Below are 56,531 nucleotides of genomic sequence, written 5' to 3' on the forward strand. Positions count from 1 at the left end.
AAAGGCAAGAGCCTCATCGGCGGCGGTCGGGCAACGGTACGCTCCGTGCTGTTCATGGCCACGCTGGTGGCCTGCCGCCATAACCCGGTTCTGAAAGCCTTCCGCGATCGCCTGGTCGCTTCCGGCAAGTCGAAGATCGTCGCAACTGTGGCTGCCATGCGCAAGCTGCTCACCATCCTCAACGCAATCATCCGGGACCAGAAAGCATGGCAAAACGCTTGACTTCCAAGACAGTCGCTCTGCCCTGCCGGGCATCTCCCCCACAAGGAGGGACATCAGCAAGAGGCTGGACCGTCGATCCTCATCTCGCGCACGGGAATAACTATCCGGCAGTTGTTGGGAAACCCTAACGCCCATCCGATCTCCCCCCTTGTGGGGGAGATGCCCGGCAGGGCAGAGGGGGTGTCCCAAACACCAGCGCCAAAAAACCTACGTCCGCTTCTTCTTCGATTCGTACGGATTATCAGGCGAACGGAAATGGATGCGGATCGGCACGCTCGGCATGTCGAAATCGGCACGCAACCCGTTGATCAGATAGCGCGTATAGGATTCCGGCAGCGCGTCGGAGCGGGTACAGGAGATCATGAAGGCCGGCGGGCGGGCCTTGACCTGGGTCATGTATTTCAGCTTGATGCGCCGGCCGGACACGGCCGGTGGCGGATGCTGGATCTGCTGCGTTTCCAGCCAGCGGTTGAGCCGCGCCGTCGAGATACGCTTGTTCCAGACCCTGTCGGTATCGATGATCGACTGCATCAGCTTGTCCAGCCCCCAGCCGGTCTGGCCGGAGATCGGGACGGCGCGGATGCCGCGCGCCTGCGGCAGAAGCCGGTCGGTCTTTTCGCGCAGGTCGGCAAGCACCGCCTGCCGGTCCTCGATCATGTCCCATTTGTTGAAGGCAAGGACGGCGGCGCGGCCCTCGCGCAGCACGAGATCGACGATCTGCAGGTCCTGCTTCTCGAAGGGGATCGTCGCGTCGAAGACGATGACGACCGTCTCGGCGAAGCGGATGGCGCGCAGCGCATCGGCGACCGAAAGTTTCTCCAGCTTCTCGGTTACCCGCGCCTTGCGGCGCATGCCTGCGGTGTCGAACATCTTAATGGTGCGGCCGCGCCAATCCCATTCGACCGAGATGGAGTCCCGGGTGATGCCGGCTTCCGGCCCGGTCAACAGCCGGTCCTCGCCGAGGAAACGGTTGATCAGCGTTGACTTGCCCGCATTCGGCCGGCCGACGATCGCCACCCTCAGCGGCTTGGTGTCGTCATAGATCGGCTCTTCATCCTCGCCGTCGGCCTCGTTGTCGCCCGGCGGAATGTCGACATCGGTAACCGCGACATCGTCCTTGGCATAGGCACGGTCCTTGCCGATCGCCTCGACGATCGCGTCGCGCAAGTCGAGCATGCCCTCCCCGTGCTCGGCCGAAATCGGCGTCGGCTCGCCGAGCCCCAGCGTATAGGCGTCGTAGAAGCCGCTATCGGAGCCGCGCGCTTCGGATTTGTTGGCGACGAGCACCACCGGCTTGCCCCGTCGGCGCAGCATTTCGGCAAGAGCGGTATCGACCGGCGTCAGCCCGTTCTTGGCATCGACGACAAAAAGCGAAAGATCGGCCTCGTCGATCGCCGCTTCCGTCTGGGCGCGCATCCGGCCCTGCAGACTTTCCTCGTCGGCTTCTTCCAGACCGGCCGTGTCGATAATCGTAAAGGTCAGCCCCATCAGCCGCGCATCACCCGGCCGGCGGTCACGCGTCACGCCGGGCGTATCGTCGACGAGCGCAAGCTTCTTGCCCACCAGGCGGTTGAAAAGCGTCGACTTGCCGACATTCGGACGACCGACGATGGCGACCGTGAAACTCATTCTTTTTCCTTAAAACTCAGCCCTGCGCGGCGGGCGCCTTGCCGGATGCGGTAATGAGATCAAGCATCATCTGGGCGCGATTGGCAACAGGACGCGGGCTTTCGGCGTCATCGATAATCGACTGGAACCACTGCCGCCCCTGCGCCATGTTGCCGGCCTTGTATGCGGCCAGACCGAGTGCCTCGCGGGCCGAATGGCGGAAGGCGTTGCCCGGCACGGCCATTTCCTCGATCGCGGCCGAAACCTGTTCATAGGAGCCGTTCTCGATCAGCAGCCAGCCCGCACGCATTCTGGCGGCATCGCGCACGGCAGAAGGAACGCCGTTGTCTTTGCCGATCTCGTTGAAGGCGGCGATCGCCGCGGCGGCGTTGCCCTTTTGGGCTTGGACGGTCGCAGCCCGCATGCGCGCCAGCACCGGATAGGCGCCATGCCCTTCCTTCTCCAGCTTGTCGAGCGCGGCCAGCGCCTCATCGTTCTTGTTCTCGTCGGCAAGCTTCATCGCCGCCAGGAACTGGTCGCCGGCGCCCGAGGAACGGCTATCGTCCCAGTAGTCGTAGAGAACCTTGCCGGCGGTGCCGACGACGATCAGGATGGCAGCGACGATGATATAGCGGCCGAACCGGCGCCAAGCGCCCTTCATCTGGTCGGACCGAAGTTCCTCATTGACTTCACGGATGAAGCTGTCGTCGTTGAATGCCATTCTCGTCTCCGGCCGCGGCAATACCCATAGGCTGTGCGCTACGCACATTGCCGGGCCTTCTACCGCATTTTGCCGCGGTTGTAAGGGGGATATGAAAGATTCGTTACACGACCAGCGGTGAAACGCCGATCAACCATTCGTGCAGCTTCCAGATGGTCAGCGCCCAGGCAACGATGCCGATGACGACGGCAGAGAGATCGTATTTCGCCGAGACGAAGGGGCGCAGCGTGATCTCGCCCGCCCGCTGCCGCCGTTTCAGCGAGATGCGCAGGATGACACCCCAGGCGAGGAAAGCGGCAAACAGCAGCACCGAAGACGTCTCGCCGTTGGCGAGCAGATGCGCCAGCGCCCAGATCTTCACCGACAATACCATCGGATGTTTCGTCTTGGTGGCGATGTGTCCGGCCGGCAGCAGCGAAGCGACCAGACAGATCATCGCGATCAGCATCAGCGTGACCGTGATATGCGCCATCCAGACCGGCGGATTGTAGAGCACGCCGGTCACCGCGCGCGCCTGTCCGAAGCCGTAGATCAAGAGGATCAGCGTGGCCAGACTCGCGACCGAATAGCCGGCCCGCCATCCCCGCTCGCCGAGGCTTGCGATCATCGAGCGGCGCAGGCCCGGAGCCACCACCCGCACTAGATGCACACCGAGAAAAAGTATGATGCCGACGATGAGCAGCGCCATTGCGGTCCCTTCCTTGCAGTTTGTCATGACTTAGCGGCTGACGGGAAAAAATGCCAGCCGGACCGTAGCTTCGCCGCAATTCTATTAGAGGGAAACCGCGAACAAATTGTCGCGGTGCTCATGTCTCGTCCTCTCCTCTCCGCCTGTCTGGCTGCCTCGTTCCTTCTTCCCGTCACTGCAGAGGGGGCCGACCGGCCGAAGCAACTGGTCATCATTTCCTTCGACGGCGCCCATGATAACGCACTGTGGCTGAAGAGCCGCGAGATGGCCGCGAAGAACGGCGCCCACTTCACCTATTTCCTCTCCTGCACCTTCCTGATGAACGAGGCGGCGAAGAAGGCCTACCAGGCGCCGCATCAGAAACGCGGGAAATCCAATGTCGGCTTCGCCCAGAGCGACGACGAAATCCGCGAACGCCTCGGCAATATCTGGCACGCCCATCTCGAAGGCCACGACATCTCGAGCCATGCCTGCGGTCATTTCGACGGTCGCCTCTGGAGCGAGGCCGACTGGTCGGCCGAATACGCCACCTTCCACGCGACGCTGAAGAATGCCTGGAAAGGCGTCGGCCTCGACGAGCCGGCCGGCTGGCAGGACCTTGTCGATCATGGCATCAAGGGCTTTCGCGCCCCCTATCTCTCGGCAACCGCGGGCGCCGATATGATCGCCGCCGAAAAGAAGGCGGGCTTCACTTACGATGCAAGCCTCGTCACCAAAGGCCCTGCCATGCCCGTCGAAGAAGACGGCATCATCCGCTTCGGCCTGCCGCTGATCCCTGAAGGCCCGAGCGAAAAGCCGATCATCGGCATGGACTACAATCTCTTCGTCCGTCACTCCAAGGGCGAGGAGGACAGGGCGGATTCGAAGGAATTCGAGGACCGCGCCTATTCAGCCTTCTCCCAGGCCTTCGACCGCCAGTACAACGGCAACCGCATCCCCCTCCAGCTCGGCTTCCACTTTGTGGAGATGAATGGCGGCGCCTACTGGCGGGCGCTGGACCGCCTGGTCAGCGACGTCTGCCATCGAGCCGATGTCGCCTGCGTCAGCTATTCCGAAGCGATCCCGATGATCGAGGCCCGCGGCAAGCTGCAGCAGACGTCGGGGCTCTGACGTGGTTTTCACAATCGGGACGACGTGCCGTGTGCCCCCTTATCCGACCCTTCGGGCCACCTTCTCTCCGCTGGGGAGAAGAGGAAGCAGTGGCGAGGTCGTGATTCCCCCTTCTCCCCGGCGGGGAGAAGGTGCCCATCAGGACGGATGAGGGGGCCGCACGGCACAGCGGGCATTAAAGCCACGACCCCACCCGTCCAAGCCTCATCCCTCACCCATCAGCATGAACAACACCGGCTTCCCGCTCCAGATAATGCTGGTCGATCGCCGGCAGCGGCTCGTCGTCGATAGCAGCCTCGAAGGCCTTGAGGCGCTTGTGGATGGAAAGCAGTTCGATGATCGTCGTCCAGGAGTTGACCAGATACTGGAACGAGTTGCTGACCTGGCCGAAGGCGGTCGAGATCTGCTGGAAGATACCATAGGTGATCGTGCCTGCAACGATCGTCGGGACCAGCATGAAGACCACGAAGAGCGCGTCTGCCTGAATGTAGAAATAGCGGGCGACGTTGAAATACATGTAGTGGAAGTACATGCGGAAATAGTTCCGCCGAACGTTGTTGAAGAGCTCCCTGACCGTCAGCGGCTGAGCCCGCTCGGCATGATCCTCGCCATAGACGAGTTCCTTGCGATAGGCGGCTTCGACGCGCTGATTGCGGAAGTTCAGGCCCGGCAGCTTGATACCGGCGACCGCCAGAAGCAGCGTGCCGAATGCCGACCAGAAGAGCGCCAGCCAGAAGAGTGAATTCGCCAGCGGCCCGATGACCGGCAGTTCAGTCACGTAATGCGAGAGCGTCAGAAGGATCGGAAGGAAGACCACGAGCGTCATCACCGAGTTGATCAGGCTGATGCCGAGACCTTCGAGGGTGCTCGAAAAACGCATCGTGTCTTCCTGAACGCGCTGCGAGGCGCCTTCGATGTGACGCAGCTTTTCCCATTTCGACATGTAGAAGTCGTTCATCGCAGCGCGCCAGCGGAAAATGTAGTGGCTCGTAAAGAAGTCGGTCATGATCGACACGAACATGCTGAGGAATGCGATCTGACAGAAGACCCACATCAGGCTGTAAAAATTGTCGACGGAAATGCCCGGCTGCTTCGACAAGGCGTTCTGAAGAAGATCGCCGAAGGGCCGGCGCCAGTTGTTGATCACGACCGTGATCTGGACGCCGAAATAGGTGACGAAAATGATGAGCGCCGACCCCCAGATCGACCACAGCTTCCAGGGATGGTGCAGCGCCCTCAGATGCCATGCGCTGCAGAAGATCACCGCCGAGAGGAGGAAGTAACTGTAGAACCAGATATTCTCGGGCAGCAGAAAGAAAGAAAGGTCGATCGGCTGCTGCTCTTCCGGAACCGGCACAAAGCCGAGCGACGCGCCGAGGCCCTCGGCGACAAAATACCAGCCGAATATTGAAATCAGTGTCCACACGACAAGCGAAATGAAGAAAGGTTTCGGCTGGGGAAAAAACGAATGAAACACGGGGGGCTTTGCTTTCCTGAACTGGGAGTCTCGGGAGTTTCTTGGAACACTCATTGTGCCGGAAACTAAGGCAGTTCGAAGGAAGCAGCAATGGGTTCGGCCGATTGTTACGGAGATGTAACCGGTTAGGCGACTTTCTTGATCACGGGCATCACCAGAGCGGCGCAGACCAGGAGTGCGGCTGCGGCGATTACCGTCGGCACGGTGAAACTGCCTGAGCGTTCGGCGATCCAGCCGGCTACAACAGGCCCGACGATCTGGCCGAGACCGAAGGCAGCGGTCATCATCGCCAGAATTCGCCGCGGGCTCTCGGGTGAAAGCTTGCGGCCGATCTGCAGCCCGTAAGCCGTGATCGCCAGGAACGTCGCGCCGAACAGTGCGCCGCCGATCAGCGGTGCGACCGAAGGCGGCAGCGCCACGGTTGCCAGCACGCCGGCCGCCTCGACCAGAAGTGCCGCGATATAGACGCCGCCGAGCCCGAGGGACCTCACCAGTGGCCTCCAGGCAAACAGCGCGACTGCCGCCGTCAGGCCGGCGATGAACCAGCAGAGGAATTCAACGAAAGCTCCCGTTGCCGACAGGCGGGCGATGGTGACGAGGAAGGTCGCGGTGATGACATAGCCGAATCCGAACAGGCCGTAGGACAGGGTTACCAGCACCATCGGCCGGCTCCAGTTGAGCACCGGCTCCTTGCCCGCCTGAGCCGTTTGCGCCGGCGCAGACGGCAGCAGAAGGTAGACGACGACCAGGCTTATCGCACAATAGATTGCCCCGCCGATCCAATCGGCGCGCCAGCCGCCCGGCCCGTCGTGAAAGCCGAGACCAACCAATAGCACCATCACCGAGGACAGCGCGATTCCCGCCCCGGGACCACCGAAATGCGCCGCCTGCACATGGTCATTGCCGGCCGCAGCCCCATGGCTGAGCACGATCGACGAGGTGAAGACCATCGCAAAGGCGCTGGCGAGGCCGGCCAGGAAGCGGATGACCGCGAAGACCGCGACGGAATCGGTGGCAGCCATGGCCGCGAGCAGAATTGCGGTGGCAAGCAGCGCCGAGAGCGCCACCAGCCGCTCGCGCCCCGCTGCCCAGCCATAGGCCGCAAACACGGCGCCGACGAGATAACCGACGAAATTGGCCGAGGCGATGAAGCCAGCATCCGCTGCCGAAAGTGGCACGCCGCTCATCATCCCGGGCAGGATCGGCGTATAGGAGAAGCGCCCAAAGCCCATGGCTGCAGCCATGGCAACGGCGCCGGCAGCGGCGGTCGCAACGAGGTTCGGCTGGGAGCGAGGCGGGCGGGAAAGCATGCAGTGCTTATCGCGCCGCAGCACCGGCACCGCAAACGACTATTTCTGATCGGTCAATCAATTTCCGGAAAGCTCGAAAAAATCCCGGGTCGCCTTGAAATCGATTATCTTACGATATATGTTTTAAGACATAGCCAATGATACATCTAGCGATTAACGGAAACGCCATGAGAGGTTTTAAAGGCGGCATGTTCGGCGAAGTGTTTCGCATGGGCCGCAAATTCGCGGCGGGCGATCTGCAGCTCGTCATCCTGGCCCTGCTCGCCGAGCAGCCGCGCCACGGTTACGAATTGATTAAGCTGCTGGAGGAGCGTTCCGGCGGCTTCTATGTGCCGAGCCCCGGTGTCATCTATCCCGCACTCACCTATCTCGAGGAAACCGGCCTTGCCGAAGTGGAGAATGAGGGCACCAAGAAGCTTTACCGCATCACCGAGGCCGGACGCCGCCGCGTCGAGGAAAACCGCGACATGATCCTGCACACGCTCGCCAAGCTCGAACGCATCGGCGAGAAGATGGCCTATGTGAAGCGCGTCTTCGAAACCGACCGCCACGGCGCCGACAGCGATTACGGCGACTTCATGCAGGACGGCGGCGATATCCGCGCCGCCCGCATGCTGCTGCGCTCGGCCCTCAGGATGCGTTATCCCTGGTCGAAAACTGAGGCCGCCCGCATCGCCGGGATATTGGAACGCGCTGCGACGGAGATCCTGCAGGGCGGCAGGCCGGAAACGCGGGGGTGAAGACGGGGCTGGTCCCGACGTCGGCGCGTCCGAGGATGCGCCGCCGACACAAGAGAGCCTCATCCTGGGGTGCCCGCAGGCGGTAGCTCACCGGAGCAACAGTCAGTCGATCTCGGACAAGGGCGAGACTGCTGGTGCGTTCAGCACCGTTCCATCCACCGCGAAGTGAGATCCGTGGCATGGACAGTCCCAGCACCGTTCCAGGGAGTTCCAGTGCACGTGGCAGCCGACATGCGTGCATGTGGCAGATCGCCTGTGCAGCGTGCCATCGTCGCTGCGGAACGCTGCGATCTTGGTCATTCCTTCGCGGACGATAGCACCTTCTCCCGGTCGCAGCCGATCGACAGACTCGATTTCGCCGGGCGCAACATACTCGGCGAAGTTCTTGATCATTGTCGCGTTCTCGGCAACGTAATTGCCGACCGCGCTCACCGTCTTCCGGGACGGCTCGTAGAGTTCCCGCCAGCAACTGTCACCCCCGAGAATGATCTCGGAAATCAGGAGTGAGGCCACCACGCCGTGGGTCATGCCCTCGCCGGAATCTCCGGTGACCACAAAAATTCGTTGGTTGCCGGGATTGCGGCCGATGAAGCCGGCGTAGTCGATTGTCTCCATCACCTGCCCGGACCATCGATGGGTTTCGGCGCCGAGATCGGGCACCAGTCGTCTGATCCAGGACGTCAAGGCGGCGAAGCGCTCGTCGGCGGCGTCGATCACGCCAGTCTTGTGGTCCTCGCCACCAACAATGAGGACGTCGCTCTCGTCCTCGCCGGTATGAAGGCGGACGTAGTGGTACGGGTCCTCGGTGTCCCAGTAGAGACCATCCGGTACGATGCCACGCCCGATCTCGAACGCCATTGCGTAGGTCCGATAGGGTGCCTGCTTCGTGTGGATCGCGACCCTGTCGTTGATGGGCGAATTGGTCGCCACGATGGCCCACCTGGCCGTAACGTTGAAGCCCGAGGTCGTTCCCACGCGCACCCCGCCGGCGGTTTCCTCGACCCTGTCGACGATCGTCTCGCTGTAGAGCGTGCAGCCGCGCGCCCGAATTCCGGCGGCAAGACCGCGCAGATACCTAAGCGGATGGAACGTCGCCTGATCCGGATACCGGGGGTGTCCGGGTAGCCCGCAAGCGGCAACCTCGCGACTTCCTCGACCGCGATGCCTACCTTCAGGCCGGCCTCGAGCTCCCGCTGGAGATCGGCTTTCGCCCTTCCAGAGGCGGGAAAGAGAAAGCCGTCGAGCCGACGAAAGTCGCAGGCTATGCGCTCCGCGCCCTGGATCGCCTCGATGCGAGCGATCGCCGCGGAGTGGCTCTGAAAATAGAGGCGCGCCAGTTCCTCGCCGCGCAACCCGATCAGTTCCGAAAAGTAGTCGTCGCATACCGACGTGAGGTGTGCAGTCGTGCGGGCCGTCATGCCGCCGCCTATCCGGCCTCGGTCGAGGACTGCAACCTTCTGCCCCGCGGCGGCCAGCTCGTACGCGATCGACATGCCTGCAATTCCAGAGCCCACCACGACGACGTCGAAGTCTTCGTTGCGGGCGAGAGGCGCTGCGTCGGGCGCAACCTCGATGTCTGACCAGAGAGACACGGTTCGTTCGTCGCTCGCATTCATGCGGAGTTTCTCCTAGTCCTATCCGCGGTAAATGGGCGGAATAACCGAATGTTCCGAACGGAGCCTGACGGGCGGGAGCCAGGGAATCCCTTGCTACTTTAGCAGTCTATAATATAATTGGTGGGTGTTGCTGTCATTGACGTAAATCTAGATGCGCATGCCGAAAACGCCGGCTGCGTGGAGGGAATTCTATGTCTCTGCACTCTCAGGGTACCGCAGCACTTTTTCTTCTTCTCCTCTCTTCAACGATGATTCCCGCTGCTGCCCAAACGTCCAAAAGTCCCACTGTCGGCGGTCGGGACTTTGACGCAGCGGCGGCCGATCAAGCAAGACGATACCTGGAGGAGGGCCGCGAGACATTCCGTTTTGACACGTTCGGGAGCGAGGACTTCTGGGGAGGCGAACTCAAGCTTCACGAGGCGATCGCGGGTGAGAAGCTGGGCGGCAAAGGACCAGGCCTTAGTCCTAAGAAAGCTCTGGAGCTCGGGTTGAAGGTCGACGTTAACGCCATTCCAAAGGACGTCGCCGTTGCGCTTGGTAAAGGCGAGGTTGACCTCGACGATCCGGCCAGCACACTCCTTCTGCTGAAGGCCAATGCCGTTGTGGGGGTAACCGGATTCTTCGACGCGGACGGAAAGGCGCTGACGTCGGTCGGAATCCAGTGTGCGGTTTGCCATTCGACGGTCGACGACGCCTACGCTCCCGGCATCGGCCATCGGCTGGACGGCTGGCCCAACCGCGACCTGAACATCGGTGCGATCGTCGCGCTAGCGCCTGACCTCACGGCATTCACCGAGATGCTGCAGGTTTCGGATGCCGAGGTGAAGAAGGCGGTGGAAGCCTGGGGGCCTGGCAAGTTCGATGCCCAACTCAACCTGGATGGAAAGGCATTCCGGCCAGACGGCAAGACGTCTGCTACGCTCAATCCGCCCGCATTCGGATTGGCGGGCGTGAACAACCATACCTGGACGGGAGCCTGGGGGACCGTCAGCTACTGGAACGCCTATGTCGGCAACCTCGAAATGCACGGCAAAGGCACGTTCTACGATCCGCGTCTCGACGACGCCGAGAAATATCCGGTCGCCGCTAGGACAAAGCAGGGCCACAAGCAGGACAAGGAAGACCGGATCACCGCCAAACTTCCGGCGCTGCATTTTTACCAGCTGTCCTTGCCTACTCCGCGTCCGCCGGAAGGCACATTCGACAATGCGGCGGCGGAAAACGGAACGATCCTCTTCAACGACAAGGCCAAGTGCGCCACCTGCCATGTGCCGCCGCTCTTCACCGAACCTGGCTGGAACCTGCACACGGCGGACGAGATCGGGATAGACGATTTCCAGGCGAAACGAGCCCCGGACGACCGCTACCGGACAGCGCCACTGCGGGCCTTGTGGAACGTGGACAAGGTCCACAAGGGTGGCTTCTACCACGACGGGCGGTTCGCCACGCTAGAAGACGTCGTCGCGCACTATAACGACCATTTGAAGTTAAACCTGAGCGCTGAGGAAAAAGGCGACCTCATCGAATATTTGAAGTCGCTCTAACCAACTCCATCCCCGACGACAGGGTGTTGCCTAACGCTCCTGAGACAGGTCATGAGGTGCCCCGCAGGGCCTCGAAGGGCGAGGCCGGTGCGCCAACGCCCCGCGAAGGAAGAAAGCTCTGCGACCTGAGCCCTACGCCCGCCCATCCGGCAAGGTCAAAATCACCGGGCCGTTCCGCGTCGCAACCACCGTGTGCTCATATTGCACGGTCGGTGCCTTCGGATCGGCATAGAGCGTCCATGCATCATCGCCGCCCTCGGCCCAGGTCGCGCCGAGCGAAAGGAACGGCTCGACCGTAAAGACGAGACCGTCCGTCATGACACGCTTCTCCGAAGGATCAGGCCAGGTGGAGAGCTCGGCTGGTTCTTCGTGCAGCGAACGGCCGACGCCATGGCTCGCCAGATTGGCAACCAGCGTATAGCGGTTCTTCTGTGCGAAAGCGCCGACGGCGGTGCCGATCTTTGCCAGCGGCTCACCCGATTTCACTTGGTTGAGCCCGACCCAGAGCGCCCGCCTGCCGTCGCGGCAGAGCCGTTCGATCTTCGGCTTGACCGGCGGCACTGCGAAGGAAGCACCGGTATCGGCGAAGAAGCCGTCCTTCTCGGCCGAGACGTCGATATTGATCAGGTCGCCGGCCTGGATGACACGTGGCCCGGGAATGCCGTGGGCGATTTCCTCGTTGACGCTGATGCAGGTCGCACCGGGAAACTGGTAGCAGAACTCCGGCGCCGAGCGCGCGCCGGAATCCTCAAGCACCTTGCGGCCGATCCGATCGAGCTCCAGCGTCGTCATGCCCGGCTCCATCGCTGCCGCCATCACCTGAATGGCGTTGGCGCAGATCCGGCCGATCTCCTTGAGCTTTGTCAGTTCATCGTCGTTTGCGATAACCATTCGTCTCTTCCGGCCTTGCGCGGGCGCGGCGCGGCCGCCTCAAGCCGTGGCTTTCGCCCCTTCGCCCCTTTCAGTCAATGCCTTTCTGACGATCGGGGCGACTTTCGTCCCGTAGAGCTCGATGCCGCGCATGATCTCAGCATGCGGCATCAGGCCGATCGCCATCTGCAGCAGGAAGCGGTCGTTCCTGAAAAGCCTGTGATGGGCGATGATCTTTTCGGCGACCGCCTCGGGATCGCCGACAAAAAGCGCGCCGTTCGGCCCACGCGACAGATCGAAATGCGCCCGGCTGGTCGGTCCCCAGCCGCGCTCGCGGCCGATGCGGTTCATCACTTCCGCCTGCGGCCCGTAAAACTGCTCGGCGGCGGCCTCGGTCGTATCGGCGATAAAGCCGTGAACATTGATGCTGGTCTTCAGCTTCGCCTGATCCTGCCCTGCGCGCCGCGCCGCCTCGCGGTAGAGATCGAAAAGCGGCGCGAAACGGCGCGGCTCGCCGCCGATGATGGCGAGCGCCACCGGCAGTCCGAGCGCGCCGGCGCGCGCCACCGACTGCGGCGTGCCACCGACCGCGACCCACAACGGCAGCGGATCCTGCAGCGGCCTCGGATAGACGCCGCGTCCGCGGATCGGCGCGCGAAGCTCGCCCTCCCATTCCACCGTCTCGCTGTCGCGCAGCGCCAGGAGCAGATCGAGCTTCTCCTCGAAAAGCTGGTCGTAATCCTCGAGATTGTAGCCAAACAGCGGGAACGACTCGATGAAAGAGCCACGCCCTGCCATGATCTCGGCCCGGCCGTTGGAAATGAGATCAAGCGTCGCAAACTGCTGGAAGACGCGCACGGGATCATCCGAGGAAAGCACGGTGACGGCGCTGGTCAGGCGGATGTTTTTGGTCTTGACGGCCGCGGCCGCCAACGCCACCGCAGGGGCTGACGCCGCATAATCCGGCCGATGATGTTCGCCGAGCCCGAACACATCCAGGCCCACCTGGTCGGCAAGCTCGATCTCCTCGATCAGATGCTTCAGCCGTTCGGCCCCTTCCGCACCCTTGCTGCGGGAGGGGTTCGGATTGACGTCGGCGAATGTGTAAAGCCCCAATTCCATGGTCGGCATCCCGTTGAATTCAACCTGGAGATAAGGACCGGTGAGCGGCAACGCAAATACAAAGTCTGGAACGGAATGTTCGAGAATTTCGATAGCGATGCGGGTCCGATGGCGCGTAGGAAAGAGTCTTTGCGCCGTAGACACGGCGCTGCTGGATTCCTGTGACAGGCACAGGAATGAGGGAGAGAGGGGATCAACCTGCGCTCCATATCCTCTATCATTCAAAGCGTAATATGCAGAGCCAGATCAGGGCGAAGAGGGTCGTTTTGGAGCACTGCGGACACCAGGACCTCCCTCATTCCTGTGCTCGTCACAGGAATCCAGCAGTCGCGCGTCCGCGCGACGGGAGACTCTTCACAGGCCCAAGAGGTGAAACGAAATATCCTCCCACTCAGGATTCTCCCACTCGATCAAATTGAGCTTCCACTGCCGCGGCCATTTCTTGATCGTCTTCTCCCGCGTAATCGCAGTCGTCAGCAAATCATGCTCCTCGAACCACACCAATGTCTTTACGCCATACTTCGACGTAAAGCCTGGCGTCAGTTCGTTCTGATGCTCATATAGCCGACCTGCAAGGTCACGCGTCACGGCGGTATAGAGCGTGCCATTGCGCGCGGATGCGAGGATGTAGACGTAACCCTTCATGCCGGTAGATTGGCACAGGTAACATCCCGCGTCGACAGCAACACCTAGCCACCCGAATCCCAATTCCAATCTGAAATTCAACGACTTCCAAGCCTCAGTGGAATCATCCTCCAAGCCACTTCACGCCGCACGTGAAGCATGAGGACGGCGCGGGCCTCCACCGCGCCGCCCTCAACACTTCACATCTTTGCCAGCAGTTCCGCCAGCTGATCGGCAGCCTTGCCCCATCCCTCGTGGAATCCCATCTTCTCGTGCTCTTCCTTGTCCTCGGCGCGCCAGTGCAGCGCCTTGGCCGTATACTTCGTGCGGCCATTGCCGAGATCTTCGAGCAGAATGACGCCGGTGAAGAAAGGTTTTTCGGCAGGCACCCAGGCGCTGGTATAGGCGTCGGTGAAGACGATCTTCTCGTTCTCGACGATCTCGAGATAAACGCCGGGGTTCGGATACTGATTGCCCTCAGGATCCTGCATGACGACGACATTGGAGCCGCCGGGGCGGACGTCGAGCGTCGCTTCCGCCACACCCCAAGGGCGCGGTACGAACCACTGCTTCAGCAGGTCGGGATCGGTCCATGCCTTGTAGATCTTCTCGCGCGGGGCGTCGAATTCGCGAACCAGGGTGAGTTCATGTTGCGTGCTTGCGGTCATTTCGACATCTCTCCATTTGAGTGAAACCTGTTTCCTGTCAGGTTGTTACAAGGACGTGTCGAACTTCGCCGTTCCGACAGCGCGCTAATTTTTCCTGATTTAATTTGCGATCGGCTGCGTGGGCTCTTCCTGCATCTTGTCGATCTGCCGGCGGATATGAGCCGCCTCGGCCGCCGAATGGGCAAGCGCGATGGCATGGTCGAAGGCTTCGCGCGCCTGGTGGGTCAAGCCAAGCTGCTTCAGCAGCCCACCCCGCAGGCCGTGATAGTAGAAATAGCCGTCGAGCTTCTCGCCCAGCGGATCGATGAGATCGAGCGCCTGCTGCGGCCCGTGCAGCTTGGAAACGACGACGGCGCGGTTAAGCGTCACGACAGGCGAAGGCTGTACACGCTCCAGCGCACGGTAAAGCAGATCGATCTCGACCCAGTCGGTATCCTCGGCACGTTTCGCGCGGGAATGGATGGCGGCAATGGCCGCCTGAAGCTGATACGGCCCGGGCCGGCGGTGCCGCAGCGCCTTGTCGAGCAGCGCCAGGGCTTCGTTGATGAAGGGCTGGTTCCAAAGCGAGCGGTCCTGATCTTCAAGCAGCACGATTTCGCCCTCGGCGCTGAAGCGTGCCGGCCGGCGCGAGATTTGCAAGAGCATGAGCGCTAGCAGCCCCATCAGCTCCGGTTCCGCCGGGAAAATATGCAGCATCAGCCGCGCCAGCCGGATCGCCTCGTCGCTGAAGGCGGCCGCCTCATGCTTGGGGTCGGCCTGGCTGTAGCCCTCGTTGAAGATGAGATAGATCATCGTGCTGACAATCGAGAGGCGTTCAGCCCTCTCCTCGGGGCTCGGCGTTTCGAACGGCACGCCTGCCTTGGCGACACGCGCCTTCGCCCGGGTAATGCGCTGCTCCATGGCGCTTTCCGAAACCAGGAAAGCGCGCGCGATCTGCGTCACCGAAAGGCCGGACACGATGCGCAGCGCCAGCGCAATCTGCTGGGTGGCCGGCAGATCCGGATGGCAGCAGATGAAGAGAAGCCGCAGAATGTCGTCGCGATAATTGGAATCGTCCAGCCGCTCGGCGATATCGCTTTCGGCATCCTCGGTATCGGAAATGACCTCCTCGTCCGGCAGCGCCTGGAGCTTCGTCCGCTTGCGCACCGCATCGATACCGCTGTTGCGGCCGACGAAGATAAGCCAGGCTGTCGGATCGCGCGGCGGTCCTTTCTCCGGCCATGTCCGGATCGCCCTCAGGCATGCCTCCTGAAACGCCTCTTCCGCCGTGTCGAGATCGCGGAAATAGCGCAGCAGCGCGCCAAGCGCCTTCGGGCGGGCCGAGGCAAGAGCAAGGTCGATCCAGGCAATATCGGTCATGATGCTGCATCTCCCGGCCTGAAGACGTAGAAAGGCCGAATTTCGTAAGAGGTGGAACCCGGATTGACGGATGAAAGCTGCTTCGAGAAGGCGACCGCCTCGTCGAGGGTTTCGAAGTCAACCACATAGAAGCCGAGAAGCGCCTCTTTCGTTTCCGCAAAAGGCCCGTCGATGACCAAGGGCTCGTCCTTGCCTTTGCGCACGGTGGTCGCAGCCGTCGTCGGCATCAGCCGCCCGACGGGGCCGAGCTTACCGGCTTTCGCCAGCGGCTCCTGCACGGCGTAAAGCTTCTCCATGACGGCTGCCTCTTCCTCCTGGGTCCAGGCGAAGACGGTTTCCTCGTGAGCGTAACAAAGGATTGCATAAAGCATCGGGTCACTCCTCTTTCCGAATGACGAAGGAGTAACCGCTTAGCCGACAGGCCGCATCAAAAAATTATCAAGAAAAAGGCGCTGAGAGCCAGAGGCCCCAGCCGCCGAAACAGGCAATGCTATGGTGCGGTTCCGATCGCGCCTCACCCCTCGCTCAGCGTCCGCCGGACCGCGCTCTTCCAGCCCTTGAGCTTGGCCGCCCGCACCTTGTCATCCATGTCGGGCTCGAAGCGCCGGTCGCGTTTCCACCTTGCCGAAAAGCCATCCCGGTCCGGCCAGACCCCTGCCCGGCTGCCGGCGAGCCAGGCCGCACCGAGGGCGGTCGTTTCGAGAATGACCGGGCGGTCGACCGGGGCATCGAGCAGATCGGCGAGCCGTTGCATCGTCCAGTCGGAGGCCACCATGCCGCCATCGACGCGCAGCACCGTGTCGTCGCCGGCATTCTTCCAGTCCTTCTGCATGGCATCGAGGAGATCGCGGGTCTGATAACAGACCGCTTCGAGGGCCGCTCTCGAAAGTTCCGCCGGACCGCTGTTGCGTGTCAGTCCGAAGATCGCACCCCGCGCCTTGGCATCCCAGTGCGGTGCGCCAAGGCCGGTGAAGGCGGGCACGAGATAGACGTCCTGCGTCGGATCGGCCTTCTCGGCAAGCGCATTGGTCTCGGCGGCGCTGCCGATGATCCCGAGCCCGTCCCGCAGCCATTGCACCGCCGCCCCGGCGATGAAGATCGAACCCTCGAGCGCATAGGTCGTCTCGCCGTCGAGACGATAGGCAATGGTGGTCAGCAGCCGGTTTTTCGAGCGCACCATATCGGCGCCGGTGTTGAGCAGCGCGAAACAGCCGGTGCCGTAGGTCGATTTCATCATGCCCGCTGCAAAGCAGGCCTGACCGATGGTGGCCGCCTGCTGGTCGCCGGCAACACCGAGGATCGGGATCGCTGCGCCGAAGATCTCAGGATCGACCGTGCCGAAATCGGCGGAGCAATCCTTGACGTCAGGCAGCATGGCGGCCGGCACCCTGAGAATCTCGAGCAAATCCTCGTCCCAGGTGTTTTCGGCGATGTTGTACATCAACGTGCGCGACGCATTGGTGGCGTCGGTGACGAAGCTCTTGCCGCCGGTCAGCCGCCAGATCAGGAAAGTGTCGATCGTACCGAAGCAGAGATCGCCCCTGGCGGCACGCGCACGCGCGCCCTTGACGTTGGCGAGCATCCAGGAAAGCTTCGTTCCGGAAAAATAGGGGTCGAGGAGCAGGCCGGTCTTCCTGGTGAACAGCCGCTCGAGATCCTGCCGTTTCAGATTATCGCAATAGCTCGCGGTGCGCCGGTCCTGCCAGACGATGGCATTCTGGATCGGCCGGCCGGTCTCGCGCTCCCAGACAACGACCGTCTCGCGCTGATTGGTGATGCCGAGCGCAGCAACATCCCTCGCCGTAATCCCGGCGTCGCGCAATGCCATGTTGACGGTGGAGACGACCGAATCCCAGATCTCCTCGGGATCGTGCTCGACCCAGCCGGAACGCGGATAGATCTGGGTGAATTCCTTCTGGCCCTTGCCGGCGACATGCATGTCGCCATCGAAGACGATCGCCCGTGTCGACGTCGTTCCCTGATCGATCGCCAGAACATATCCGCTCATTAAATCCTCCCGAGGCATGTCGATTGTCGAGGCAAATCAATAGGACACGGATGCGGCCGAGAAAAGCGAATAAAGCGGAATTGCCAGCCTGCCGGCTTTGGGCATAACCTCGCCATAACGTTGCAACGCAGCATCGCGATGTCAGGAGAAAACAGCATGAGCAGATCAGTCATCGTCACCGGCTCCACCAGCGGCATCGGCTCGGCGATCGCCACCGCCTTTGCCGAAACCGGCGACAATGTCGTCATCAATGGTTTCGGAAATGTCGATGAAATCAAGGCGATCGTCGAGCGGCTTGAATCGGTGTCGAAGGCCCGGGCGATCTATCATCCGGCCGACATGACCAAGCCCGCCGAGATCGCCGACCTGATCGAAACGGCAGCGAAGACCTTCGGCACCGTCGATGTCCTCGTCAACAATGCCGGCATCCAGCATGTCGAGAAGATCGAGGATTTCCCGATCGAGAAGTGGGATCAGATTATCGCCATCAATCTGTCGAGCTCCTTTCACACCATGCGCGCCGCCATCCCGCTGATGAAGGCGAGAAAGCATGGCCGCATCATCAATATCGCCTCGGCCCACGGGCTCGTCGCCTCCCCCTTCAAATCCGCCTATGTCGCGGCAAAACATGGTATATTAGGCCTGACGAAGACGGCCGCCCTGGAGCTTGCCGAATTCGGCGTGACGGTGAACGCCATCTGCCCCGGCTATGTGCTGACGCCGCTGGTCGAAAAGCAGATACCGGATACCGCCAGGGCCCGCGGCATGACCGAGGAGCAGGTGAAGAGCGAGGTCATCCTCAAGGCGCAGCCGACCCGTGAATTCGTCAAGGCCGAAGAGATCGGCGCCCTGTCGCTCTACCTCGCCAGCGACGCCGCCCGGCAGGTGACCGGAACGCATATCTCGATTGACGGTGGCTGGACGGCGGCTTAACCATTTGGAAAAAACAACCGGGAATATCATGAACGACAGCATCCGCTTCATCCTGAACGGCGAAGATATCGCGCTCGCCAATGTCGGGCCGACCGAGACACTTCTCGATTTTCTGCGGATGAAGCGGCGGCTGACGGGCACCAAGGAAGGATGCGCCGAAGGTGACTGCGGCGCCTGCACCGTGCTTGTCGGGCGGCTGGCCGACGGCAAGCTCGCTTACGAATCGGTCAATGCCTGCATCCGTTTCATGGGCTCATTGCATGCCACGCACGTGGTGACGGTCGAGCATCTGGCCGGCCGGGACGGCGCCCTGCATCCAGTGCAGCAGGCGCTGGTCGATTGTCATGGTTCGCAGTGCGGCTTCTGTACCCCGGGCTTCGTCATGTCGCTCTACGGGCTGTGGCTAACGAAGGAAAAACCCGGCCGCCGCGAGATCGAAAAGGCGCTGCAGGGCAATCTCTGTCGCTGCACCGGCTACGAGCCGATCGTCAAGGCCGCCGAGCAGGTCAGCCTGCAGCGGCCGAGCGCGCTCTTCGACCCGCTGCAGCGGACTCGCTCGGAAATCGTCGCGCGGCTCTGGGCAATGCAGGCGAGCGGCACCATCCGGATTGCCAGCGGCGAAGACCGGCTGATCGTTCCGGCTTCGCTCCAGGCGCTGGCGGAAGTCCTCTCTGAGGAACCCGACGCGACCGTCATTGCCGGCTCGACCGATGTCGGTCTCTGGGTGACGAAGCAGATGCGCCGGCTGAGCCCGGTCGTTTTCATCAATCATCTGAGCGAATTGCAGTCGGTGACGGAAAGCGAAGACGGCGTCACCATCGGCGCCGGCGTCAGCTACAGCAGGGCCTTCGAGGCGATTTCCAGCGAGATCCCAGCGCTCGGGCGGCTGATAGACCGCATCGGCGGCGAGCAGGTGCGCAACATGGGCACGATCGGCGGCAATATCGCCAACGGTTCGCCGATCGGCGACAGTCCCCCGCCGCTGATCGCCCTCGGCGCGACGCTTACCCTGCGTTCCCTGCAAGTGCAGCGCCAAATGCCGCTCGAGGATTTCTTCATCGCCTATGGCAAACAGGATCGCAGACCCGGCGAATTCGTCGAAAGCGTCTTCGTGCCCTATCCCAAGGCCGCCAGCCGCTTTGCCGCCTACAAGATCACCAAGCGCCGTGACGAGGACATCACCGCCGTGCTTGGCGCCTTTCTGCTGACGCTCGACGAGGCCGAGACCATTACCGACATCCGCATCGCCTTTGGCGGCATGGCGGCGACGCCAAAGCGCGCGCCGTCAGTCGAGGCCGCGCTGATCGGCAAACCGTGGACGGAAGCGACGATCGAAGCGGCCCGCCCCGCCTTCGACACCGACTACCAGCCGCTGACCGACTGGCGCGCCACGGCGGAGTATCGCCAGCTGACGGCGAAGAACCTGCTGACACGGTTCTATCTTGAGACCGTCGGCGCGCCGGCGGAGCTGAAGCGGTTCGAGGAGGTGGCGTGATGGAGAAGTCAACCGTTGGCGCCAACCGCCCCACTCATCCGCCTGCCGGCACCTTCTCCCCGCTGGGGAGAAGAGACAATGGGCAACGTCACGACTCCCTCTTCTCCCCAGCGGGGAGAAGGTGCCTGATAGGGCGGATGAGGGGGGCGAGCGGCGCTGAGCCCCGAGCGCCCGGAGCATCTGCGACGGGCAATTTTTCGACAGGGAGACGCTAATGGACAAGTCCACCTTCGAAAATCCCAAAGTCGTCATCTCCGGTCCCATCCACGGCGCGCTGCGCCATGACTCAGCGCACAAGCATGTCACCGGAACCGCCGATTATATCGATGATATTCCCGAACCCGCCGGCCTGCTACACGGCGCGCTCGGCCTTTCCGACCGGGCACATGCCGAAATCACAAACATCGATCTTTCCGCTGTCGCCGCCTATCCCGGCGTCGTCTGGGTTTTCACCGGCAAGGACGTGCCCGGTGTCAACGACACCAGCTCAAACGGCAGCCATGACGAGCCGCTGCTCGCTGAAACCTTAGTTCAATTTCACGGCCAGCCGATCTTTGCCGTCATCGCCGAAACACGCGACGCGGCTCGCCGCGCCGCGCGGCTGGCGAAGATCGACTATCGCGACCTCACGCACTGGCACGATATCGACGGCGCGCTCGCCAATGGCGGCCCGCTGGTCATCACCCCGATGACGCTCCAGCGCGGTGAGCCGGAAACGGAAATGCCGAATGCCGCCATGCGGCTGAAGGGGCAGATGCGCATCGGCGGCCAGGAGCATTTCTATCTCGAAGGCCATATCGCCGTGGCCATTCCCGGCGAGGACGACGAGGTCACCGTCTGGTCCTCGACGCAGCATCCGAGCGAGATCCAGCATATTGTCGGCCACGTGCTCGATATCCCGTCGAACGCGGTCACCGTCAACGTGCGCCGCATGGGCGGCGGCTTCGGCGGCAAGGAGACGCAGGGCAGTCAGTTCGCAGCCCTTGCGGCGATCGCCGCCAAAAAGCTCGGCCGTGCCGTCAAATTCCGCCCGGACCGCGACGAGGATATGAGCGCCACCGGCAAGCGCCATGATTTCCTGGTCGATTACGAAGTGGGTTTCGATGCCGAAGGCCGCATCCACGCGGTCGACGCCACTTACGCGGCGCGCTGCGGCTTCTCCTCCGACCTCTCCGGACCGGTAACCGACCGCGCGCTGTTCCATGCCGATTCAAGCTATTTCTATCCGCATGTGCATCTGACCTCGAAACCGCTCAAGACACACACCGTCTCCAACACCGCCTTCCGCGGCTTCGGCGGGCCGCAGGGCATGCTCGGCGCCGAGCGCATCATCGAGGAGGTCGCCTATGCCCTCGGCAAGGATCCGCTCGACATCCGCAAGCTGAATTTCTACGGCCAGCCGGGCTCCGGGCGCACGCTGACGCCTTACCATCAGGAGGTCGAGGACAATATCATCGCCCGCGTCGTCGACGAGCTGGAGGATACGTCAGACTACCGGGCGCGGCGCAATGCCATCATCGGCTTCAACCGCGACAGCCGCTATATCAAGAAGGGCATTGCCCTGACGCCGGTGAAATTCGGCATCTCCTTCACCATGACCGCCTTCAACCAGGCCGGCGCCCTCGTCCATATCTATCAGGACGGCTCGATCCACCTGAACCATGGCGGCACCGAAATGGGTCAGGGCCTCTATACCAAGGTGGCGCAGGTGCTGGCCGACAGCTTCCAGGTCGATATCGATCGGGTCAAGATCACCGCGACGACGACCGCCAAGGTGCCGAACACCTCGGCGACCGCCGCCTCCTCCGGCTCGGACCTCAACGGCATGGCAGCCTACGACGCCGCCCGCCAGATCAAGGAACGTCTGGTGGCCTTTGCCGCCGATAAATGGGAGGTGGCGCCGTCCGACATCGTCTTCCTGCCGAACCGCGTGCGGGTCGGCGAGAGCGAGATCCCCTTCCCCGATTTCATCAAACAGGCCTATTTCGCCCGTGTCCAGCTGTCCGCCGCCGGGTTCTACAAGACGCCGAAGATCCACTGGGACCGCAAGGCCGGCCGCGGCACGCCCTTCTATTATTTCGCCTATGGCGCCGCCTGCACCGAGGTCTCGATCGATACGCTGACCGGCGAATATCTGATCGACCGCACTGACATCCTCCACGATGTCGGCCGCTCGCTGAACCCGGCGATCGACCTCGGCCAAGTCGAGGGCGCCTTCGTGCAGGGCCTGGGCTGGCTGACGACGGAAGAACTCTGGTGGGACGACAAGGGGCGGCTGCGCACCCATGCGCCATCCACCTACAAGATCCCTCTCGCCTCCGACCGGCCGAAGATCTTCAATGTGCGCCTCGCCGAATGGTCGGAGAACGCGGAGGCCACCATCGGCCGCTCCAAGGCCGTCGGCGAACCACCCTTCATGCTGGCGATCTCGGTGCTGGAAGCACTGTCGATGGCGGTCGCCAGCGTCGCGGATTACAAGGTCTGCCCCAGGCTCGACGCCCCGGCGACGCCGGAACGGGTGCTGATGGCGGTGGAGCGGATGAAGCGGGTGTAGGATGGTAAGACGTCCGGCTGGTTTGTTGCTCGAGCGGAACCGGCAGAGTGGGCGCCCCCCTCTGTCCTGCCGGACATCTCCCCAACAAGGGGGGAGATCGGCAAGACGACGACCCTTCGCCCATATTGCTCTGACAGCGGATTATCAAGATCCAGTTTTAGGCCGTCGTTTCCCCGTCTTGAGAAGCCCGCGCCTCATGCCGATCTCCCCCCTTGTGGGGGAGATGTCCGGCAGGACAGAGGGGGGTAACACAGCCACTTACTCCTCGGCCATCCTCCCATGACCGACCTCCCCACCTTCCTCGCCGCCTACCCCAACAGCATCCTCGTCGACATCACCGAGACACAGGGCTCCACCCCGCGCGAGGCCGGGGCCTGCATGCTCGTCTCGCCAACCGCGCTGTGGGGCACGATCGGCGGCGGACAGTTCGAATTCATGGCGATCCACAATGCGCGGGAGATGCTGGCGGGAACCGGCGGCGCAACCACCATGGATATCCCGCTCGGCCCTGAGATCGGCCAGTGCTGTGGTGGGCGTACTCAGTTGCGGTTCCGCCAACTGACGCCGACGTTGAAAAACGAGCTCGAAGCCACACTTGCCGGCGAAATCGAGCGCCTGCCCGAGGTGCTTCTCTTCGGCGCCGGCCATGTCGGCCGCGCGCTGGCGGCTGCTCTTGCGCCGCTGCCGCTGTCGGTCACGGTGGTCGAAACCCGTCAGGAAGAACTCGCCAATCTGCCGGCGGCGACGAAGACCCGCCTCGTGCCGATGCCGGAAGCGCTGGTGAAGGATATTGCCGCCGGCGGCGCGGTCGTCATCCTGACGCACGACCATGCGCTGGACTTTCTCATCGCCCGTGAAGCGCTGGCAAGGGAGGATCTCGCCTATACCGGCATGATCGGTTCAGCGACCAAACGCGCCACCCTGGCAAGCTGGCTTTCCCGCGAAGGCGGCGAACGAGGCTGGATGAAGCGATTGACGCTGCCGATCGGCGGCTCGGCGGTCAGGGACAAACGCCCCGAAGTGATCGCCGCAATGACCGCCGCCGAAATCCTGACGGCGCTGGCGGCCTATCGCTTGCAGGCGTCCTCGTAAAACGGATCGCGTCCATCGAGGAAACCAAGATCGCGCTTGACGCGGTCCGGCGCAGCATCGAGATCGATGCGGGGCAGCCGGCCGAAACGGCCGACCAGCAGTCCCGCAAGACGCTTGAACACACCCACGCTCTGCTGCGAGCGCTTCTCTTCGATAGCAAAGCAATCCATGACATCACCTCGTCAGTTTGATGGTATGAGTTGCAGTTTGCCGTGGAAAATGCTGCAATTCCAATCGAACGACCGTCTGCCTGCATCAAGAGAACTTATCCATGAAACTCTCGAAACAATTCCCGCTGAATGCGCTGCGCGTTTTCGAGGCCGCCGCCCGGTTCGGCAGTTTCACCAAGGCGGGCGACGAACTCGGCATGACGCAGACCGCCGTCAGCTATCAGATCAAGCTCTTGGAGGAGAATGTCGGCGAGCCGCTCTTCCTGCGCCGTCCCCGCCAGATCGCGCTGACGGAGACCGGCGAGCGGCTGGCGCCGAAGGTGACCGAAGCCTTTGCCATGCTGCACGACGCGATGGCGACGGCGCGCGACAGCGTCGAAGGTACGCTCGCCATCAGCTCGACCCACACCTTCGCCTCGAAATGGCTGGCGCCGCGCCTCGGCTCCTTCCATTTGAAGCATCCGGCGATCGCGGTGCGCTTTCAGGCGACCTCCGATATCATCGACTTTTCCCGCGAGCAGATCGATGTCGGCATCCGCTGGGGCGACGGCAACTGGCCGGGGCTGGCGCTGCACCGGCTGATGGGCCTGGAGTTCACGCCGATGCTGAGCCCGAAGCTGGCGGCATCGGCCGGCGGCATCAAGGAGCCGCGTGATCTCCTGAAGTTCGATCTCTTCGACGCCGGCGACATCTGGTGGAAACAATGGTTCGAGGCAGCCGGCGTCACCGACACGGATCTCGACCGCCGCCCGCGCAACCAGCTCGGCTCCCAGGCGGTGGAAGCCGATGCGGCGATGTCAGGACATGGCGTCGCCATCCTCAACCCGGCCTTCTATGCGGCCGAGATCGCGCTCGGCCGGCTCTATCAGCCCTTCGAGCTGACCCGCAGCGACGGCAAGGCCTACTGGCTCGCCTATCCCGAAAACCGCCGCAACGTGCCGAAGATCAAAGCCTTCCGCAACTGGATCCTCGAAGAGATAAAGGCGGCCGGGGATTAGAAGCAGGCACGCGGTAGTCTCAGAATCCCATCTCCGGCGCATAGAAGCAGCGCGGCGTATCCTCATTCGGAAAAAGACAGAGATGGTAGTCCTCGTCGCCGGATTGCATCGCCTTGGTCATCGGCAGCAGGAAGACATGCGCATGCGTGACCAGCCGGTGGTCGCCCGGCAGCAACGTTACGCGATATCCGCCCGGCGTCACCGCCACGCTTTTCGAAGGGATCATCTGGCAGTCGCCAGTATGACTGTCGCCGTTGCAACAATAGGGGTCATAACTCCACCCCGAGGGTGCGTCATGAGCCGTCGCCAGCGACGCATATGCAATCATCACACACGTCAAAATGCTGCGCATGGCATCTTCTCCGTCGATGAATGCGCCGCCGCTGATCCACTGTTCTTATTTCATTCCGGCGGCCTTAAACATAACTGTAACCGGATCGTCATGGTTTCAAGACCCGCTGTATTAGCGGACCGAGTATAAGCCGGAGATAATACACACCTTCTCGGCAGCTTTTAGGCACACAGCAGTTCGACGATGCGGCCGCGATCGGCAGCTTCGACAAAACCGTCGGAAATCATCAGCGGAGCGCCGAAGACTTCGACGAGCCCGTTGCCGAGGATCAGACCTTCGCCGTCCCTGCATGCGAGAATGCGATTTGCCGTCGTCTCGCTGTAGCGCAACAGCGAGGGGAGATAGCCGGGACCGTCGTTCACATGCGGAAAGAACTCGAAAGGCACCAGATCGAGAGCCGCGCCATCCCGCACGGCATCCGGCGAACCGCCGGAAAACAGCGCGTCGGCGGCGATCGTCGGCGTCATCAAAATCGCCCCGGCGCTGGTTCCGACGAGAATGCCGTCATCCAGCGCCCACGCGCGCAGCCTCTCCAGCATGCCGCTTTGGCGCAGCCGTCTCAGAAAATCGCCGGTGCGGCCGCCGGTCAGATGAATAGCGTTGCAGGTAAACAGCCGGCCGATCTCGTCGCCGGAAAGCGCGTCGAGATCGACGAAAAGATCGAGAGACAGCCCATATTGGAGATAGTACTGCCGTTTTTCATCGAAGAACTCGCGCGCTGCGGCTCAGGAGCGGAGGCGATATAGCCGATGCGGTTTCCGCGTGCGAGGATGAGCGCGGCAAGCCGCCGGTCCATCGGCGCGTTTTCGGCGATGAGCTGATCGCTGTAGAGCGCGGTGATCATGCCATTCCTCCCCGGGCTTCACCGCCATTACTGAAATCGGCGTCCTGTGCGGTTCTTCAATCTCCTCTTCCCTCCCCGCCAAAATTTCCGCAATGTCACGAGTCGGAGGAAGTTAGGGGAATTCGATGTATGAATATGCCATAGCATGGGAATGGCTCGCCTTTGCGGCGCGCTGGTTCCATGTCGTCACCGCGATCGCCTGGATCGGATCGTCCTTCTATTTCATCGCGCTCGATCTCGGACTGGTGAAACGCCCGCATCTGCCGCCCGGCGCCTATGGCGAGGAATGGCAGGTCCATGGCGGCGGCTTCTATCATATCCAGAAATATCTGGTGGCGCCCGCGCAAATGCCGGAGCACCTGACCTGGTTCAAATATGAGAGCTATTTCACCTGGATATCCGGCTTCCTGATGCTCTGCATCGTCTATTACGGCGGCGCCGACCTCTTTCTCATCGATCGCCATGTGCTCGATATCAGCCCGCCGGTGGCGATCCTGATCTCGCTCGCATCGCTCGCCTTCGGCTGGGTCGTCTACGACCTGCTCTGCAAGTCGCCGCTTGGGCGCAACACCTGGGGACTGATGGCGGTGCTCTATGTCGTGCTCGTTTTCATCGCCTGGGGTTACACGCAGCTTTTCACCGGCCGCGCCGCCTTCCTGCATCTCGGCGCCTTCACCGCGACGATCATGTCGGCCAATGTCTTCATGATCATCATCCCCAACCAGAAGATCGTCGTCGCCGACCTGATCGCCGGCCGCACGCCCGATCCGAAATACGGGCAGGTCGCCAAGCAGCGTTCGCTGCACAACAACTATCTGACGCTGCCCGTCATCTTCTTCATGCTGTCAAACCATTATCCGCTGGCCTTCGGCACGGCATTCAACTGGGTGATCGCCGCCCTGGTCTTCCTGATGGGCGTCACCATCCGTCACTGGTTCAACACCACGCACGCCAGAAAAGGCCGGCCGACCTGGACCTGGATCGTCACCGTCATCCTCTTCATCCTGATCATGTGGCTTTCGACCGTGCCGAAGCTGCTGACCAGCGAAACGGACGCAGCGGCGGTGGCGCCCGCCTTCCAGCAATTCGCCGGCGATCCGCATTTTCCCGCCGTCAAGCAACTGGTCGCGACGCGCTGTTCCATGTGCCACGCCGCCGAGCCTGTCTATGAGGGCATCGTGCGGCCGCCGAATGAGGTGATGCTCGAAAACGACGCGGAAATTGCCGCCCACGCCCGGGAAATCTATATACAGGCGGGGCGCAGCCATGCCATGCCGCCCGGCAACGTGACCGATATGACGCCGGACGAACGCAAGCTGCTCGTCGCCTGGTTCCAAAGCGCAGTCGAAGGCAAGAAACAATGACAACAACACTCCTGCGCGGCCGCCTGCTGTCTTTTCATCGCGCGCCGCTCAGTCTCGCCGACAGCCAGAGCTATCTCTACGAGGAGGATGGCGGTCTGCTGATCGAAGATGGGCTGATCGCGGCGGCCGGCGCCTATGCTGACGTGAAGGCAAAGGCAGCCGCCGACGTGGTCGAGATCGATCACCGCCCGCATCTGATCCTGCCCGGCTTCATCGACATGCACCTGCATTTTCCGCAGATGCAGGTGATTGCCTCCTATGCCGCCAACCTGCTCGAATGGCTGAACACCTATACCTTTCCTGAGGAATGCCGTTTTGTCGAAAGCGCGCATGCGCAAAGGATCGCCACGCATTTCTACGACGAACTGATCCGCCACGGCACGACGACGGCGGTCGCCTATTGCTCCGTGCACAAGACCTCTGCCGACGCCTTCTTCGCCGAGGCGATGAAGCGCAACATGCGCATGGTCGGCGGCAAGGTGATGATGGACCGCAACGCACCGCAGGGCCTGCTCGACACGCCCGAGATGGGTTATGACGAGACCCGTCAGGTGATCGCGGACTGGCACGGCAAGGGCCGCAACCACGTCGCCATCACCCCGCGTTTTGCCATCACCTCGACGCCGGCGCAGATGGAGGCGACAGCAGCCCTTGCCCGCGAATTTCCCGACCTGCATATCCAGACGCATCTGTCGGAAAACCATGACGAAATCAAATTCACCTGCGAACTCTATCCCGAAGCGATCGACTACACCGACATCTATGCCCGCTACGGCCTGCTCGGGCCGAAAAGCCTCTTCGGCCATGCCATCCACCTCTCGGAGCGCGAAGCCGATGTCATGAGCGAGACGGGCTCGGTCGCCGTCCATTGCCCGACCTCGAACCTCTTCCTCGGCTCCGGCCTGTTCCCGATGAAGGCGCTGGCGCGGCGCGAAAAACCGGTGCGCATCGGCGTGGCGACCGATATCGGCGGCGGCTCCAGCTATTCGATGCTGAAAACCATGGACGAGGCCTACAAGATCCAGCAATTACTCGGAGAACGGCTGAACCCGCTGGAAAGTTATTACCTGATGACCCGCGGCAATGCCGAAGCACTGTCGCTGGCCGACCGGATCGGCGCGCTGGACCCCGGCACCGACGCCGATCTCGTCGTCCTTGATGCGGCCGCGACCCCGGCCATGGCGCTGAAGCTGGAAGCGGTGAAGACCTTGCCCGAGGAACTCTTCCTCCTGCAGACGATGGGCGACGACCGGGCGGTCGCCGAAACCTATGTGGCGGGTCTGCCTATGAAAGTGGGGCTTCGATGACACCCGCTTGCTCCCAAATAGAAGCCTTCCGACGACTGTATGAACGTCTGTCAGTCCATTGAATATACTCTTGCACCAATCCGCGGCCGAAAGCAGCCTAACGCCCGGATTTCCCCTAACGCTCCTCGAAATGTCGTGTTAGGCCGGCTGATTGCATTCAGACGTGAAGGTTCAATTCATGGCCACTCCGCTAACGATCGCCGATCTGAAAGAACTCGCACAACGCCGCGTGCCGAAAATGTTTTTTGATTACGCGGATTCGGGCGCCTGGACGGAATCCACATATCGGGCGAATGAGAGCGATTTCAGCCGGATCAAGCTGCGCCAGCGGGTGATGGTCGACATGACCGACCGCACGCTGGAAACGACGATGATCGGTCAGAAAGTATCGATGCCGGTGGCCTTGGCGCCGACCGGCCTGACCGGCATGCAGCATGCCGACGGTGAGATGCTGGCGGCGCGCGCGGCAGAAGAATTCGGCGTTCCCTTCACCCTGTCGACGATGAGCATCTGCTCGATCGAGGACGTCGCATCGGTGACGACGCGCCCCTTCTGGTTCCAACTCTACGTGATGAGGGACAAGGATTTCGTCCTCGGCCTGATCAACCGCGCCAAGGCCGCCAAATGTTCGGCGCTGGTGCTGACGGCCGATCTGCAGATCCTCGGCCAGCGTCACAAGGACCTCCGCAACGGCCTGTCGGCGCCGCCGAGATTCACGCCGAAACATGTCTGGCAGATGGCGAGCAGGCCGTTCTGGTGCCTCGACATGCTGAAGACCAAGCGCCGTACCTTCGGCAACATCATCGGCCATGCCAAGAACGTCTCCAACATCACCTCGCTCGCCGCTTGGACACACGAGCAGTTCGATCCGCGGCTCTCCTGGGCCGACGTCGCCTGGATCAGGGAGCAATGGGGCGGGCCGCTGATCATCAAGGGCGTCCTCGACCCGGAGGACGCCCGGGCAGCCGCCGACACCGGCGCCGATGCGATCGTCGTCTCCAATCATGGCGGCCGCCAGCTCGACGGCGCCCCCTCCTCGATCAGCATGCTGCCGGCCATCGTCAATGCCGTTGGCGATCGCATCGAAATCCATCTCGACGGCGGCATCCGCTCCGGCCAGGATGTGCTGAAGGCGATAGCACTCGGCGCGAAGGGCACCTATATCGGCCGTCCCTTCCTCTACGGCCTCGGCGCCATGGGTAAGGAGGGCGTCACGCTGGCGCTCGGCATCCTCCGCAAGGAGATGGACATCACCATGGCGCTCTGCGGCAAACGCGACATCAACGACGTGAACGCGTCGATCATCTCGCGGCAAGGCTCAAACAGAGAAATCGGCACCGGCTGAACGCGCCGATGGCGCGGGCAAGACCTGCAGGACACGCAACGGCATGCCAATCAGCCTGGCGGTTGGCCGCCGCTCGCGTTGAGCTGAAGGATCGCGAAAATCACGAGATAGATGGCAAGCGCAAACCGCTGCTGCCAGACGATGCGGCGCGATCCGGCAATCCGCCTCTCGAGGCCAGGCGGTGGCCCGTCAAGTTTGCGAAGCTGCATCCGGGATAGCAGGTCGTCGACGGCGGCAAGGCCGGCGGCCTCTGTCTCATGGCTCGACGCGAGGCGAAACAACAGCGCATCGAAGAGAAGATGGATCGCCATCGCAAGGACAATCCCGCAGAAAACCAGCATCAGGAGCCAGCCGAGCGTTGGGGCGAGGCCTCGATATCCCCCGGTGATCGGGCCGGCAATCAGTGGCAACAGTGCTATCAGCACGCAGAACATTGAATTGCGGCCGAGATTTCGCGCAGCCGCGGAGGCCGCGGTTTTCCACTGCGTCATTGCACGCCTTCCTTCGCAGCACGGACACTTTCCACAGGCAGATAAACACGCCGCCCCGCGCGTTCGATCAGCTGCAAGGCTTCGGCCGGATTTTCGCAACGTCGGCTGGTAAGCAGCCAACTAACGATGACGCAGGCGCTCCGCTGGAAACCGAGCGCACAGCAGACGAGGACCGGTCCCTGGTGACGCGCAGCCTCGATGACATCAGCCGCGGCTCGCGCGTGAATCTTGTCGAGGCCTATAAGATCGAGGGCGGGAAAACTGCACCAGCGCGCAAGCGTCCCGCTCGGGCGCTGAAGTTCGCCGGCGATGTCGATCACCGTGGCAAAACGGTCGGCCTCGCGGCGACGTGGAAAACGACCGAGATGGACGCCATCAGCGATCACCACGGATGCCGGCATTTTGCGTGTCCAGAGCCAAACGTTGATGTTAGCGCCGAGCCGGTAGGGTGCCAGCAGCCAACGGCTGGCAAGCGCGGCCCGGCCATCGGCGCGTTTCAGGAATATCTGCGGGCCGGCGCCGAAATATCCGACGGCGACGATCGCCAGCGCAACGGCCGGCCAGAGCAACAGAAGTGCCGCGGCCGTTAGGGGAGTGCAGAGGGCTGCAAGGCCGAGAAATGCGGCTGCACCAAACACATAGTAGGTGCCAAGACGGCGCGACTTTGGATCACTGCTCACAGTGAAATTCGCAAGAGGGGAACCGGCATCGCGCGGAAAAAGCCAGGCGGCAAACAGACCGAGCAGCATGCCGGTCGGTATGTCCATGACGTGATGCTGCCATGTCGTCAGCACCGAGGCGCCGATCAGGAAGCACCAGACGTGCCAGAGAAGCCGCGCCCTGCGCGGCAACCGACCGCGCAGATGGTCCCAGATCACCACCAGGAGCGCGACATGCAGCGACGGCGCCTGGTTGAACGGTTTATCGAAACCACCGAGAACGGCAAACATGAAACCGGGCAGGCCGCTCGTGGCAGGTCGTACGAAAGTTGCTTCGAGCGGAAAGGCGATGAAGCAGACGATCGCAATTATCTGGATCGTCAGATAACACCTCGCGAGCATATCCACATCACGCGGCGTCGTGTTGATGAACAGGCAGAGTGCGTAGAACAGGTTGATCGACCAGTATGGAATGATCGTCCACGCCAGGAACGGAATGGCGACGCTTTCCCATGTAAAGGCGATGTTCGGCACATAAGCGCGTTGCGATGCCAGCCAGTTGGCGCCGCCATAGGTCAGATAGAAGAACGGCGCCAGGAAGACGAGCCAGAGCACCGCCCGCTTCAGGACCGGCGCTGATTGGGAAAGAGGAGAAGCTGCCTGCCCCAACGGCTTTGCCCTCAAATTCTTTCCGCCAGCGAGACGGTGAAAATGCCCCACTGGTCGATGCGCTGTTCGATCTTGCGGAAACCGGCTGCGGCGACCAATTGATCCATTTCTTCTTGCGTCCGCCGCCGCATCACCCACGCTTGGCCGCCGCGGTGGGAGGTCAGGGCGCGGGCGATCATCTCCAGTTGCGGATGCCATGGTTGGTTGGTGTAGACGAGCAGACCACCGGGCCGCATCGCGCGGGCGATCCCGTTGAGCGACTTAGAAATCATCCCGTTGTCGGAGAAAAGCTCGTAAAGGCCGGAGACGACTGCGAGATCCGGAGCCGGCGTGATTGCAGCCAGCCCCTCGCCGTCAAAGGCATCCTGCTGGCGAAAGCTCACGAAATCACTGAGCCCGCGCGTGGCAATGCTGTTGCGGCCGGCGTCCACGTTGATGGGGGAATAATCCTGCAATCGCACACTATCGGGACGCACGGCAGCCGCCTCGATCGCATCAAGGACATAACGGCCGTGCCCGGCCGCTATGTCGAGCATATGGGTGCTGCGGCCGGCTGCTTTCAGGCGCTGCAGCCCGTCCTCGATCAGCTCCTGCAAATGCAGCTTGCGCTGCCTGATGCCGCGCCAGCCGATCGCCTCGAGAAACACCTTGTCGATCAACCGCCCGCCGGGACCGAGCCCGCGCGGCTGGTTTTCGTAGACGTAGTCGAGCGTCGAGCCGGAATCGAAACCGGTCTTGACCCCGGTCTTTATGCCTTCCGACACCAGCGCGCCGAGCCTGATGTTGAGACGGCTGAGCGCCCAGTAGATGCCGCGTGGGGACGTGGGGTCGAGAGGGCTGGCGAGCCGGTCGGCCTCATCCTTTGTATAGCCCTGGACATGGGCAGTGCGAAGGTCGGCAGGCGCCCGGGGCTCGGCGAACCGCGCATCGATAAAACGGCGGACCTCGGCGAGCGCAATCGCGCGGTCCTTCTCACCCAGTGTGTCATGATAGAAGCCGGCAAGCACATGCCGCTCCTTGATACGGCTGCCGAGGTTTTCGTAGAAGCGGTGCTGCGGCGCGTGTCGCACCACCCAGTCACTGCCGGAGATCAGCAGTTGGGTCGGCACGGTGATGGCGCGGGCGTCGTCGACGACGCGGGCTGCGGCTTCGTAAAGCTGCAACAGAATGTTGGAGGCAATCGGCCGGGTGATCAGTGGGTCGGCTTCAAAGGAGGCGATGCGCTCGGGATCGTGCGTCAGAAACCTCGCCTTGACGTAGGAATTGACGAAGAATGTCCCCTTGAGCTTTTCCCAGAGCGCAATGCCTTCCCTGGCAAAAGGTACGTAGAGCTTGACACTGAAGGCCGGTGAGGCCAGCACGAGCGCACGGATCTGCGGCGCATAGTCGTGCACCCAGGTGGTAGCGAGGACCGCGCCGACGCTCTGCGCAATGACGGCGATGTTTTCAACGGCAGTCCCGCTTGTCTCGCTTACATGGCGGACGAAGCAATCGAGATCCCGCACCGAAGCAGCGAAGGATGGCGAATAGCCGCGTTCTCCCGGTGAACGTCCGTGGCCGCGTGCGTCCCAGGCGTACAAGGCAAAATCATCGAGACCGAGCTCTGTGGCGAGGTGCGCGACCCGGCCGCTATGCTCGTGGCCGCGATGGAGAAGAACGATTGCGCCCTTCGGTGCGGCGCCGGTCGCAGGCCACGTCCGATAAAAGAGCCGCGTGCCATCGTGCGACACGAATTCGGATTCACGCATCGGCCTGGCCGTCGAGGACGGTTGCCTGATATCGGCAGCTTGCAGCACGGTCTACTCCTCTTTTGATCGGTTGATGGGTTGCAACCATTGGCGGAACAGTGGTTTGCATTCATTGCAAAAGTCTAGTCGCAAATGTAAGCCCTATACGAGAACCGATATGAAGTATCGGCTTCCCCATAAGCACGACGTTCTGCACCGCCGGAGCTGGGATAGATTTTTCCGATGCCGCGAAACTCCACTGAGGTAGCATGTCTGTTTATCAATTGAAGTCCCGGTTTCAGAATATCCTTCGCCCTCTGGTGCGCGCGCTGGCGGCGCGAGGCATCACCGCCAATCAGGTGACGACTGTTGCCGCGGCCGTCTCGGTTGCACTTGGCCTTTTCCTGAGTGTCGTTTCGCTTCCGCAGTGGTTCCTGCTGGTGCCTGCATGGTTTCTCCTGCGCATGGGCCTCAATGCCATTGACGGCATGCTCGCGCGCGAACATGGGCAAAAAAGCATTTTGGGCGCCTATCTCAACGAGATCGGTGATGTCGTGTCGGATATCGCCCTGTATTTGCCGTTTGCGCTGATCGATCCGAACGGCCTGATGCCGGCAATGGCAGTCATTTTCCTCTCGGTGCTGACGGAATTTGCCGGCGTATTGGGTCAAACCGTCGGCGCAAGCCGGCGTTACGACGGGCCACTGGGCAAGAGCGACCGTGCGGTGCTTTTCGGCGCGCTCGGAATCTTTGTCGCCGTTGGCGGTACTTTCGCAGCATGGGCTGTGTGGCTTTGGGCGGTGGTGGCTCTCCTTCTCGTATGGACTATCATCAACCGTATCAGCGCCGGCATTCGCGAGGCGCGCACGGCCGCCCGATAAGAAGCGGAGCCGATCTGCCGCCTGTTTCCACTGACAACACTATCCGGGAACTGCGTCGAACGCTGCTTCTTGCGAGTCGCTTGGCGAGCACATCTTCTGGTCCCTCCCTCCTGTTAACCGCAGGCGGCTATCGCCGCTGCACCTCCGAAGGAGTAATCCGCTATCGCGCGCGAAGGCGGCCGTCTACCGCAGCCAACCGGTCGCCAGCGCACTCGCCCAGTCTGGTCGGCGGTTTTCCGCCGCCAGCCTCGACATCGCAAGATTGTCATAGGCGACGTTGCGGAACTGCCACGTCCATCCCGCAGGCGACTTTTCCAGAATGGCATAACCGGCCAGCGGATGGCCGGCTTCGACCTTGTGGTAGCAGGGCAGATCGTCGTCATAGGCAGGGCAGCCGACGCTGCCGGGGTTGACGATCAGCCGGCCGTCGGAGAGACGGACGGCGCGGGGAATGTGCGTGTGCCCGCAAAGGATCAGCGGCAGGTCTATGCCCTCAGCCAACGCCTCGATCGCTTCGATCGGCTTCGGGAAAACGATACCGTCCGGCGAGACGGACTCCAGCCAGTAGAGATTGTCGTCTTTCGGCGTTGCATGGCAGAGATAGGCCTCGCCGCGATAGACGGCATCGAATGGCAGGCTGCGCAGCCAGCCGAGCTGGGATGGCGACAATTGCCGATAGGCGGCGGCATCCGAGGCATGCATGGAAGCCGGATCCTGCTCGATCAGATAGCGGTCGTGATTGCCGCGCACCGACGTCAGGCCGAGCGGCATCAGCAGATCCGCCGTCCGGCCGGCCTCCAGCGGCCCGCTGAAGATATCGCCGAGATTGACGATCTCCTCGATGCCTTCGGCGCGAATATCCGCAAGCACTGCCTCGAGCGCCATATGGTTGCCATGGATATCGGCGATCGCGGCAAATCTCATCTAGCTGCCTCGATAGGTGGAATAACCATAGGGCGAGATTAGTAGCGGCACATGATAATGGGCCGTGACGTCGGCAATGCCGAAACGGATTGGCACCAGATCGAGGAAAGCCGGATGTGGCAACGGCGTGCCGCAGGCCCTGAGATAATCGCCGGCGTGGAAGACCAGTTCATAAATCCCCACGCGGAAATGTTCGCCGGCGAGGATCGGGCCGCCATCGATCCGGCCGTCGGCATTGGTCGCGACCGTCTTCAGATGCCTGCGGATCTCGCCCTCGAGCTGGAAAAGATCGATCCTGAGGCCCTTGGCCGGCTTGCCGAGGGCGGTGTCGAGAACATGCGTGGTCAGTCCGGTCATGGGGCTGGCTCTTTGATGACGAAGGGGGTTTCGAAGAAGAATTCTTCCAGATTGTTGCCTGGTCCGTCGCGATCGACGACCAGGAAATCGGAGGGCTGGCCAAGCGCCATCAGCGGATGATGCCAGACATTGCGGCGGTAATTCACCCCCTGATCCCCGCGCGCGAGAAACACCTGCGGCCGGCCGGGGCGCCCGTTCTCGTCCTCGGAGACGACGACGAGGAAGGGCCGGCCGGAAAGCGGCGAGAAGCTCTGGCTGCCGAAAGGATGGCGCTCCATCATATCGACATCATAGGGAAAGCTGCGCGGCTGGCCGCGAAACAGGTTGATGATGACGCGCGCGCCCTCGCCCGCCGCCTCGGCTGCGGCCAGCGCATGAAAACGCTCGGTCGTACCGCCATTGATGAGCCGCATCGAGGCTGGATCGGCTTCGATCACCTCGCCGAACGGGGCGAAGGTCGATCTGGTCAATGGACGGATGTCGAGAAATTCGGGCAACGGCTTCACTCGCCTTCGGCATGCCAGTGACGAATGGCATCGATCTCGACTAGAAGTTCCGGCAGCGTGCGATAGGTTGCCTCCCAGATGTCGGAGGGATCGAGGGCGAAGACGTCTTCGAGGATACGGTTGCCCGTGCCGCAGATTTTCGTCCACGGCAAAGTGGGATGCTCGGTGGCAAATTCCGGATGGGCTACGAGCAGGCGGGATGCAGCCGCGCCGATGGTGAAGTGGCAGAAGGCAACGGCCTTGAAAGTGAGATTGTCCTCGGCGAAGGCCGCCTCATCCATTCCGCCGACAAAATACAATGCTTCGGCGGCCGCCTTCTGCATTTCATTGAGATAGTCGATAGCACGCGGCTCGCTCATTCACCCTCCGGCAACATCGATGTCAGGCGCAGCAGTGCGATCCGTTCGACCTGCGCCGTTGCGGTCGCGAATTCTTCATCCCGGCCATTACCGATCCTCCTCTCGAAGGCCGAAAGGATGTCATCCTTGCCGAGCCCTTTGACGGCGATGATGAAAGGAAAGCCGAATTTTTCGACATAGGCCGAATTAAGTTCGCTGAAGCGGGCATGCTCGGCCGGGCTCAGCCGGTCGAGACCGGCTCCCGACTGCTCCTTGCGGCTGTCTTCGGTGAGTTCTCCTGCGATCGCCAGGCGCCCGGCGAGATCCGGATGGGCGCTGAGCACGCCGAGACGCTCTTCCCGGCTTGCCGCCCGGAAAACGGCGGCAAGCGCAGCATGCACCCCTGATGCCGTCAGCGGCTCTATCACGCTGCCGTTGTCATAGGCGCGCTCGGCGATGAAAGGCGAATGTTCGAAGACGCCGCCGAAGCGGGAGACGAAATCCTCGCGCGATATCATCAGAGCGCGTCCGGCTGATGCTGCTGGTGCCAATGCTCGGCAATCTCGATGCGGCGCGGAATCCAGACCTTGTCGTGCTTCAGCACATAGTCGATGAAGCGCTTCAGCGCCGCCGCCCGGCCCGGCCGTCCGACGAGGCGGCAATGCAGGCCGACCGACATCATCTTCGGGCTGCCCGCCTTGCCCTCCTCATAGAGCGTGTCGAAGGCATCCTTTAGATAGGTGAAGAACTGATCGCCTGCGTTGAAGCCCTGCGCCGTGGCAAAACGCATGTCGTTGGTTTCAAGCGTATAGGGAATGATCAGGAAGGGTTTCCCGTCGACGCCCTTCACCCAGTAAGGCAGGTCGTCGGCATAGGAATCGGAGGAATAGAGGAAACCGCCCTCCTCCTGCACCAGCCGAAGCGTGTTGTCGGAAGGCTTGCCCTGATACATGCCGTAAGGCCGCTCCCCGGTCAGTTCGGTGTGCAGGCGCACGGCCTCGAGAATGTGCTTGCGCTCGAGATCCTCGGGGAAATCCTTGTATTCCAGCCAGCGGTAGCCATGGCTGGCGATCTCCCAGCCGGCCTCCTTCATGGCGGCGACGGCCTCGGGGTTTCGCGCCATCGCCAGCGTCACGCCGTAGACGGTCGCCTGCACCTTGAGATCGGTGAACATCCGCCAGAGCCGCCAGAAGCCGGCCCGCGAACCATATTCGTAGATCGATTCCATATTGAGATTGCGTTGCCCCGGCCAGGCGGCTGCGCCGACGATCTCCGACAGCAGGTTTTCCGAAGCGGGATCGCCGTCGAGGATCGAGCTTTCGCCGCCCTCCTCGTAATTGATGACGAACTGCACGGCAACGCGTGCCTCGCCCGGCCATTTCGGATCGGGCGTCTGACGCCCGTAGCCGACGAGATTGCGCGGATAAGTCTCGGATACCATCAAATCACCTTCTGAAAAGACGGGGAACGGTATCATCCGCAGCCGGAATGTCGAGACGGAAACTGCGCTGCAGAATTTATCCTTTCGGCACAATCACTTAGCTTAACGCTACTCAGGCGATCCTGCGCGCGCTGACCTTGCCCATGGGGTGCAGCGAATGGACGCGGAAGGGACCGCCGGTACCCTCTTCGATCATCAATGCCACGTTCGAAACCATCACCGGCTCCTTCAGGACGGGCATGAAGATTGTTCGCAGCGCCTGTTCGACGCGGGGCATGTCGACCGCGTTGATGGAGCCTGTCACCGGCATATGGAAGCGAAACTCGTCCATGACATAAGGATTGCCCCAACGATGCAGATTGGCAAACTGCGCCGCCGACAATCCATCTGGATCGCTGCGCTCGATGTCGGCCTCGCTCAGGGGCGCGCGGTAGCGATCGAACTCCTGGACGATCGCCGAAGCCAGATACTGGATCTGCTCACAAGGAGCGCTCGGCATGAGGCTGTAGAAACTGCCGAGCCGGGCAATTTCGAGACGTGAAATCTGGAAGGGAGCGAATGTCCCGGCAAAACGCATGAGATCGCGCAGGAGTTGCGATTCGGACATATCGCCGGACAGATGGAACGGCGCCTTCAGAACGCCGTGGAAACCATAGCGCCGCGGCAAAGCGGTATGGAAGGCGATCTCGTGAATGCCGAGGCCGCGGACGGCCGGAGGCTCCAGCATATCGCCGGAAAATACGTTTCGACCAAGCCAATTGGCGGCCACGAGCGACAACGGGTCGCTTGCCGGAGGCGTGAAGCAAATGGCATAGCGCATGCAATTTCCTCCATCAAGGAAGTGAGCGCCGCTGAAATTGGGCGCTGCCGATGCGCAAGCAGATAGGTGATTTGCATGACAGAATAACGAAACACAGCTGTACCTAATTCACGTTTAACGTGAAGCCACAGCGATATGGCTTGAAATCGCAAAGCTTTCCGGCAGGAAAAATTCGCAATCTGTATCGCCTGCGATACAAACTGCCGCCTCCGCCAGCCGGTGGGCAAGGCCGAAGCTGACCTTGAAACCGCCGGTCAATGCGATCAGCCGCGTGTGGTCGGGATGGCGGCCGATCATCGGATCGCGGTCGATGGCCTTCGGGCGAAGCCCCGCCCAGCGTTCGACGATCGGCGCGTCGCGAAGGATCGGAACGATGGCGCGCGCCGCCTCGATCAGCGCGTCGAGCTGGGCATCGGTGGAAACGGGATCGTCGAAGCGGTTCTCGCTGGTGCTGCCGATCGCCGCATGCCCGCCCTCATGCGCGACGACATAGAGACCGTCGAGGAAGATCGTCGGCAGTGCCGGGTCGATCTCCGCCCTCAATAGCGCCGCCTGCCCCTTCACCGGCTGGCCGAGCGGCTGTTTCAGCCCCAGCGTCAGCTCCTGCAGCAGGGGAAAAGACCGATGACCGGCGGCCAGGATGCAGCGGCCGAAGGTGACGGTTTCGCTGCCTATCGCGGCCGTGCCTCGGTCCGGATCGAGATCGGCAACATCAGCATTTTCCATGATGCGCACATGTTTTGCTTGCTGCAGGAAGGCGACCAGCACTGAGATCAGCGAGCGGGGGGCGACGCGGCCGGCAAGCGTATCATGCACGAAACCGCTCTCGCCGGCAGAGGCCTCGACCCAGCCTCCTACATCGGGCCGGTCGAGCACATGCCAGTGGAACCGGCGCTCGCCTGCCCGCCAGTGGCGCTCGGCGTCCGCGGAATGGCCGCGGGCTATACGGTTGAGATGCGGTTTCGGCAGCGGGATCAACCGCCCGGACCTATTATAACCGGCGGAAAGCCCGGTTGCCGCTTCGAGCGCGGCGATTTCGGCTTCGAGCGAGACCAGCGCATCGAACTGGAACTGCTTCTTCTCAGACCAGCGGTCCGGCATATGCGGCAGCAGCGCCCCGAGCAGGCCGCCGCTCGCACCTCTGCCCAGCCTGCCGGCATCGGCAAGAAGGGTGCTCATGCCGCGCCGCTCGGCATGGACGGCCGCCCAGAGACCCATGATGCCGCCGCCGACGATCAGCAGGTCGCAAGAAGATTGACCGGACGCCGGCGCAGGACTATCGGCTTTTTCCATGACAGACGTGAACCCAGATCAGATTGGCGCGGGCGCGCCGCAGCCGCTCGAATGGCGCGACGGCGATATGCCTTATTCCACGACTTTTGGCGATCATTTTTATTGCCAGACCGATGGCCGGCTGGAATGCGGCCACGTCTTCCTCGCCGGCAACGGCCTGCCGGAGCGCTGGAGCGGGCGGCAGACATTCGTGATCGGCGAACTCGGCTTCGGCACCGGCCTGAACTTCGCCGAGACCTGGCGGCAATGGAAGCAGCATCGCGCGGCCGGCCAGCATCTGCATTTCATCTCCTTCGAACTCCATCCGATGCGCGGCGAAGAGATCGGCCGGGCGCTGTCGCACTGGCCGGAGATCGATGCCGAGCGCGAAGCGCTGATAACGGCCTGGCCGCAAGCGCCTGATGGGACCGTCTCGCTCGACCTCGACGACCAGACGCGGCTCAGCGTCGTCTGCGGCCCGGCCCTCGACGGCGTCAAGACGGCGAAGCCGGGCTTCGACGCTTGGTATCTCGACGGCTTCGCCCCGTCACGCAACGGCGACATGTGGTCGGAGGAATTGATGCGTGAGATCAACGAAAGGACCGTCGCCGGCGGCACCTTCGCCACCTATGCCGCGGCCGGCTTCGTGCGCCGCAACCTCATCGCCGCCGGTTTTGCCGTGGAACGCCGCAAAGGTTTCGCGGGCAAGCGCGAAATGCTCTCCGGTGTGAAGGCGGCCCGGTAGGACCTGCTGGACTACATTGCGTATTGCTAACAGTTATCAACTCATGCGATAGTGCTCAAAAAGGAGCGGATATGGCAAGCAGCGCGAACCTTGGACAGCAGCTCGAAACCTATGTAAACGAACTCGTAAAATCGGGACGATATAATTCTCGCAGCGAAGTTCTGCGCGAAGGCATTCGACTTGTCGAGGAACGGGAAAAACGGCTGATGGCGCTCGATCTAGCAATCGGCCAGGGAATCGCCGACGCGGAGGCTGGCCGCCTCAAGCCCATTGGTGATGTCGCCGCCCGCCTTACTGCAAAATATGAAAGCCGTTCGTGATCGTCTTCATTACCGCTCGGGCGGAGACGGATCTTGAGCGTATCGCCGATTATATCGCAATGGATAATCCGCAGCGGGCAGTGAGTTTCATCCATGAACTAGTGGACCGATGTGAACATCTGGCGGACACGCCGAACGGTTTTTCGTTAGTTCCACGCTACGAACACATCCGCCGCCGTCCTTACGGCAACTACCTGATCTTCTATCGAGTCGGCGAGGATCGGATCGAAATTTTGCATATCCTGAACGGTGCTCAGGATTTCGAGAGCATCCTGTTTCCTCGAAAGGATCAGTAGCTCGTACGCCCCGGCTGCTGGTCGTCTTTGCCGAGCCATTGCCGGATCTTTTCTTCTAGCAGCTCGGGGCTGATCGGCTTCGACATGTAGTCGTCCATACCGGCGTCGAGGCAAGCCTCCCGGTCGCTTTCGAGCGCATGGGCGGTGACGCCGATGATCGGCACACGCTGGTCCTGCCCCTTTTCCCTTTCGCGGATCGTCCGGGTCGCCTCATGGCCGTTCATGACGGGCATCGAGACATCCATCATGATGATGCGCGGCGTGTGGCTCTCCCAGGCCGCGACTGCCTCCTGCCCGTTATTGACAACAAGGAAGGAAAGCCCCGTTCCCTGCAGGATCTGGGTGAAGACGATCTGGTTGACCTCGTTGTCTTCGGCGACGAGCACGTCGACGAATTCAGCCGCCCGCTTCTGCGGCGCAGGCACCGGTGCCGGCCCGGCCGTTTCGGCCTGCAACCGGGTGATTTCGGCCTGCGAAGCCTGCTTCACGCGCCGGGCGCGAACCACCTCGACGACGGTGTTACGCAGCACGTTGGCGCGCGCCGGCTTCATCAGATGCGCCTGGCCGTTCAGCGCCGCGAACTCCTTTTCCGTGCCTGAGATATCCATTGACGTCAGGAAAATGATCGGCAGCTCGACAAAGCGGGGATCGGCGCGCAGCCGGCGGGCGACATTGGCGCCGTTCATGTCGGGCATGTGATAGTCGAGTATGACGGCATCGACGGTAACACCGAGATCAGCCGCCGCCTCCAGGATCGCAAGGCCGGTGCCGCCGCCTTCGGCAGCAACGCCGTCGAAGCCCCAGAGCGAAAGCTGCTCGGTGAGGATGCGCCGGTTGACCTCATTGTCGTCGATGACGAGGATGCGCGCGCCCTGCACGTTGATCGGCAGCGGCTTCGGCTCGAGGTGGGCGGCCGCCACCGCAAAGGGCAGTTTGACGGTGAAGACCGAGCCCTTGCCCCATTGGCTCTCGACCTTGATATATCCGCCAAAGAGGTCGACGAGCCCGGCCGTGATCGCAAGTCCGAGCCCTGTTCCTTCATGCCGCCGGGTCGAGGAGGCGTCGACCTGCGAGAACTTGTCGAACACCGATTCCAGCTTTTCCTGAGGAATACCGATACCCGTATCTTCGATCCGGATATTCGTCATGATCTCGCCGCCGGCGACGCTCTCGAATCCGACATCGACGAAGACATGGCCACGCTCGGTGAACTTGACGGCATTGCCGACGAGATTGGTGACGATCTGGCGGAAGCGGCCGGCATCGCCGATCACGGCGGCGGGCAGATCGGGTGCGGCCCGCACCAGCAGCTCGATGTTCTTCTCGGCGGCATGCGAGGAGAGAAGCGTCGCCACATCCTCTACCGCTTCGGTGATATCGAACGCCGCCTTGCGCAGCGTCATCTGTCCGGCATCGATCTTCGAGAAATCGAGAATGTCGTTGATGATCGTCAGCAGCGCATTGCCCGACTTGACGATGATGTCGATGAAGGTTTTCTGGCGCGTATCGAGATTGGTTTTGGCCAGCAGCTCCGCCATGCCGAGCACGCCGTTCATCGGCGTGCGGATCTCATGGCTCATATTGGCGAGGAATTCGGATTTGGCGCGGTCGGCGGCTTCAGCGCGCGACAGCAGCTCGCGCAATTCCTCCTCACGGCTCTTGAGCTCGGTGACATCGGTAAACAGCGCCACCCAATGCTGCCCCGTGCTGATCGTTGCATCCATATTCACCCAGCGCTCGCCGGCGACATGGAAGACGGTTGAGATCGGTTGCCTTGCCGCGATATTGGCGCGCCAACCCTCCAGGATTTCGGCCGCCGCATCGTGAAAATCGCCGCGCGCCGCGCAGAATTCGAACATGCCGAGCCAGCCCTGGCCGGCCGCGATATAATGCGGCGGGATCTGCAGGATATCGGCCATCGCCTCGTTGGACATCTTGATGATCCCGTCCTGGACGATGGCAAGCCCTTGCGACATGGCGTGCGTCGCATCGCGCATCATTTCGCCGACCCGCTCGAGCGCGGCGCGGGTCTCGTGAATTTCCTTCTCCCGCTCGCGCACCGCCGAAATATCGGCATAGGTCAGCAGGATGCGGTCGTTGGAAATGCGCCGGCTGTCGAAGATGACGGATTTGCCGCCCGCCCAGCCGACCTCGATCGGCTCCGGCTCCTCGGCTTCGAACAAGTGCTTGCGAAAGGCATAGAGCTCTTCCGGCGTTCGCGTCCCGTCGTAACGCCCGAGCTCGTAGTTCCGGCGAATGACATCGATGAAGGGGCGCCCGTCGAAACGATCCTCGCGCGGCAGCTCCCAGATGCTGTAGAATTCGTCGTTGACGTAGAGAATCCGATGGTCGTTATCGAGGATCAGCACGCCGATCGGCAGCGAACGCAGGATGCTCTCGATATCCCGATGCAGCACTTCTTCCTGTTTGCGCGAGGCGATCAGCGCCTTCTCGCGCTCCTTGAGCGGCGAGATGTCGGAAAAGGAGCCGACGACATAGGTTCGCCCATCCGCCGTGATGACGCGGTTGACGCGAGAGATGACGGGATAGACGTGGCCGCCCTTGCTCGGCATCTCGCTCTCGAGCTCCACCGAAATGCCATCCCTGAGCGCCAGCAGGTTTTCCTGGTAGATCGGCTCAGCACCTTCCGGCCCGAACATCTCGTGTTCGGTCATTCCCAGATACTCGGAGCGGGTGCCGCCGCTGAAGGTCTCGTAATATTTGTTAGCATAGATCAGGCGATGCTTGTCATCACGTACGAAGACGGCAACCGGCAGATCTTCCAGCACAGTGCGCAGCGCGTCGAGTTCGCTGACGCTGTCACCCCAGGCCGAATCGCCGGCGGGCGCAGGACGTGCGCCCTTGCGATGAGCGGCGTTGACAACCAGCGGGCGGCCGTCTGCGGCGAAAATGCCGATCGGTTGATCGAGCTTTTCCAGTGCCTCACGCACCTGGGCAAGATCGGCGGCCGAGGCAGGGTCGCTTGCTATCCCGTTATCGTTTACAGTCTGAGGGCTGCCGCCGATCCCCTTGTTGCCAACGGCGCGGCGCTCGCGGGCTTCGAAGATCCCGAGCACATAGATCCGCTCCGGCGACGGCGAGAAACTTTCGATCTGGATGCGCTCATGGTTGAGGCTCGCCGCGTCGAAGCAGATGGCGTTTTCCTCGGTGCCGAATACCAGCGCGCGACGTTCCTTGTCCTCACGTTCCTCCTCTTCGGGACGGTCGAAGAGTTCGCGGCTGCGCCTGCCGATGAAATCGGAAATCTCGCGGCCGAAGAAACGGGCATAGGCCTCGTTGACGGCGACATAACGCAGCTCGCTATTCTTGACATAGGCCGGGGTATCCAGATCAGCGATCCGGCGGCAAGCCAACTCCAATATGTCCCCGGCTGATTTCAAGAAATTGACGCTCCCGCAATAAGTGAAATATCAACGACAAAGACTATAACGCCAAGGCTTTTAACAAGGTTTTAACCATATATTTCAGCAGCGGATTTTTAGGGCCGCTTCACCGAGCCGAACATCCCCAGATTAACCGCCCGGGTGGCACGAGACTGAAAGGACCGGGGCGCAGTCGGCATTCTGCCGCCTTGAACAACGAGCTGCCATGTCACGGGCCGTTGAAATCATGACGAAAATTTAATGCGGCAAGCGCTTGCGCAGCCATCGCGCCGCCGCGATCGGGGCGGAGTCTGAACACGGCTTTATCGAAGCCAGTCTAGATAAGGAAGTTAACATGTCCGTTCTTCATAAGACCATGGCGACGGGCCTGATCGCGCTGACCCTTGCCGGCGCCTCGCTCGCCACCGCCACCACCGCCGATGCCCGTCCACGCGATGCCTTCTGGGGCGGCCTTGCCGCCGGCGTCGTCGGCGGCGCGCTGCTGTCCGAGGCCACCCGCCCCGCCTACCCCGTTTATCCGGCTTATCCCGTCTATCGACCTTACCCCATCTACCGGAGCTATTACCGGCCGTCCTATTGCCATATCGAATGGCGGCACGATCGCTGGGGCGAGCCTTATCGCGTCAAGGTCTGCCGAGAATAGGGCAAACCACACCCGGCGCCGCTTGAGCTCCCGGCGGCGCCGGCCACAACGCGCTGATCTGGCGGGCTTTCGCCCGCCAGATCGATTGCTTGCACCGGAGCTGCATCCGTTACGGAGAAAGCTCCTCCAGAACGCGGCCCTTGGTTTCCACGGCAAAGAACATCGTCACGATCGCCCCGACGATCAGAATGGCTGCGAAACTCGCGAAGACATATTGGATGCCCAGGGAAGACATCAGCGTGCCGACGATGATCGGGCCGGTCGATGAACCCAGGCGAAGCCAGGCGCTGCCGGTTCCTGTTCCGAGCGCCCTGAGGCGCGTCGGGTAGATTTCCGCCGAATAGAGATAGAGCGAAAAGGTGACTGTCTGGACGATGGCATAGGCAAGCCCGCCAAGGATCAGAACCTGTATGGCGGAGGTTGCGCCGAGCCATGCGAGCGCCAGAAGCGGCAGGGGAGCGAGAAGCAGCGCGCCGGTGTACCAGCGCTTGCGCCCCACCTTGTCGATGAGCAGCGCGCAGATGACGGCGGCGATCACGCCTCCGAGCGAGGTCAGGAATCCATAAAAGATGCTCGTTTGCAGCGGAAGGTTGAAGACCTGCCGATAGAGCGTCGGTAGCCATGTAATCGTACCGTTGGCGACCGTATAGGCGGTGAACCACATGGCCCAGATGGTGAGCGTTCGCTTCAGGTAAATTCCCTGGAAGAGCTCCCGCCAGTCGGATGTACGGCGGACCGGCGCCTGGACGCGCTTCGGCTCAGGCAGCTCCTTGCCGGTTGCGCGAGCACTCTCTTCCATGCGGGTGACGATCGCGTCGGCTTCCTCGTAGCGACCGTTTGCGGCCAGCCAGCGCGGCGACTCCTTCAGGAACCAGCGCAACGGGATCATCAGGATTGCGGGAACGAGGCCGACGACGAACATCGCCTTCCAGCCGTAGACCGGCACCATGAAGTAGCCGATCAGCCCGGCGCCGACCAGGCCGAGCAGGAACATGACCTCGTAGAGAAGGAAGAATTTGCCGCGCCCCTTCGATCCGATCAGCTCATTGATATAGGCGCTTGCGACAGGCACCTCACCGCCCGTGCCGATTCCCTGGACGAACCGGAAGGCCATCATCATTCCGGCGCCGGCGGCAAACAGGCAGGCGACATCCATGCTGACGAAGAGCAGGATGGTGAACAGAAGAACCTTCAACCGGCCGATCTTCTCGGCGAGCCAGCCGAACAGGACGGCGCCGATCAATTGGCCGAGATAGCCCATCGACAGGATCATGCCGGTCTGTGCAGGGCTGAGCCCCCACTCGCGCACCAGCACGGGCATGGCATAAGCGATGGCGATCACCGTATAGCCGTCGAAAAAAGTGGCTGCGCCGATGATATTGCGCGCCCAGAAGACCTCGCGGGTGATGGGAAGACGCTCCAGGCGAGCGCTGATTTCGGCCTGTTGATCAGCGGCATTCGCCGCCTCGGCCGGCATAGGCTGCATGACATTCATTGGTTCCTCCTTCTCGCCCCGTGGCTACCACTCTCCCGGCCAGGGGCGCTCCTGTTCGATGTTTATTGCTACGTGTCAGCTTGTCCTGTCAGTGCAATGGGCTTCAAAGGGAAATGCCATCTTCGGCAAAGGCTGCTTTCCACGGCTTCCTCCCTCCCATCGGAATGACGCTCCCGCGGCATGCGCAGGAGCGTCGGATGCATCACTCGGCAGCCAGGAGCTGGTCGACTCGGCCGATACCGGCGGCGTCGAAGGCGGCAAAAATTTCCGCTTCGGCTTTTTCGCCAAGGCTCTTCAGCGGCTCGCGGATGGTCGCATGATCAAGCACGCCGCGATGCACGAGACCGAGTTTGAGCGCCACGGTGCCCTCCATATGGGAGCCGCGATGATAGACGGCCCGAGTCACCGGCAGAAGGCGTTCGAAAATCTTCCGGGCTTCTGGATAGTTCTGCGCCTTGCCTGCCTTGATCAAGTCGATCAGCAGTTCCGGCGCGATATTGCCATAGCCGACCAGCAAGCCGTCGACGTCGAACATGGTCGGCAGCAGCCATTCGTCGTGGCAGCTCAGAACCTGAAGATTGGGGTTGGCCTTCTTCAGTTCCGGAATCTCGACGTACCAGCGCTTCATGTTGCGCACGCCGTTCTTGGTGGCGACGACACCTTCCTGCGTGGCGATCGCCAGCTGCGTGTCGAGATCATAAGATGCCTTGGTGGCGTCAGGATATTGGAACAGGATGCACTGCAGGCCGGATTCCTGCCAGATCGCCTTGTAGCGATCCTGGGGAGCGCCCTTCTGAAAGCCGAAGCGCAGCCAGCCATGGTTCGGATAGACAAGCGCGCCGGTGGCGCCGGCGGCCTTGCACTTTTTCGCCTCTTCGGCAGCTACCTTGGTACCTTCGCCGGTGATCCCGGCAATGATCGGCACGGCCCCGTCGACCGCCTCGACATAGGTGCGGATAAGAGCGAGGCGCTCCTCCTCGGTGAGGAAAGTGCCCTCACCGGCATGGCCGAGAATAACGAGGCTTTTAACGCCTTCCATCGAAACCAGCCATTTGGCGATCTTTGCGTTGGCCTTGTGGTCGACTTCGCCGTCGCGAGTGAAGGCGGTAACGGGCGCCGGGCTCAGCCCGCGCAGATCCATCGGTTGCATCTTGATCTCCTCCTTTGCGATCGCTGCTCATCCACGATCAGCGACGGGATCGTTAGTGGGAACGTTCCCAATATCGTTCTCGAATTCTCTGGAGTCAATTCTTTTTTTGGTGCATGTTCGCGAACGGCGCCCGACTGCCGCGACTCGAATGGAAAAGCTTCAATGAATTCAAAGTTGGACGAAATGCCCGGTCAAAGCCGCGTCACCATTCTTGACGTGGCTGCCGCAGCCGGCGTTTCCAAATCCACCGTATCCCGCATCCTGGACGAGCGGCTTCCCCGCTCCGACAGCGATACCGCCCGCCGCGTTCGCAAGGTGGCGGAAGAGCTTGGCTACGTCAGGGACGTTTCGGCAGCGAGCCTCAGGCGTGGCAACACCATGACGGTCGGCGTGATCGTGCCGAGGCTGACGGATACGGTCATGGCTATGCTTTACGAAGCGCTCGCCAAAGCCTGCAGTCGTACGGGCCGCTTCGCTATTGTCGCCACCACCGACGACAAGCCGAAGGCCGACCGCCTTGCCGCCGAGTCCCTGCTGAGACGCGGCGTCGATGGACTGATCCTTTCCACGGCGCGGGAAGATGACGACTTTCCGGACGAGCTGGCGAGACGCGGTGTTCCCTATGTGCTGGCGCTGCGAACCGACGGCCACAGCCTTTCCTCCGTTGGCGATGACAGGCTGGGCGGCTACCTCGCCGCGCGCCACCTGCTCGACCTCGGCCATCGCAGGATCGGCGTCATTGCCGGCCCGTCCTATGCCTCCAGTTCGCGAGGCCGCGTGGAGGGTTTCAGCCAAGCACTGAACGAAGCGGGACTGACTGTGGATCTCTCCTGCATCATCCCCTCGACATTCGGCATCGAGTCCGGCGCCGTCGCCGTTGAGACGCTGATGAACCTTAGCCCTCGCCCCACCGCTATTTTTGCCGTCAACGACAATACCGCCATCGGCGCCTTGTCGGGGTTGACCAAACTTGGCCTTTCCGTACCGCAGGATATATCGATCGTCGGTTACAATGACATTCCGATCGTCAGCCACCTTCCTACGCCGCTCACGACGTTGCGCGTCCCGTTCGAGCAGATCGCTGCAAATGCCCTTGATCTCCTTGCGGGTGATGGCGGTTCCGTCGACGATCGCATCCGGATTTCGGCTCCGACACTCATTCCCAGGAAATCAACAGCGCCGCTGCGCTGAAAGATCGCGAGAGGATCAGCATGCCGGAACCACTCAAGAACCTGCTGCATGCGGCGCTGGTCGGCGATATGGCCGACCGCATCGCCGCCAATGCGCCGGCCTTCGACGAGCAGCGTTTCATGCGGTTGGCGACCGATGGGCTCGATTCGCTGGAACTGATGGAACGTTCGGCGCTGATCCGCGACGCGCTGTTTGCCACCCTTCCCGACGATTTTATTGAAGCAGCCGCCATCCTGAAGGCGAGCTTGCCTACATTAGCCAGGCCAGGACTGTCCGGCTGGATGCTGCTGCCGGTCAACCAGTTCATCGCCGCGCGCGGCCCCGATCATTTCGAGCTTGGCCTCGATCTCCTCAAGGCGCTGACGCCGCATTTCACCGCCGAATTCGGTATCCGTCCCTTCATCCATCGCGACCAGCAGCGCGCGCTTGCCATCATCTCCGGCTGGCTCGATGATCCCGACCAGCATGTGCGCCGGCTGGCTAGCGAGGGAACGCGGCCGCGTCTACCCTGGGCCATGCGCCTGCCGCAGCTCGTCAAGGATCCCGCGCCGATCCTGCCGATCCTGACCGCGCTGATGGACGATCCGGAAGATTATGTCCGCCGCTCCGTCGCCAACAGCCTGAACGATATCGCAAAGGATCATCCGGATATGGTCGCCGCCTTCATCGCCGGCCATATCCAGGGCGCCTCCAGCGAACGCCGCCGGCTGCTGAAACATGCCTCGCGCACGCTCTTGAAGAAGGGCCATGCTCAGGCGCTCGCCAATTTCGGCTTCGGCGCATCCGCTTCGCTCGAATGCGAACTCCGCCTGGTCAACGGCGAGGTAATGTTCGGTGAAGGGCTGGATTTCGTAATCCGGGTGACCAATGCCGGTAAGGCCGCGCAATCGGTCATGATCGACTACGCTATCCACCATGTGAAGGCTGACGGCTCGCTGTCCCCGAAGGTCTTCAAGTGCAAGTCGATCATGCTTGCGCCCGGGCAGAGCCAGGCGATCGAGCGCCGCCACGCCATGCGGCCGATCACCACGCGACGCTATTATCCCGGGCAACACCGCATCGCCATCCTCGTCAATGGCGCGGAAAGCGCGTCGGAAAGCTTCATCCTGAAAATGCCGTCGCCCGATCCGAGCTAAGGCTTTTTGTGCACCGCACTTGACTTTCCACGCGAATTAGCCCAAATGCGGCTCAGCTTTCACCCTTCCGGCCGCCGCGTGAGCGTGCCCCTGCTAAAAAATACGAAACGCAGGAAGAAGGGACAAAAGCGCATTTCGATAGAGGCCGCACTCTCCCATTAGCGGCCAGAAGCGCTGGAAAGCTTTTTCCAACTCACAAGTTCCCACTTCACGCGGGGTTCTTGACGCCAGAATGAAACCGGATCGCATGGTGCGTTCCGGACATAGTCGTTGTGGCGCCCCGAAAGGTTATGCCTTGACTAATTTTGAATCGCTTGGCGTCTCCAAGCCGATCGTCGCCACCTTGTTCCAGCTCGGCATCGAAACGCCGACGCCGATCCAGGAACAGGCCATCCCCCTCCTCCTCCAGGGCCGAGACCTGATCGGGCTTGCCCAGACAGGCACCGGCAAGACCGCCGCCTTCGGCCTGCCGCTTATCGAAAAGCTGCTTGCCGACGAGCGTCGACCCGACAACCGCACGACGCGGACGTTGATCCTGGCGCCGACCCGCGAGCTGGTGAACCAGATCGCCGACAACCTGAAGAAATTCATCCGCAAATCGCCGCTGCGCATCAATGTCGTCGTCGGCGGCGTCTCGATCAACAAGCAGCAGCTTCAGCTGGAAAAAGGCACCGATGTTCTGGTCGCCACGCCCGGCCGCCTGCTTGATCTCGTCAATCGCCGCGCCATCACCCTGACCACGGTGCGCTATCTCGTGCTTGATGAAGCCGACCAGATGCTCGACCTCGGCTTCGTGCACGATCTGCGCAAGATCGCCAAGCTGGTGCCGAAGAAGCGCCAGACCATGCTGTTTTCGGCCACCATGCCGAAGGCGATCGCCGATCTCGCCGGCGAATATCTCGTCGATCCCGTCAAGGTCGAAGTCACGCCTCCGGGCAAGGCCGCCGACAAGGTCGAGCAGTATGTCCATTTCGTCGCCGGCAAGAACGACAAGACGGAACTGCTGCGCAAGTCGCTGACCGAAAATCCCGACGGCCGCGCCATCGTCTTCCTGCGCACCAAGCACGGTGCCGAGAAGCTGATGAAGCACCTCGACAATATCGGCTATTCCGTCGCCTCGATCCACGGCAACAAGAGCCAGGGCCAGCGCGAGCGGGCGCTGAAGGCCTTCCGTGACGGCAGCATCAAGACGCTGATCGCCACCGACGTTGCCGCCCGCGGCATCGATATTCCTGCCGTCAGCCACGTCTACAACTACGACCTGCCGGAGGTGCCCGACGCCTATGTCCATCGCATCGGCCGCACGGCGCGCGCCGGCCGCGACGGCATCGCCATTGCCTTCTGTGCTCCCGACGAAGCCAAGCTGCTGCGTGATATCGAGCGCCTGATGGGCATCGACATAGCAGTCGCAAGCGGCGAACCGCCGGCCAATATCAACAGTAGCGGCCCCCGCCGCGGCAACGGCAATGGCAACAACCGCAACCGCGGTGGCGGCCATGGTCGCGAAGGTCAAGGTCGCGAAGGCCAGGGTCGCGGCGAAGGCCGTGGCGATGCCAACCGCTCGGAGCATCGCGGCAGCCGCCAGGAACGCCGCCCGCGTCCCGAGCGTACAGGCCGCAACGAGGACTTCCGCGGCCAGCGCCGCGGTGAAGCGGCCCCGAACCTCGGCCCCGACAATGATCTGGTCTCGACCTCCGACTTCCGCCCCTCGGCAAAGCCGCAGCGTCCCGCACATCAAGGCGCCCACGCCAATGGCGAGCCGAGCGGTCATCACCGCGGCAATAACCGCCACGCCCACGGCCGCCCGGCCCGCAAGCACGGCGAAGACCGCGGTCAGCATCAGGCCCAGGGCGGCGAACCACGCCGCGAGGGCAATGACGGCAACCGCCGCGGCGGCTCCGGCTCCCGCAATGGCGGCCAGCGCCGCGAACGCGCCTGATCAGCGACCGATTGAAAAGTGCAAAGGCCGGGCAAACCCGGCCTTTTGCTATTTATGCTTCCACCGGCTTGCGTTCGACCGCCTTGCGGTTGGTCAGATAGACGCCGGCGACCACGATCACTGTGCCGAGAATCAACGGCACGGTCAGCGGTTCCCCGAAGGCGATGAAGGCTTCGAACGCGACGGCTGGCGGCATCAGATAGATCAGCGAGGCGGCGCGGGAGACCTGCCCCCGGCGGATCAGATAGAGCAGCAGCCCGACGCCACCCATCGACAGGCCGAAGACCGACCAGATCAGCGCGGCAAAGGCCTGCGCGGTGCCGTCGAATTGCTGATGCTCGAAGATCAGCGAAAGCGGCAGGGTGAGAATCAATGCCCCGACATATTGCAGCGTGGCGATCGACCTGAGATCGCCGGATTGCAAGTGCTTCTTCTGGTAGAGCGTGCCGTAGGTGACGGCCCCCATGGCGATAAGGTTGATCGCCAGCGGCAGCGCATGCGTGAGATCGGCGGTCGCCGGATCGAGGAGTTTCGGCGAAATGGCAATGGCAATGCCGATGAAGCCGAAGACAAGGCCGAGTTTCTGCGTCTGCTGCAACCGCTCGCCGACGAGAAACGGAGCCGCCATCGCCGTCAATAACGGCTGCAGCGCCGCGATGATGCCCGATATGCCGGCCGGCACGCCATTGGCAATCGCCCACCACAGGCCGGCGAGATAAAAGCCGTGCAGGAAGAAACCGGAATAAACGGCCCGCAGCGCCGTCAACCGGCTTTTCGGCCATTGCGCCCCGGTCGCCAGGCAAAAGGCGAGGAACGCCAAGGCCGACAGCGCGTAACGTATCGAAAGGAAGGTGAAAGGCTCCGAATGCAGCGCCGCATATTTCGCCACCACCCAGCCCGTGGACCAGAGCAGGACGAAAACGGCGGGGGCGAAGCGGTCAAGGGACATGGGGCTGCTCAGCGGAAAAGAGTTCGCCATGCTGATAGCTCCAGCCGAAGGCCGCGGTCAAAGGCGAAGCGTTGATGCTTATTTGAAATTTCGTTGATGGTTGGGACAACCGACAAGCCGGAGACGATACTTTCAATATGGTGAACGAGCCCATCGGAAGCTCGCCAGTATGGTACGCAGTGAGGATTCTCCGGCGCTTCCCCACACCCTACCTCATTCCTGTGCTCGTCACAGGAATCTATCGCGCCCAAGTCCTTGGGCGCGATAGACACTCTTCACTTTAGAAGTCATTCACGGCGCGGACGCGCCGTGGCTGGCCGAGCGAAAAACCATCACCTGCTCACATTTTGAGCAGTCATTACGGAATAACCATTCCCACCCCGCGTCCCATCACCTCAAATGCCCGGAAATCCCGCCTCTTTCCCGCAACGCAAAATCTTTTCCCCGAACTGCGCATGGTTCTTGCATTGCAATTTGCGTTGTATTCAAATGAACAAAAAAGGGGAGCCGCACCTTTGGCATTTGACGAAATGATTACCGGGGACGAGAGTCCCCGCCCGCCTTATGAAAAATATTTCGAGTGGTACAATAGCCAAGACCGGTCGCATCTGATTGCCAAGTCCCGCGATGCGGAGAACATCTTCCGGAAGACCGGCATCACCTTCGCGGTCTACGGCCACGCCGACAGCTCCGAAAAGCTCATCCCCTTCGACATCATTCCCCGCATCATCTCCGCCCGCGAATGGCGCAAGCTTGCCCAGGGCATCGAACAACGGGTGATCGCCCTCAACGCCTTCCTCGACGATATCTACCATAAGCAGGAGATCATCCGTGCCGGCCGCGTTCCGCGCGAGCTGATCGAGCACAATGTCGCCTTTCTGTCCGAAATGATCGGCTTCCGCCCGCCCGGCGGCGTCTACACCCATATCGTCGGCACCGACATCGTGCGCACCGGCGAGGATCAGTTCTACGTGCTGGAGGATAATGCCCGCACCCCTTCCGGCGTCAGCTACATGCTGGAAAACCGGGAAACCATGATGCAGATGTTCCCGGAACTCTTCCATGAGAACAAGGTGCAGCGCGTCGAAGACTATCCCTATCTGCTGCGCCAGAGTCTTGCTTCGCTTGCGCCTCCCGGCTGCACCGGCAAGCCGCGCGTCGCGGTGCTGACGCCCGGCATCTATAATTCGGCCTATTACGAGCATTCCTTCCTCGCCGACATGATGGGCGTCGAACTGGTCGAGGGCTCTGATCTGCGCGTCATCGACGGCAAGGTGAAAATGCGCACGACCCGCGGCTACGAGGCGATCGACGTGCTCTACCGCCGCGTCGACGACGACTTCCTCGATCCCCTGACCTTCCGAGCTGATTCCGCGCTCGGCATCCCCGGCATCATGGACGTCTACCGCTCCGGCAATATCACCATTGCCAACGCGCCCGGAACCGGCATTTGCGACGACAAGGCGATCTATTCCTACATGCCGGAGATCGTCGAATTCTACACCGGCAGCAAGGCGCTGCTCGAAAACGTGCCGACCTGGCGCTGCTCGGAAGCATTAAGCCTGAAATACGTGCTGGAGCACCTGGAGGAGCTGGTCGTCAAGGAAGTCCACGGCTCCGGCGGCTACGGCATGCTGGTCGGCCCGACGGCGTCGAAGAAAGAGCGTGCCGATTTCGCCGAAAAACTGAAAGCCAAGCCGAACAACTACATCGCCCAGCCGACGCTGTCGCTCTCCACCGTGCCGATCCTCGTCAACAAGGGGATCGCGCCGCGCCATGTCGACCTTCGTCCCTATGTGCTCGTCTCGGACAAGGTTCAGATCATTCCGGGCGGGCTCACCCGCGTGGCGCTGAAGCAAGGCTCTCTGGTGGTCAATTCCAGCCAGGGCGGCGGCACGAAAGACACCTGGGTATTGGAGGACTGATGCTCGGAAGAACCGCAAACGGCCTCTATTGGATGTTCCGTTACATCGAGCGCGCCGAAAATATCGCCCGCCTCGTCGATGCCGGGCTGCGCATGTCGCTGACCCGCAGCAGCGCCGGCGACGACAACTGGGATGGCGTGCTGCAAAGCGCCGGCGTACGCGAAGCTTATGACGAGGGCCACGCGAAGCTGACGAATGCCGATGCGATCGACTATCTCCTGCGCGATCGCGCCAATCCGTCGAGCGTCATGTCCTGCATCGAGTCCGGCCGCAACAACGCCCGCATGGTGCGCACCGCGCTGACGCGCGAGACCTGGGAAGCGACCAACGAATGCTGGATCGACTTGAAGTCGCTGCTCGAAAAGCGCGTCAAGCCGGCCGAGATGCCCGAGGTGATCGACGCCATCAAGCGCCGCGCCGGCCTGATCCGCGGTGCCTTCCACGGTTCGACGCTGCGCAACGAGCTCTATAATTTCGCCCGCATCGGCACCTTCATTGAGCGGGCCGATAATACCAGCCGCATTCTCGACGTGAAATATTACGTGCTGCTGCCCTCGGTCTCGGCGGTCGGCTCCTCGCTCGACAATGTCCAGTGGGAATCGATTCTGCGCTCGGTCTCCGCCCACCGCGCCTATAGCTGGGCCTATGACGGCGAATACCGGGCGATGAACATTGCCGACTTCTTGACGCTGAACGTCCAGATGCCGCGTTCGCTTGCCTATTGCTACGAAAAGATCGTCAGCAATCTCGGCTATCTCGCCCAGGATTACGAGGCGCGGCTGCCTGCCCACGACACCGCCGACGCGATCCGCACCACGCTGCAGACCCGGGCGATCCGCGACATCATGGATCAGGGCCTGCACGAATTCCTGGAGGATTTCGTCTCGCGCAACAACCAGCTCGGCGCAGAGATTTCCGACGGCTACCGGTTCTATGTTTAAGCGGATCAGACCATGAGACTGAAGATCAGCCACCTCACCGAATACCGCTACGACGAGCCGGCGCAGTTCTCGCTGCAACGCCTCAGACTGACGCCGCCGACAACCGCTTCTCAGAAGGTGCTCGGTTGGTCGTTGAACGTCGAGGGCGCCACGCCCGAGGTGGAGTATGAC

General features: G+C 62.0%; 51 protein-coding genes and 3 pseudogenes (1 of these 54 running past the window's edge). 23 read left to right on the forward strand and 31 right to left on the reverse strand.

Translation table 11 applies throughout. The features are described from left to right. Nucleotides 1-222, forward strand: a pseudogene (locus tag K6M89_RS11260) (IS110 family transposase); the annotation flags it as partial. A gap of 207 nt (nucleotides 223-429) precedes the next feature. Here K6M89_RS11260 and der read toward each other — a convergent pair. The 3 genes from der to K6M89_RS11275 form a co-directional block, all read right to left on the reverse strand. Then, a complete protein-coding gene (der, locus tag K6M89_RS11265; protein ID WP_222139487.1) occupies nucleotides 430-1,851 on the reverse strand; it encodes a ribosome biogenesis GTPase Der in 1,422 nt (473 codons plus the stop codon). Between the two features lie 16 nt (nucleotides 1,852-1,867). Further along, on the reverse strand, nucleotides 1,868-2,551 hold the full coding sequence (locus K6M89_RS11270; protein WP_222139488.1) for a tetratricopeptide repeat protein: 684 nt from the start codon (nucleotides 2,549-2,551) through the stop codon (nucleotides 1,868-1,870). Nucleotides 2,552-2,654: 103 nt separating this feature from the next. Next, nucleotides 2,655-3,239 (reverse strand): NnrU family protein, encoded by a 585-nt coding sequence (locus K6M89_RS11275; protein WP_222139489.1) that lies wholly within the window; start codon nucleotides 3,237-3,239, stop codon nucleotides 2,655-2,657. A 120-nt stretch (nucleotides 3,240-3,359) separates the two neighbouring features. Between K6M89_RS11275 and K6M89_RS11280 the strand changes: the two genes are divergently transcribed. Beyond that, entirely contained in the window at nucleotides 3,360-4,349 is a 990-nt protein-coding gene (locus K6M89_RS11280; RefSeq protein WP_222139490.1) for a polysaccharide deacetylase family protein, read from the forward strand. Nucleotides 4,350-4,560: 211 nt separating this feature from the next. On the opposite strand, the gene sbmA is transcribed toward K6M89_RS11280, so the two are convergent. Together sbmA and K6M89_RS11290 are read right to left on the reverse strand one after the other, a co-directional pair. Further along, nucleotides 4,561-5,826, reverse strand: coding sequence for a peptide antibiotic transporter SbmA (gene sbmA, locus K6M89_RS11285; RefSeq protein WP_222139491.1), 1,266 nt, complete (start codon nucleotides 5,824-5,826; stop codon nucleotides 4,561-4,563). Nucleotides 5,827-5,951: 125 nt separating this feature from the next. Continuing rightward, nucleotides 5,952-7,136, reverse strand: coding sequence for a YbfB/YjiJ family MFS transporter (locus K6M89_RS11290; RefSeq protein WP_222139492.1), 1,185 nt, complete (start codon nucleotides 7,134-7,136; stop codon nucleotides 5,952-5,954). A gap of 167 nt (nucleotides 7,137-7,303) precedes the next feature. Between K6M89_RS11290 and K6M89_RS11295 the strand changes: the two genes are divergently transcribed. Continuing rightward, a complete protein-coding gene (locus tag K6M89_RS11295; RefSeq protein WP_222139493.1) occupies nucleotides 7,304-7,876 on the forward strand; it encodes a PadR family transcriptional regulator in 573 nt (190 codons plus the stop codon). A 102-nt stretch (nucleotides 7,877-7,978) separates the two neighbouring features. On the opposite strand, the pseudogene K6M89_RS31490 reads toward K6M89_RS11295, so the two are convergent. Continuing rightward, a pseudogene (locus K6M89_RS31490) lies at nucleotides 7,979-9,492 on the reverse strand (FAD-dependent oxidoreductase). Between the two features lie 191 nt (nucleotides 9,493-9,683). Between K6M89_RS31490 and K6M89_RS11305 the strand changes: the two are divergent. Beyond that, on the forward strand, nucleotides 9,684-11,036 hold the full coding sequence (locus tag K6M89_RS11305; protein WP_222139494.1) for a hypothetical protein: 1,353 nt from the start codon (nucleotides 9,684-9,686) through the stop codon (nucleotides 11,034-11,036). 132 nt (nucleotides 11,037-11,168) lie between these two features. Here the strand turns inward: K6M89_RS11305 and map are convergent, their stop codons facing one another. From map to glpK, 7 genes are all read right to left on the reverse strand, one after another. Beyond that, nucleotides 11,169-11,927, reverse strand: coding sequence for a type I methionyl aminopeptidase (gene map / locus K6M89_RS11310; protein WP_010030330.1), 759 nt, complete (start codon nucleotides 11,925-11,927; stop codon nucleotides 11,169-11,171). Between the two features lie 39 nt (nucleotides 11,928-11,966). Then, the gene (locus K6M89_RS11315) at nucleotides 11,967-13,028 is read right to left on the reverse strand and encodes an LLM class flavin-dependent oxidoreductase (protein WP_097578969.1); all 1,062 of its coding nucleotides are present in this window, start codon (nucleotides 13,026-13,028) and stop codon (nucleotides 11,967-11,969) included. Between the two features lie 354 nt (nucleotides 13,029-13,382). Further along, the gene (locus K6M89_RS11320) at nucleotides 13,383-13,673 is read right to left on the reverse strand and encodes a GIY-YIG nuclease family protein (protein WP_222139682.1); all 291 of its coding nucleotides are present in this window, start codon (nucleotides 13,671-13,673) and stop codon (nucleotides 13,383-13,385) included. A 179-nt stretch (nucleotides 13,674-13,852) separates the two neighbouring features. Then, on the reverse strand, nucleotides 13,853-14,320 hold the full coding sequence (locus K6M89_RS11325; protein WP_097578467.1) for an SRPBCC family protein: 468 nt from the start codon (nucleotides 14,318-14,320) through the stop codon (nucleotides 13,853-13,855). A 99-nt stretch (nucleotides 14,321-14,419) separates the two neighbouring features. Next, on the reverse strand, nucleotides 14,420-15,679 hold the full coding sequence (locus K6M89_RS11330; protein ID WP_222139495.1) for an RNA polymerase sigma factor: 1,260 nt from the start codon (nucleotides 15,677-15,679) through the stop codon (nucleotides 14,420-14,422). Then, nucleotides 15,676-16,050, reverse strand: coding sequence for a YciI family protein (locus K6M89_RS11335; RefSeq protein ID WP_064684422.1), 375 nt, complete (start codon nucleotides 16,048-16,050; stop codon nucleotides 15,676-15,678). Before K6M89_RS11335 ends, K6M89_RS11330 begins: the two co-directional genes overlap by 4 nt. A gap of 143 nt (nucleotides 16,051-16,193) precedes the next feature. Next, complete coding sequence (glpK, locus tag K6M89_RS11340) at nucleotides 16,194-17,687, reverse strand: glycerol kinase GlpK (RefSeq protein ID WP_097578461.1); 1,494 nt, start codon at nucleotides 17,685-17,687, stop codon at nucleotides 16,194-16,196. Between the two features lie 156 nt (nucleotides 17,688-17,843). Between glpK and K6M89_RS11345 the strand changes: the two genes are divergently transcribed. The 4 genes from K6M89_RS11345 (at nucleotide 17,844) to xdhC (ending at nucleotide 23,761) form a co-directional block, all read left to right on the forward strand. After that, nucleotides 17,844-18,620, forward strand: a complete 777-nt coding sequence (locus K6M89_RS11345; RefSeq protein ID WP_222139496.1) for a 3-hydroxybutyrate dehydrogenase — start codon at nucleotides 17,844-17,846, stop codon at nucleotides 18,618-18,620. Nucleotides 18,621-18,648: 28 nt separating this feature from the next. Then, on the forward strand, nucleotides 18,649-20,115 hold the full coding sequence (gene xdhA, locus K6M89_RS11350; RefSeq protein WP_222139497.1) for a xanthine dehydrogenase small subunit: 1,467 nt from the start codon (nucleotides 18,649-18,651) through the stop codon (nucleotides 20,113-20,115). A 214-nt stretch (nucleotides 20,116-20,329) separates the two neighbouring features. Next, on the forward strand, nucleotides 20,330-22,669 hold the full coding sequence (gene xdhB / locus K6M89_RS11355; RefSeq protein WP_222139498.1) for a xanthine dehydrogenase molybdopterin binding subunit: 2,340 nt from the start codon (nucleotides 20,330-20,332) through the stop codon (nucleotides 22,667-22,669). 279 nt (nucleotides 22,670-22,948) lie between these two features. Next, nucleotides 22,949-23,761 (forward strand): xanthine dehydrogenase accessory protein XdhC, encoded by an 813-nt coding sequence (gene xdhC, locus K6M89_RS11360; protein ID WP_222139499.1) that lies wholly within the window; start codon nucleotides 22,949-22,951, stop codon nucleotides 23,759-23,761. Here xdhC and K6M89_RS11365 read toward each other — a convergent pair. Then, on the reverse strand, nucleotides 23,737-23,931 hold the full coding sequence (locus tag K6M89_RS11365) for a hypothetical protein (protein WP_222139500.1): 195 nt from the start codon (nucleotides 23,929-23,931) through the stop codon (nucleotides 23,737-23,739). The genes xdhC and K6M89_RS11365 overlap by 25 nt on opposite strands. Before the next feature lie 101 nt (nucleotides 23,932-24,032). Between K6M89_RS11365 and K6M89_RS11370 the strand changes: the two genes are divergently transcribed. Then, nucleotides 24,033-24,929: a LysR substrate-binding domain-containing protein gene (locus K6M89_RS11370; RefSeq protein WP_222139501.1), complete on the forward strand. Its 897-nt coding sequence runs from the start codon at nucleotides 24,033-24,035 to the stop codon at nucleotides 24,927-24,929. 19 nt (nucleotides 24,930-24,948) lie between these two features. Here the strand turns inward: K6M89_RS11370 and K6M89_RS11375 are convergent, their stop codons facing one another. Further along, nucleotides 24,949-25,281, reverse strand: coding sequence for a hypothetical protein (locus K6M89_RS11375; protein WP_097578447.1), 333 nt, complete (start codon nucleotides 25,279-25,281; stop codon nucleotides 24,949-24,951). A gap of 161 nt (nucleotides 25,282-25,442) precedes the next feature. After that, nucleotides 25,443-26,125 (reverse strand): annotated as a pseudogene (locus K6M89_RS11380) (Type 1 glutamine amidotransferase-like domain-containing protein). Nucleotides 26,126-26,250: 125 nt separating this feature from the next. Here K6M89_RS11380 and K6M89_RS11385 point away from each other — a divergent pair. From K6M89_RS11385 to K6M89_RS11395, 3 genes are all read left to right on the forward strand, one after another. Continuing rightward, the gene (locus K6M89_RS11385) at nucleotides 26,251-27,489 is read left to right on the forward strand and encodes a urate hydroxylase PuuD (protein WP_222139502.1); all 1,239 of its coding nucleotides are present in this window, start codon (nucleotides 26,251-26,253) and stop codon (nucleotides 27,487-27,489) included. Beyond that, a complete protein-coding gene (gene guaD, locus K6M89_RS11390) occupies nucleotides 27,486-28,796 on the forward strand; it encodes a guanine deaminase (RefSeq protein WP_222139503.1) in 1,311 nt (436 codons plus the stop codon). Before K6M89_RS11385 ends, guaD begins: the two co-directional genes overlap by 4 nt. Before the next feature lie 178 nt (nucleotides 28,797-28,974). Continuing rightward, nucleotides 28,975-30,141 carry an alpha-hydroxy acid oxidase gene (locus K6M89_RS11395; protein WP_222139504.1) on the forward strand — a complete coding sequence of 389 codons (1,167 nt, stop codon included), beginning with the start codon at nucleotides 28,975-28,977 and terminating at the stop codon, nucleotides 30,139-30,141. A gap of 50 nt (nucleotides 30,142-30,191) precedes the next feature. Here K6M89_RS11395 and K6M89_RS11400 read toward each other — a convergent pair whose 3' ends face one another. From K6M89_RS11400 to K6M89_RS11410, 3 genes are read right to left on the reverse strand one after another with little or no spacing between them, the layout of a single operon-like run. Further along, the gene (locus K6M89_RS11400) at nucleotides 30,192-30,632 is read right to left on the reverse strand and encodes a hypothetical protein (RefSeq protein ID WP_222139505.1); all 441 of its coding nucleotides are present in this window, start codon (nucleotides 30,630-30,632) and stop codon (nucleotides 30,192-30,194) included. After that, nucleotides 30,629-31,960, reverse strand: a complete 1,332-nt coding sequence (locus K6M89_RS11405) for a phosphatase PAP2/dual specificity phosphatase family protein (RefSeq protein ID WP_222139506.1) — start codon at nucleotides 31,958-31,960, stop codon at nucleotides 30,629-30,631. Before K6M89_RS11405 ends, K6M89_RS11400 begins: the two co-directional genes overlap by 4 nt. A gap of 11 nt (nucleotides 31,961-31,971) precedes the next feature. Continuing rightward, nucleotides 31,972-33,756, reverse strand: a complete 1,785-nt coding sequence (locus tag K6M89_RS11410; protein WP_222139507.1) for a bifunctional alpha/beta hydrolase/class I SAM-dependent methyltransferase — start codon at nucleotides 33,754-33,756, stop codon at nucleotides 31,972-31,974. 200 nt (nucleotides 33,757-33,956) lie between these two features. Between K6M89_RS11410 and K6M89_RS11415 the strand changes: the two genes are divergently transcribed. Beyond that, nucleotides 33,957-34,568: a CDP-alcohol phosphatidyltransferase family protein gene (locus tag K6M89_RS11415; RefSeq protein WP_222139508.1), complete on the forward strand. Its 612-nt coding sequence runs from the start codon at nucleotides 33,957-33,959 to the stop codon at nucleotides 34,566-34,568. Between the two features lie 183 nt (nucleotides 34,569-34,751). Here the strand turns inward: K6M89_RS11415 and K6M89_RS11420 are convergent, their stop codons facing one another. The 8 genes from K6M89_RS11420 to K6M89_RS11455 all read right to left on the reverse strand — a co-directional run bounded on the left by K6M89_RS11420 (nucleotide 34,752) and on the right by K6M89_RS11455 (nucleotide 40,247). Beyond that, nucleotides 34,752-35,492 (reverse strand): metallophosphoesterase family protein, encoded by a 741-nt coding sequence (locus K6M89_RS11420; protein ID WP_222139509.1) that lies wholly within the window; start codon nucleotides 35,490-35,492, stop codon nucleotides 34,752-34,754. After that, nucleotides 35,493-35,849, reverse strand: a complete 357-nt coding sequence (gene uraH / locus K6M89_RS11425; RefSeq protein ID WP_222139510.1) for a hydroxyisourate hydrolase — start codon at nucleotides 35,847-35,849, stop codon at nucleotides 35,493-35,495. It abuts the gene before it with no gap. Continuing rightward, nucleotides 35,846-36,346 (reverse strand): ureidoglycolate lyase, encoded by a 501-nt coding sequence (locus K6M89_RS11430; protein ID WP_222139511.1) that lies wholly within the window; start codon nucleotides 36,344-36,346, stop codon nucleotides 35,846-35,848. Before K6M89_RS11430 ends, uraH begins: the two co-directional genes overlap by 4 nt. 5 nt (nucleotides 36,347-36,351) lie before the next feature. After that, nucleotides 36,352-36,714 (reverse strand): HepT-like ribonuclease domain-containing protein, encoded by a 363-nt coding sequence (locus K6M89_RS11435; RefSeq protein ID WP_009988784.1) that lies wholly within the window; start codon nucleotides 36,712-36,714, stop codon nucleotides 36,352-36,354. Further along, a complete protein-coding gene (uraD, locus tag K6M89_RS11440; RefSeq protein WP_097578422.1) occupies nucleotides 36,711-37,211 on the reverse strand; it encodes a 2-oxo-4-hydroxy-4-carboxy-5-ureidoimidazoline decarboxylase in 501 nt (166 codons plus the stop codon). The genes K6M89_RS11435 and uraD overlap by 4 nt, the downstream gene beginning before the upstream one ends. After that, entirely contained in the window at nucleotides 37,211-38,134 is a 924-nt protein-coding gene (gene puuE, locus K6M89_RS11445; protein WP_222139512.1) for an allantoinase PuuE, read from the reverse strand. Before puuE ends, uraD begins: the two co-directional genes overlap by 1 nt. A gap of 112 nt (nucleotides 38,135-38,246) precedes the next feature. Beyond that, entirely contained in the window at nucleotides 38,247-38,954 is a 708-nt protein-coding gene (locus K6M89_RS11450) for a DUF1045 domain-containing protein (RefSeq protein WP_222139513.1), read from the reverse strand. Between the two features lie 114 nt (nucleotides 38,955-39,068). Further along, a complete protein-coding gene (locus K6M89_RS11455) occupies nucleotides 39,069-40,247 on the reverse strand; it encodes an NAD(P)/FAD-dependent oxidoreductase (RefSeq protein ID WP_222139514.1) in 1,179 nt (392 codons plus the stop codon). On the opposite strand from K6M89_RS11455, the gene mnmC2 reads away from it, so the two are divergent. The 3 genes from mnmC2 (at nucleotide 40,246) to K6M89_RS11470 (ending at nucleotide 41,587) form a co-directional block, all read left to right on the forward strand. Continuing rightward, on the forward strand, nucleotides 40,246-40,971 hold the full coding sequence (mnmC2, locus tag K6M89_RS11460) for a tRNA (5-methylaminomethyl-2-thiouridine)(34)-methyltransferase MnmC2 (RefSeq protein ID WP_222139515.1): 726 nt from the start codon (nucleotides 40,246-40,248) through the stop codon (nucleotides 40,969-40,971). The two genes, K6M89_RS11455 and mnmC2, sit on opposite strands and share 2 nt — an antisense overlap. 71 nt (nucleotides 40,972-41,042) lie before the next feature. Beyond that, entirely contained in the window at nucleotides 41,043-41,291 is a 249-nt protein-coding gene (locus K6M89_RS11465; protein WP_222139516.1) for a type II toxin-antitoxin system ParD family antitoxin, read from the forward strand. Further along, complete coding sequence (locus tag K6M89_RS11470; RefSeq protein WP_222139517.1) at nucleotides 41,288-41,587, forward strand: type II toxin-antitoxin system RelE/ParE family toxin; 300 nt, start codon at nucleotides 41,288-41,290, stop codon at nucleotides 41,585-41,587. Before K6M89_RS11465 ends, K6M89_RS11470 begins: the two co-directional genes overlap by 4 nt. On the opposite strand, the gene K6M89_RS11475 is transcribed toward K6M89_RS11470, so the two are convergent. After that, complete coding sequence (locus K6M89_RS11475) at nucleotides 41,581-44,988, reverse strand: response regulator (RefSeq protein WP_222139518.1); 3,408 nt, start codon at nucleotides 44,986-44,988, stop codon at nucleotides 41,581-41,583. The genes K6M89_RS11470 and K6M89_RS11475 overlap by 7 nt on opposite strands. Nucleotides 44,989-45,325: 337 nt before the next feature. Between K6M89_RS11475 and K6M89_RS11480 the strand changes: the two genes are divergently transcribed. Beyond that, a complete protein-coding gene (locus K6M89_RS11480; RefSeq protein ID WP_222139519.1) occupies nucleotides 45,326-45,634 on the forward strand; it encodes a hypothetical protein in 309 nt (102 codons plus the stop codon). A gap of 109 nt (nucleotides 45,635-45,743) precedes the next feature. On the opposite strand, the gene K6M89_RS11485 is transcribed toward K6M89_RS11480, so the two are convergent. Continuing rightward, nucleotides 45,744-47,129, reverse strand: coding sequence for an MFS transporter (locus K6M89_RS11485; protein ID WP_097578411.1), 1,386 nt, complete (start codon nucleotides 47,127-47,129; stop codon nucleotides 45,744-45,746). A gap of 202 nt (nucleotides 47,130-47,331) precedes the next feature. Further along, nucleotides 47,332-48,279: a dihydrodipicolinate synthase family protein gene (locus K6M89_RS11490; RefSeq protein ID WP_222139520.1), complete on the reverse strand. Its 948-nt coding sequence runs from the start codon at nucleotides 48,277-48,279 to the stop codon at nucleotides 47,332-47,334. Between the two features lie 162 nt (nucleotides 48,280-48,441). Between K6M89_RS11490 and K6M89_RS11495 the strand changes: the two genes are divergently transcribed. The 3 genes from K6M89_RS11495 to K6M89_RS11505 all read left to right on the forward strand — a co-directional run bounded on the left by K6M89_RS11495 (nucleotide 48,442) and on the right by K6M89_RS11505 (nucleotide 52,545). Further along, complete coding sequence (locus K6M89_RS11495) at nucleotides 48,442-49,470, forward strand: LacI family DNA-binding transcriptional regulator (protein ID WP_097578409.1); 1,029 nt, start codon at nucleotides 48,442-48,444, stop codon at nucleotides 49,468-49,470. 20 nt (nucleotides 49,471-49,490) lie between these two features. Beyond that, nucleotides 49,491-50,606, forward strand: coding sequence for a DNA alkylation repair protein (locus K6M89_RS11500; protein WP_222139521.1), 1,116 nt, complete (start codon nucleotides 49,491-49,493; stop codon nucleotides 50,604-50,606). Between the two features lie 247 nt (nucleotides 50,607-50,853). Beyond that, nucleotides 50,854-52,545, forward strand: coding sequence for a DEAD/DEAH box helicase (locus K6M89_RS11505; RefSeq protein WP_222139522.1), 1,692 nt, complete (start codon nucleotides 50,854-50,856; stop codon nucleotides 52,543-52,545). A 52-nt stretch (nucleotides 52,546-52,597) separates the two neighbouring features. Here the strand turns inward: K6M89_RS11505 and K6M89_RS11510 are convergent, their stop codons facing one another. Then, on the reverse strand, nucleotides 52,598-53,494 hold the full coding sequence (locus K6M89_RS11510; protein ID WP_222139523.1) for a DMT family transporter: 897 nt from the start codon (nucleotides 53,492-53,494) through the stop codon (nucleotides 52,598-52,600). A 515-nt stretch (nucleotides 53,495-54,009) separates the two neighbouring features. Here K6M89_RS11510 and K6M89_RS11515 point away from each other — a divergent pair. The 3 genes in view from K6M89_RS11515 to K6M89_RS11525 are tightly spaced (at most 12 nt apart) and all read left to right on the forward strand, a layout consistent with a single transcriptional unit that may run on beyond the window. Next, nucleotides 54,010-55,419: a circularly permuted type 2 ATP-grasp protein gene (locus K6M89_RS11515; RefSeq protein ID WP_222139524.1), complete on the forward strand. Its 1,410-nt coding sequence runs from the start codon at nucleotides 54,010-54,012 to the stop codon at nucleotides 55,417-55,419. After that, the gene (locus K6M89_RS11520) at nucleotides 55,419-56,360 is read left to right on the forward strand and encodes an alpha-E domain-containing protein (protein WP_038690626.1); all 942 of its coding nucleotides are present in this window, start codon (nucleotides 55,419-55,421) and stop codon (nucleotides 56,358-56,360) included. Before K6M89_RS11515 ends, K6M89_RS11520 begins: the two co-directional genes overlap by 1 nt. A 12-nt stretch (nucleotides 56,361-56,372) precedes the next feature. Then, on the forward strand, nucleotides 56,373-56,531 hold the 5' portion of the coding sequence (locus K6M89_RS11525; RefSeq protein WP_222139525.1) for a transglutaminase family protein. 666 nt of this gene lie beyond the right edge of the window; the window shows 159 of its 825 coding nt (coding positions 1-159); its start codon is at nucleotides 56,373-56,375; its stop codon lies off the right edge, out of view.

Origin of the sequence: Rhizobium croatiense (assembly GCF_019793465.1) — a bacterium.
In the GTDB taxonomy this organism is placed as follows: domain Bacteria; phylum Pseudomonadota; class Alphaproteobacteria; order Rhizobiales; family Rhizobiaceae; genus Rhizobium; species Rhizobium croatiense.

Coding starts and splice junctions, on each gene's coding strand:
- der (WP_222139487.1), bottom strand. CDS start 1,851: ATGAGTTTCACGGTCGCCATCGTCGGTCGTCCGAATGTCGGCAAGTCG.
- K6M89_RS11270 (WP_222139488.1), bottom strand. CDS start 2,551: ATGGCATTCAACGACGACAGCTTCATCCGTGAAGTCAATGAGGAACTT.
- K6M89_RS11275 (WP_222139489.1), bottom strand. CDS start 3,239: ATGGCGCTGCTCATCGTCGGCATCATACTTTTTCTCGGTGTGCATCTA.
- K6M89_RS11280 (WP_222139490.1), top strand. CDS start 3,360: ATGTCTCGTCCTCTCCTCTCCGCCTGTCTGGCTGCCTCGTTCCTTCTT.
- K6M89_RS11290 (WP_222139492.1), bottom strand. CDS start 7,136: ATGCTTTCCCGCCCGCCTCGCTCCCAGCCGAACCTCGTTGCGACCGCC.
- K6M89_RS11295 (WP_222139493.1), top strand. CDS start 7,304: ATGAGAGGTTTTAAAGGCGGCATGTTCGGCGAAGTGTTTCGCATGGGC.
- K6M89_RS11305 (WP_222139494.1), top strand. CDS start 9,684: ATGTCTCTGCACTCTCAGGGTACCGCAGCACTTTTTCTTCTTCTCCTC.
- map (WP_010030330.1), bottom strand. CDS start 11,927: ATGGTTATCGCAAACGACGATGAACTGACAAAGCTCAAGGAGATCGGC.
- K6M89_RS11315 (WP_097578969.1), bottom strand. CDS start 13,028: ATGGAATTGGGGCTTTACACATTCGCCGACGTCAATCCGAACCCCTCC.
- K6M89_RS11320 (WP_222139682.1), bottom strand. CDS start 13,673: ATGAAGGGTTACGTCTACATCCTCGCATCCGCGCGCAATGGCACGCTC.
- K6M89_RS11325 (WP_097578467.1), bottom strand. CDS start 14,320: ATGACCGCAAGCACGCAACATGAACTCACCCTGGTTCGCGAATTCGAC.
- K6M89_RS11330 (WP_222139495.1), bottom strand. CDS start 15,679: ATGACCGATATTGCCTGGATCGACCTTGCTCTTGCCTCGGCCCGCCCG.
- K6M89_RS11335 (WP_064684422.1), bottom strand. CDS start 16,050: ATGCTTTATGCAATCCTTTGTTACGCTCACGAGGAAACCGTCTTCGCC.
- glpK (WP_097578461.1), bottom strand. CDS start 17,687: ATGAGCGGATATGTTCTGGCGATCGATCAGGGAACGACGTCGACACGG.
- K6M89_RS11345 (WP_222139496.1), top strand. CDS start 17,844: ATGAGCAGATCAGTCATCGTCACCGGCTCCACCAGCGGCATCGGCTCG.
- xdhA (WP_222139497.1), top strand. CDS start 18,649: ATGAACGACAGCATCCGCTTCATCCTGAACGGCGAAGATATCGCGCTC.
- xdhB (WP_222139498.1), top strand. CDS start 20,330: ATGGACAAGTCCACCTTCGAAAATCCCAAAGTCGTCATCTCCGGTCCC.
- xdhC (WP_222139499.1), top strand. CDS start 22,949: ATGACCGACCTCCCCACCTTCCTCGCCGCCTACCCCAACAGCATCCTC.
- K6M89_RS11365 (WP_222139500.1), bottom strand. CDS start 23,931: ATGGATTGCTTTGCTATCGAAGAGAAGCGCTCGCAGCAGAGCGTGGGT.
- K6M89_RS11370 (WP_222139501.1), top strand. CDS start 24,033: ATGAAACTCTCGAAACAATTCCCGCTGAATGCGCTGCGCGTTTTCGAG.
- K6M89_RS11375 (WP_097578447.1), bottom strand. CDS start 25,281: ATGCGCAGCATTTTGACGTGTGTGATGATTGCATATGCGTCGCTGGCG.
- K6M89_RS11385 (WP_222139502.1), top strand. CDS start 26,251: ATGTATGAATATGCCATAGCATGGGAATGGCTCGCCTTTGCGGCGCGC.
- guaD (WP_222139503.1), top strand. CDS start 27,486: ATGACAACAACACTCCTGCGCGGCCGCCTGCTGTCTTTTCATCGCGCG.
- K6M89_RS11395 (WP_222139504.1), top strand. CDS start 28,975: ATGGCCACTCCGCTAACGATCGCCGATCTGAAAGAACTCGCACAACGC.
- K6M89_RS11400 (WP_222139505.1), bottom strand. CDS start 30,632: ATGACGCAGTGGAAAACCGCGGCCTCCGCGGCTGCGCGAAATCTCGGC.
- K6M89_RS11415 (WP_222139508.1), top strand. CDS start 33,957: ATGTCTGTTTATCAATTGAAGTCCCGGTTTCAGAATATCCTTCGCCCT.
- K6M89_RS11420 (WP_222139509.1), bottom strand. CDS start 35,492: ATGAGATTTGCCGCGATCGCCGATATCCATGGCAACCATATGGCGCTC.
- uraH (WP_222139510.1), bottom strand. CDS start 35,849: ATGACCGGACTGACCACGCATGTTCTCGACACCGCCCTCGGCAAGCCG.
- K6M89_RS11435 (WP_009988784.1), bottom strand. CDS start 36,714: ATGAGCGAGCCGCGTGCTATCGACTATCTCAATGAAATGCAGAAGGCG.
- uraD (WP_097578422.1), bottom strand. CDS start 37,211: ATGATATCGCGCGAGGATTTCGTCTCCCGCTTCGGCGGCGTCTTCGAA.
- puuE (WP_222139512.1), bottom strand. CDS start 38,134: ATGGTATCCGAGACTTATCCGCGCAATCTCGTCGGCTACGGGCGTCAG.
- K6M89_RS11450 (WP_222139513.1), bottom strand. CDS start 38,954: ATGCGCTATGCCATTTGCTTCACGCCTCCGGCAAGCGACCCGTTGTCG.
- mnmC2 (WP_222139515.1), top strand. CDS start 40,246: ATGACAGACGTGAACCCAGATCAGATTGGCGCGGGCGCGCCGCAGCCG.
- K6M89_RS11455 (WP_222139514.1), bottom strand. CDS start 40,247: ATGGAAAAAGCCGATAGTCCTGCGCCGGCGTCCGGTCAATCTTCTTGC.
- K6M89_RS11465 (WP_222139516.1), top strand. CDS start 41,043: ATGGCAAGCAGCGCGAACCTTGGACAGCAGCTCGAAACCTATGTAAAC.
- K6M89_RS11480 (WP_222139519.1), top strand. CDS start 45,326: ATGTCCGTTCTTCATAAGACCATGGCGACGGGCCTGATCGCGCTGACC.
- K6M89_RS11485 (WP_097578411.1), bottom strand. CDS start 47,129: ATGAATGTCATGCAGCCTATGCCGGCCGAGGCGGCGAATGCCGCTGAT.
- K6M89_RS11490 (WP_222139520.1), bottom strand. CDS start 48,279: ATGCAACCGATGGATCTGCGCGGGCTGAGCCCGGCGCCCGTTACCGCC.
- K6M89_RS11495 (WP_097578409.1), top strand. CDS start 48,442: ATGAATTCAAAGTTGGACGAAATGCCCGGTCAAAGCCGCGTCACCATT.
- K6M89_RS11500 (WP_222139521.1), top strand. CDS start 49,491: ATGCCGGAACCACTCAAGAACCTGCTGCATGCGGCGCTGGTCGGCGAT.
- K6M89_RS11505 (WP_222139522.1), top strand. CDS start 50,854: ATGGTGCGTTCCGGACATAGTCGTTGTGGCGCCCCGAAAGGTTATGCC.
- K6M89_RS11510 (WP_222139523.1), bottom strand. CDS start 53,494: ATGTCCCTTGACCGCTTCGCCCCCGCCGTTTTCGTCCTGCTCTGGTCC.
- K6M89_RS11520 (WP_038690626.1), top strand. CDS start 55,419: ATGCTCGGAAGAACCGCAAACGGCCTCTATTGGATGTTCCGTTACATC.